Annotated in this window: 47 protein-coding genes and 1 riboswitch (2 of these 48 cut by a window edge); of the genes, 15 read left to right on the top strand and 32 right to left on the bottom strand. The window is 43.2% G+C overall.

What is annotated here, in order from left to right; all coding sequences use genetic code 11:
• On the bottom strand, nucleotides 1–1,061 hold the start of the coding sequence (locus tag NSQ55_RS04035) for an S-layer homology domain-containing protein (RefSeq protein WP_339171421.1). 4,561 nt of this gene lie to the left of the window's left edge; the window shows 1,061 of its 5,622 coding nt (coding positions 1–1,061); the start codon lies at nucleotides 1,059–1,061; its stop codon lies off the left edge, out of view.
• A gap of 162 nt (nucleotides 1,062–1,223) precedes the next feature.
• Nucleotides 1,224–1,424, bottom strand: a riboswitch (cobalamin riboswitch).
• 343 nt (nucleotides 1,425–1,767) lie between these two features.
• Here NSQ55_RS04035 and NSQ55_RS04030 point away from each other — a divergent pair.
• Nucleotides 1,768–3,489: a cellulase family glycosylhydrolase gene (locus tag NSQ55_RS04030; protein ID WP_339171418.1), complete on the top strand. Its 1,722-nt coding sequence runs from the start codon at nucleotides 1,768–1,770 to the stop codon at nucleotides 3,487–3,489.
• Between the two features lie 384 nt (nucleotides 3,490–3,873).
• On the opposite strand, the gene NSQ55_RS04025 is transcribed toward NSQ55_RS04030, so the two are convergent.
• The 7 genes from NSQ55_RS04025 to NSQ55_RS03995 form a co-directional block, all read right to left on the bottom strand.
• Nucleotides 3,874–4,455, bottom strand: coding sequence for a hypothetical protein (locus NSQ55_RS04025; RefSeq protein WP_076305183.1), 582 nt, complete (start codon nucleotides 4,453–4,455; stop codon nucleotides 3,874–3,876).
• A 192-nt stretch (nucleotides 4,456–4,647) separates the two neighbouring features.
• Entirely contained in the window at nucleotides 4,648–5,598 is a 951-nt protein-coding gene (arcC, locus tag NSQ55_RS04020; protein ID WP_076105343.1) for a carbamate kinase, read from the bottom strand.
• Nucleotides 5,599–5,634: 36 nt separating this feature from the next.
• Entirely contained in the window at nucleotides 5,635–6,900 is a 1,266-nt protein-coding gene (locus tag NSQ55_RS04015) for a tetratricopeptide repeat protein (protein ID WP_076279430.1), read from the bottom strand.
• A gap of 34 nt (nucleotides 6,901–6,934) precedes the next feature.
• Nucleotides 6,935–8,476 carry a xanthine permease gene (locus NSQ55_RS04010; RefSeq protein WP_076136801.1) on the bottom strand — a complete coding sequence of 514 codons (1,542 nt, stop codon included), beginning with the start codon at nucleotides 8,474–8,476 and terminating at the stop codon, nucleotides 6,935–6,937.
• Between the two features lie 89 nt (nucleotides 8,477–8,565).
• Nucleotides 8,566–9,996 (bottom strand): DUF1116 domain-containing protein, encoded by a 1,431-nt coding sequence (locus NSQ55_RS04005; RefSeq protein WP_076098692.1) that lies wholly within the window; start codon nucleotides 9,994–9,996, stop codon nucleotides 8,566–8,568.
• Nucleotide 9,997: 1 nt separating this feature from the next.
• Nucleotides 9,998–11,542 carry an acyl-CoA synthetase FdrA gene (gene fdrA / locus NSQ55_RS04000; protein ID WP_339171412.1) on the bottom strand — a complete coding sequence of 515 codons (1,545 nt, stop codon included), beginning with the start codon at nucleotides 11,540–11,542 and terminating at the stop codon, nucleotides 9,998–10,000.
• Between the two features lie 3 nt (nucleotides 11,543–11,545).
• Complete coding sequence (locus NSQ55_RS03995) at nucleotides 11,546–12,256, bottom strand: DUF2877 domain-containing protein (RefSeq protein ID WP_339171410.1); 711 nt, start codon at nucleotides 12,254–12,256, stop codon at nucleotides 11,546–11,548.
• 541 nt (nucleotides 12,257–12,797) lie between these two features.
• On the opposite strand from NSQ55_RS03995, the gene NSQ55_RS03990 reads away from it, so the two are divergent.
• The gene (locus tag NSQ55_RS03990; RefSeq protein ID WP_339171408.1) at nucleotides 12,798–14,495 is read left to right on the top strand and encodes a PucR family transcriptional regulator ligand-binding domain-containing protein; all 1,698 of its coding nucleotides are present in this window, start codon (nucleotides 12,798–12,800) and stop codon (nucleotides 14,493–14,495) included.
• A 58-nt stretch (nucleotides 14,496–14,553) separates the two neighbouring features.
• Here NSQ55_RS03990 and NSQ55_RS03985 read toward each other — a convergent pair whose 3' ends face one another.
• The 7 genes from NSQ55_RS03985 to NSQ55_RS03955 all read right to left on the bottom strand — a co-directional run bounded on the left by NSQ55_RS03985 (nucleotide 14,554) and on the right by NSQ55_RS03955 (nucleotide 23,886).
• A complete protein-coding gene (locus NSQ55_RS03985) occupies nucleotides 14,554–15,210 on the bottom strand; it encodes a SprT family zinc-dependent metalloprotease (RefSeq protein ID WP_038574107.1) in 657 nt (218 codons plus the stop codon).
• Between the two features lie 80 nt (nucleotides 15,211–15,290).
• Nucleotides 15,291–16,664 (bottom strand): hypothetical protein, encoded by a 1,374-nt coding sequence (locus NSQ55_RS03980; protein ID WP_339171404.1) that lies wholly within the window; start codon nucleotides 16,662–16,664, stop codon nucleotides 15,291–15,293.
• A gap of 165 nt (nucleotides 16,665–16,829) precedes the next feature.
• The gene (locus NSQ55_RS03975) at nucleotides 16,830–18,737 is read right to left on the bottom strand and encodes a flagellin (protein WP_339171401.1); all 1,908 of its coding nucleotides are present in this window, start codon (nucleotides 18,735–18,737) and stop codon (nucleotides 16,830–16,832) included.
• Nucleotides 18,738–18,940: 203 nt separating this feature from the next.
• On the bottom strand, nucleotides 18,941–19,594 hold the full coding sequence (gene bshB2 / locus NSQ55_RS03970; protein ID WP_038574105.1) for a bacillithiol biosynthesis deacetylase BshB2: 654 nt from the start codon (nucleotides 19,592–19,594) through the stop codon (nucleotides 18,941–18,943).
• 23 nt (nucleotides 19,595–19,617) lie between these two features.
• Nucleotides 19,618–19,962 carry a YojF family protein gene (locus NSQ55_RS03965; RefSeq protein WP_076128602.1) on the bottom strand — a complete coding sequence of 115 codons (345 nt, stop codon included), beginning with the start codon at nucleotides 19,960–19,962 and terminating at the stop codon, nucleotides 19,618–19,620.
• Between the two features lie 233 nt (nucleotides 19,963–20,195).
• Nucleotides 20,196–22,076 (bottom strand): PAS domain S-box protein, encoded by a 1,881-nt coding sequence (locus NSQ55_RS03960; RefSeq protein WP_339171398.1) that lies wholly within the window; start codon nucleotides 22,074–22,076, stop codon nucleotides 20,196–20,198.
• A gap of 112 nt (nucleotides 22,077–22,188) precedes the next feature.
• The gene (locus tag NSQ55_RS03955; protein ID WP_339171395.1) at nucleotides 22,189–23,886 is read right to left on the bottom strand and encodes a hypothetical protein; all 1,698 of its coding nucleotides are present in this window, start codon (nucleotides 23,884–23,886) and stop codon (nucleotides 22,189–22,191) included.
• Between the two features lie 152 nt (nucleotides 23,887–24,038).
• Between NSQ55_RS03955 and NSQ55_RS03950 the strand changes: the two genes are divergently transcribed.
• Together NSQ55_RS03950 and NSQ55_RS03945 are read left to right on the top strand one after the other, a co-directional pair.
• On the top strand, nucleotides 24,039–24,749 hold the full coding sequence (locus tag NSQ55_RS03950) for a hypothetical protein (RefSeq protein WP_248549440.1): 711 nt from the start codon (nucleotides 24,039–24,041) through the stop codon (nucleotides 24,747–24,749).
• A gap of 95 nt (nucleotides 24,750–24,844) precedes the next feature.
• Nucleotides 24,845–25,450 carry a hypothetical protein gene (locus tag NSQ55_RS03945; RefSeq protein ID WP_139329906.1) on the top strand — a complete coding sequence of 202 codons (606 nt, stop codon included), beginning with the start codon at nucleotides 24,845–24,847 and terminating at the stop codon, nucleotides 25,448–25,450.
• A 114-nt stretch (nucleotides 25,451–25,564) separates the two neighbouring features.
• Here NSQ55_RS03945 and NSQ55_RS03940 read toward each other — a convergent pair whose 3' ends face one another.
• A complete protein-coding gene (locus NSQ55_RS03940) occupies nucleotides 25,565–26,014 on the bottom strand; it encodes a VOC family protein (RefSeq protein ID WP_076128596.1) in 450 nt (149 codons plus the stop codon).
• A 99-nt stretch (nucleotides 26,015–26,113) separates the two neighbouring features.
• Between NSQ55_RS03940 and NSQ55_RS03935 the strand changes: the two genes are divergently transcribed.
• Entirely contained in the window at nucleotides 26,114–27,052 is a 939-nt protein-coding gene (locus NSQ55_RS03935) for a YafY family protein (RefSeq protein WP_339171390.1), read from the top strand.
• Between the two features lie 44 nt (nucleotides 27,053–27,096).
• Here the strand turns inward: NSQ55_RS03935 and NSQ55_RS03930 are convergent, their stop codons facing one another.
• Nucleotides 27,097–27,534 (bottom strand): Lrp/AsnC family transcriptional regulator, encoded by a 438-nt coding sequence (locus NSQ55_RS03930; RefSeq protein WP_076185110.1) that lies wholly within the window; start codon nucleotides 27,532–27,534, stop codon nucleotides 27,097–27,099.
• A 138-nt stretch (nucleotides 27,535–27,672) separates the two neighbouring features.
• Between NSQ55_RS03930 and NSQ55_RS03925 the strand changes: the two genes are divergently transcribed.
• From NSQ55_RS03925 to NSQ55_RS03915, 3 genes are all read left to right on the top strand, one after another.
• The gene (locus NSQ55_RS03925; protein WP_076185111.1) at nucleotides 27,673–28,257 is read left to right on the top strand and encodes a carbonic anhydrase; all 585 of its coding nucleotides are present in this window, start codon (nucleotides 27,673–27,675) and stop codon (nucleotides 28,255–28,257) included.
• A gap of 39 nt (nucleotides 28,258–28,296) precedes the next feature.
• Complete coding sequence (gene cynS / locus NSQ55_RS03920) at nucleotides 28,297–28,740, top strand: cyanase (RefSeq protein ID WP_076302909.1); 444 nt, start codon at nucleotides 28,297–28,299, stop codon at nucleotides 28,738–28,740.
• Nucleotides 28,741–28,840: 100 nt separating this feature from the next.
• On the top strand, nucleotides 28,841–30,154 hold the full coding sequence (locus NSQ55_RS03915) for a purine/pyrimidine permease (RefSeq protein WP_339171386.1): 1,314 nt from the start codon (nucleotides 28,841–28,843) through the stop codon (nucleotides 30,152–30,154).
• Nucleotides 30,155–30,156: 2 nt separating this feature from the next.
• Here NSQ55_RS03915 and NSQ55_RS03910 read toward each other — a convergent pair whose 3' ends face one another.
• Nucleotides 30,157–30,831 (bottom strand): MarR family transcriptional regulator, encoded by a 675-nt coding sequence (locus NSQ55_RS03910; protein ID WP_339171384.1) that lies wholly within the window; start codon nucleotides 30,829–30,831, stop codon nucleotides 30,157–30,159.
• A gap of 168 nt (nucleotides 30,832–30,999) precedes the next feature.
• On the opposite strand from NSQ55_RS03910, the gene NSQ55_RS03905 reads away from it, so the two are divergent.
• Nucleotides 31,000–31,623, top strand: coding sequence for an NAD(P)H-dependent oxidoreductase (locus NSQ55_RS03905; protein ID WP_280753659.1), 624 nt, complete (start codon nucleotides 31,000–31,002; stop codon nucleotides 31,621–31,623).
• Between the two features lie 20 nt (nucleotides 31,624–31,643).
• Here the strand turns inward: NSQ55_RS03905 and NSQ55_RS03900 are convergent, their stop codons facing one another.
• The 3 genes from NSQ55_RS03900 to lpdA are packed head-to-tail and all read right to left on the bottom strand — an operon-like array spanning nucleotide 31,644 to nucleotide 34,799.
• Nucleotides 31,644–32,795, bottom strand: a complete 1,152-nt coding sequence (locus NSQ55_RS03900; RefSeq protein WP_339171381.1) for an ABC transporter permease — start codon at nucleotides 32,793–32,795, stop codon at nucleotides 31,644–31,646.
• Nucleotides 32,779–33,408: an HlyD family efflux transporter periplasmic adaptor subunit gene (locus NSQ55_RS03895; protein ID WP_076128586.1), complete on the bottom strand. Its 630-nt coding sequence runs from the start codon at nucleotides 33,406–33,408 to the stop codon at nucleotides 32,779–32,781. The genes NSQ55_RS03900 and NSQ55_RS03895 overlap by 17 nt, the downstream gene beginning before the upstream one ends.
• Complete coding sequence (lpdA, locus tag NSQ55_RS03890) at nucleotides 33,405–34,799, bottom strand: dihydrolipoyl dehydrogenase (RefSeq protein ID WP_339171378.1); 1,395 nt, start codon at nucleotides 34,797–34,799, stop codon at nucleotides 33,405–33,407. Before lpdA ends, NSQ55_RS03895 begins: the two co-directional genes overlap by 4 nt.
• A 193-nt stretch (nucleotides 34,800–34,992) precedes the next feature.
• Here lpdA and NSQ55_RS03885 point away from each other — a divergent pair, with 193 nt between their 5' ends.
• Nucleotides 34,993–35,559: a TetR/AcrR family transcriptional regulator gene (locus NSQ55_RS03885; protein WP_339171376.1), complete on the top strand. Its 567-nt coding sequence runs from the start codon at nucleotides 34,993–34,995 to the stop codon at nucleotides 35,557–35,559.
• 44 nt (nucleotides 35,560–35,603) lie between these two features.
• Here NSQ55_RS03885 and NSQ55_RS03880 read toward each other — a convergent pair whose 3' ends face one another.
• The gene (locus tag NSQ55_RS03880; RefSeq protein ID WP_339171373.1) at nucleotides 35,604–36,446 is read right to left on the bottom strand and encodes an aldo/keto reductase; all 843 of its coding nucleotides are present in this window, start codon (nucleotides 36,444–36,446) and stop codon (nucleotides 35,604–35,606) included.
• Nucleotides 36,447–36,669: 223 nt separating this feature from the next.
• Here NSQ55_RS03880 and NSQ55_RS03875 point away from each other — a divergent pair, with 223 nt between their 5' ends.
• On the top strand, nucleotides 36,670–37,659 hold the full coding sequence (locus tag NSQ55_RS03875; RefSeq protein ID WP_339171370.1) for a DUF4003 family protein: 990 nt from the start codon (nucleotides 36,670–36,672) through the stop codon (nucleotides 37,657–37,659).
• Nucleotides 37,660–37,680: 21 nt separating this feature from the next.
• Nucleotides 37,681–38,127 carry a GNAT family N-acetyltransferase gene (locus NSQ55_RS03870; protein ID WP_076128576.1) on the top strand — a complete coding sequence of 149 codons (447 nt, stop codon included), beginning with the start codon at nucleotides 37,681–37,683 and terminating at the stop codon, nucleotides 38,125–38,127.
• Here NSQ55_RS03870 and NSQ55_RS03865 read toward each other — a convergent pair.
• From NSQ55_RS03865 to NSQ55_RS03855, 3 genes are all read right to left on the bottom strand, one after another.
• Nucleotides 38,055–38,690 carry a hypothetical protein gene (locus NSQ55_RS03865; protein WP_339171367.1) on the bottom strand — a complete coding sequence of 212 codons (636 nt, stop codon included), beginning with the start codon at nucleotides 38,688–38,690 and terminating at the stop codon, nucleotides 38,055–38,057. The genes NSQ55_RS03870 and NSQ55_RS03865 overlap by 73 nt on opposite strands.
• Before the next feature lie 832 nt (nucleotides 38,691–39,522).
• Nucleotides 39,523–42,168, bottom strand: a complete 2,646-nt coding sequence (locus NSQ55_RS03860; protein WP_339171364.1) for an FtsX-like permease family protein — start codon at nucleotides 42,166–42,168, stop codon at nucleotides 39,523–39,525.
• Between the two features lie 13 nt (nucleotides 42,169–42,181).
• Nucleotides 42,182–42,883 carry an ABC transporter ATP-binding protein gene (locus tag NSQ55_RS03855; protein WP_036684849.1) on the bottom strand — a complete coding sequence of 234 codons (702 nt, stop codon included), beginning with the start codon at nucleotides 42,881–42,883 and terminating at the stop codon, nucleotides 42,182–42,184.
• A 274-nt stretch (nucleotides 42,884–43,157) separates the two neighbouring features.
• Between NSQ55_RS03855 and NSQ55_RS03850 the strand changes: the two genes are divergently transcribed.
• Both NSQ55_RS03850 and NSQ55_RS03845 read left to right on the top strand, forming a co-directional pair.
• Entirely contained in the window at nucleotides 43,158–44,933 is a 1,776-nt protein-coding gene (locus NSQ55_RS03850; protein ID WP_076098706.1) for an ABC transporter ATP-binding protein, read from the top strand.
• On the top strand, nucleotides 44,920–46,695 hold the full coding sequence (locus tag NSQ55_RS03845; RefSeq protein ID WP_036684845.1) for an ABC transporter ATP-binding protein: 1,776 nt from the start codon (nucleotides 44,920–44,922) through the stop codon (nucleotides 46,693–46,695). The genes NSQ55_RS03850 and NSQ55_RS03845 overlap by 14 nt, the downstream gene beginning before the upstream one ends.
• 82 nt (nucleotides 46,696–46,777) lie before the next feature.
• Here the strand turns inward: NSQ55_RS03845 and NSQ55_RS03840 are convergent, their stop codons facing one another.
• The 6 genes from NSQ55_RS03840 to NSQ55_RS03815 all read right to left on the bottom strand — a co-directional run bounded on the left by NSQ55_RS03840 (nucleotide 46,778) and on the right by NSQ55_RS03815 (nucleotide 55,486).
• Entirely contained in the window at nucleotides 46,778–50,143 is a 3,366-nt protein-coding gene (locus tag NSQ55_RS03840) for a HEAT repeat domain-containing protein (protein ID WP_339171360.1), read from the bottom strand.
• 175 nt (nucleotides 50,144–50,318) lie between these two features.
• Nucleotides 50,319–51,071 (bottom strand): peroxide stress protein YaaA, encoded by a 753-nt coding sequence (yaaA, locus tag NSQ55_RS03835; protein ID WP_339171357.1) that lies wholly within the window; start codon nucleotides 51,069–51,071, stop codon nucleotides 50,319–50,321.
• 96 nt (nucleotides 51,072–51,167) lie between these two features.
• Nucleotides 51,168–51,416 carry a hypothetical protein gene (locus NSQ55_RS03830; RefSeq protein WP_339171354.1) on the bottom strand — a complete coding sequence of 83 codons (249 nt, stop codon included), beginning with the start codon at nucleotides 51,414–51,416 and terminating at the stop codon, nucleotides 51,168–51,170.
• A 31-nt stretch (nucleotides 51,417–51,447) separates the two neighbouring features.
• Nucleotides 51,448–53,004 (bottom strand): glycosyltransferase family 39 protein, encoded by a 1,557-nt coding sequence (locus tag NSQ55_RS03825; protein WP_076302900.1) that lies wholly within the window; start codon nucleotides 53,002–53,004, stop codon nucleotides 51,448–51,450.
• Between the two features lie 672 nt (nucleotides 53,005–53,676).
• Nucleotides 53,677–54,546, bottom strand: coding sequence for an aminoglycoside phosphotransferase family protein (locus NSQ55_RS03820; RefSeq protein ID WP_076128561.1), 870 nt, complete (start codon nucleotides 54,544–54,546; stop codon nucleotides 53,677–53,679).
• Between the two features lie 52 nt (nucleotides 54,547–54,598).
• Complete coding sequence (locus NSQ55_RS03815; RefSeq protein WP_248549422.1) at nucleotides 54,599–55,486, bottom strand: hypothetical protein; 888 nt, start codon at nucleotides 55,484–55,486, stop codon at nucleotides 54,599–54,601.
• Between the two features lie 483 nt (nucleotides 55,487–55,969).
• On the opposite strand from NSQ55_RS03815, the gene NSQ55_RS03810 reads away from it, so the two are divergent.
• Nucleotides 55,970–57,493: a flavocytochrome c gene (locus NSQ55_RS03810; protein WP_076190098.1), complete on the top strand. Its 1,524-nt coding sequence runs from the start codon at nucleotides 55,970–55,972 to the stop codon at nucleotides 57,491–57,493.
• A gap of 83 nt (nucleotides 57,494–57,576) precedes the next feature.
• Here the strand turns inward: NSQ55_RS03810 and gnpA are convergent, their stop codons facing one another.
• On the bottom strand, nucleotides 57,577–57,671 hold the end of the coding sequence (gene gnpA / locus NSQ55_RS03805) for a 1,3-beta-galactosyl-N-acetylhexosamine phosphorylase (protein ID WP_248549421.1). 2,068 nt of this gene lie beyond the right edge of the window; the window shows 95 of its 2,163 coding nt (coding positions 2,069–2,163); the start codon falls outside the window, past its right edge — the gene reads right to left on this strand; the stop codon is at nucleotides 57,577–57,579.

Here is a 57,671-nt window from a genome sequence, read left to right as displayed (position 1 = left end):
AAAATATAAGCAAGGTTTTTATCTAACTGTTGTTTGACGGCAACTGTAGTTTCCAGTTTGTAAGTAACCTGATAAGTTACATTTGTTTTGTTTCCAGCTCCGTCAAGAGCCGTTACAGCAATTGCATTAATGCCTGAATTCAGAGTAGCTTTGTACTCCCCATTTGCGGGTGATAAAGTAACTCCATTCAGCTTCACTTCTGGAGTAATGTCACTATATACATTGTCTGTGACAGCTACTTTGAAGCTTATTTCTTTATTGGATACTTCCTGTTTATCTTGTATGCCACTTACTGTAATAACAGGGGGTTCAATGTCTAATGCATTATTAAGACCGACAAGCGCATGATCTACACTTATTTGAGAGCTTGCCATGTTTTCGAGCACGGAATAGGCTTCATAAACTGCCGATTGCACTACTGGTCTGTCCAAAATAGTTTCTTTATTAGGGGCACTGTTAATCTCGGCGATTTCCGCAGTTAAAGCATCCTTATTGGCAAGTTGAACTGGGATTTCCCCCCAGCCGCCAAGATCAGAACCATAGCCATAAGTGGTGAACTGAGTTCGAATGATGTCACCGTCTTGAGGCTTATAATCGGTCATCCCAAACGGAGGAAACACATTATTTACTGCATACATCCAACCCGACATGGAGGTGTAGTCAAACTGACTTAACCACTCGGGGTCTGCTTTAGTGCCGACTGTATTCCCATCGGCTGAAATCATATCTAAAATATATTGTGGAATATTGACTTCGCTTCTGCCACTATCTTTAACTTCTGATAAATAAAAACCACTATCTATATTTCCTAAATATCTATAATTCCCATCACCTAGCGCACGTGTTATTAAAGATGCGCCATTATCGCCTTCATAAATCGGAACTTTAATAGGTTCCTTAATATACCCTTGGCCTAAGGTGAATTTCTCTACGGATACAGATACATACCCTTTAAGGGTAGAGCTTGCTCCATCTGCTTGAGCCGGGATTACACTTGTAGAGAATGTCGTAATAAATACAGCTACAATTAGTAACCACGCTAAAAACTTATTTTTCTTCATTTTTCCATAACCCTTCCCTTCATACCTATGATAAAAAACAGAATAAACTTTCTCATAACCACAAAAAAACCACTCAACATAAACGTCAAGAGGTTAAGATAGTGAACCACAGTAATAGCTGGCAAACACTATTCAAGCACCTCTCTATCGATCGTAGAGTTTGATGGTGTAACAGAAAAAGGCAGATATTCTGGCTCAAGTATCATCACCCTTGCTGCCTTCCCAGTTTCCCAGTGGCATTTTGCAAGGACTCCTCTTTCACAGCGGCGGGACCGCGCGGGATTCACACCCGCTTTCCATTTAACCAATCTATGATTGTACTTCCGCAACTTCATAGTTGGCACCTATTTCTAATTTTAAATTTTCATGCTTCATCATATCTAATATATATGCTTTTGTCATGTTATATTTCTTTTTTGTATAGCGGGCAGCTAGAGATAATCCTATTGAATAACCAATTTCTACGACTAGGGGTTATTTAAATCATTTCTTTATCCAACTGTGGGGAAAATTAATTTAAATCACTAATTCTTATATGAATTTACCACAAATTAGTAAGGTACTCGCTAAGTGTATTCTATGTTAGGGTATATTCAGAAAGCGTTTACAAAAATAACACTGGAGGTGTTTGCGTTCATTTAACCACCAAGTACAGCGTCAAAGCCAGGTCCAAGCATCCTAAATTTATCTCACAAAGGAGAATTCAATGACTACGCGAATCCAGAAATCCTTCTTATCATTGACACTTGTCACCGCTCTTCTGCTCTCTCTGTTCTCATCCATGGCCGCAGCTGCAACTAAGGACGAGCAACAAGCTAAGGCAGCGCCAAAGAGTAAGATCCAATCCTATGTAGACGAAATGCAGCCCGGATGGAACCTCGGCAATACTTTAGATGCTACAGGTGAGGATGAAACCTCCTGGGGCAATCCACGTGTGACCCAAGAACTTATTAAAAAGATCGCCGCTCAAGGCTATAAAAGCATTCGGATTCCTGTGACCTGGGATACTCACATGGGTGCGGCACCAGACTATACCCTAGAAAAGGCCTACCTCGACCGTGTGGAAGAAGTTGTCGGCTGGGCACTGGACGCCAAGCTTTATGTCATGATTAATGTCCATCATGATTCCTGGCTATGGGTAAGCCATATGGAAGAAAAACACGATGAAACGCTGGCGCGTTATAATGCAGCCTGGACTCAAATTGCCGATCGCTTCAAGGACAAATCCGATAAGCTGATGTTCGAGAGCATAAATGAGCCTCGGTTCACCGATGGTGGAAGTACGGACGAAGCAAAAATGGAGCAAATGCTTACTGAACTCAATAACTCCTTCTATCAAATCGTGCGGAAATCCGGTGGGAAAAACGACCTCCGCCCACTTGTATTACCTTCATTAGAGTCTTCACCTACGCAAACAAGAATGGATCATCTCTATAAGACGATTACGGCTCTGAACGATCCAAATATTATTGCGACCGTTCACTTCTATGGCTTCTGGCCGTTTAGTGTGAACATTGCCGGCTACACCACGTTTGAAAAAGATACAAAAAACGATATCACTCAAACTTTTGATAACGTTTACAATACATTTGTAGCTAAAGGCATCCCTGTCATCGTCGGCGAATTTGGTTTATTAGGTTTCGATAAAGACACGGGTGTGATTGAACAGGGCGAGAAGCTTAAATTCTTCGAGTATCTGACTTATTATTTGAAAGAAAAGAAAATGACTTCCATGCTCTGGGATAACGGGCAGCATTTCAACCGTAAAACTTATAAGTGGTCTGATCCTGAACTCCACAATGTATTAATGTCTGGTCTGAAGGAGCGTTCCTCCAGCACCGAAAGCGATTTGGTCTACCTAAAAAAAGGTGCACAAATCAAAGATACCAAGGTTAAGCTGAACCTGAACGGAAATAAGCTAACCACCATTAGTGCCAACGGAAAGTATCTGACCAAAGGTAAAGATTACACCTTAAATGGTGAGGAGCTCATCCTCAAAGCCAGCCAACTCAAAAAGCTCACAGCTTCCCAAAAATACGGTGAAAATGCCGTGCTGACTCTGAAATTCAACAAGGGTGTTGCGTGGAGACTTAAGGTGATTGTGTATGACACAGCTAAATTAAGCGATGCAAAAGGCACGACTGAATCCTTTGCCATTCCGACCACCTTTAATGGTAACCAGCTTGCCACAATGGAAGCTGTATATACCGCTGGTGGCAATGCAGGTCCGCAGGACTGGACTCCATTTAAGGAATTCGGCAATACCTTCTCACCTTCTTATAACATTAAAGAAATCAAGCTGCTTCCCGCGTTCTTTAAAGATGTTAAAGACGGCGAGGTAATCCTGAAGTTCCACTTCTGGAATGGTGATATCATCACCTACAAGATCACGAAGAGCGGAACAAACGTTGTAGGAAAGTCCTCTTAACCCCCCGTCCTGTTAACAACACAAATAGGGGTGTCCTTCGCAGGAACATCCCTATTTGTATTGTACCGATCACATATAAACCTCGTCATACGAAATTATCATCAACCGATAAATTAAATAAACGCCAAGATAGGCTCCGGTAATAAGAAACATTGGATTTAAAAATATCGCATGGATCGAGGTCATAAATACAGCATGATCTCTTAATATTTCGTAAATTGCCAAGGCAGAAATATTTCCAAAGATAATCGTACTTAAGATCGAAACAACATTGAAAACTATACGCCACTTTATGGATTTCCCCTGTAACATCAGCATAACAATGGGAACAAGAATACTACCAAGTACGATTAGAAATTTCATCCAGCTCACCTCGGTAATTTTTTAATCGTCCAGTTCCACACTTTCGATTTGTCCGTCTGCATTTACCGTCCACTCGATTTCAACGCCATTGTTCAATCCGAGCTTGTCTTCATCTTCAATGACTATATGATCAGGAATCGTTAAGGTTTGCTCTTTACCGCCCTCCACTTGAACAGTAACCTGTTTACCCTTAACCGCAGTGATCCTTCCGTCATATTCAATCTGCTGCAAAACAATCTTTTGATTCGGATCTGTGATGGTGACCCGCTTGCCTCCGTCAGTTAGCAGCTCAACCTTTTTATGATAGTTATCTTTTAACGAAACCTCCTTGATAACTCTCTGAATGCTAACCCCCTCTGGAAGTTTCCCAGTATTTGAGCCGGGTGACGCAGATGTTAGAGGTTGTTCTGTTGCGTTATTCGTAGGTACAGGTGTAGTTGCTTCTGCAGAAGGTGCTGCGGTTTCTACTTGAGCTGTTGGAGTAGGCACTTGAGTCTCATCCGCTGCTTTAGTGCAACCACTTAGCAATACCGTACATGCACAAATACAACAAAGAATTGTAGCCCTGGTAAAACGTTGTGTTGTTCCTTTATTCGATATCATCTTTTACCCCCGCATTTTAATGTATTTTTTTCTCTATAGTGGACATAGTTTTACCTCTTATCTTCCTTTTATTCACCAGAATATGGCCATCTGAAAGCAACAGTTAGATAACAATTCATGAATATGTCAAAAAACCGCCCTGATTTAGATCAGTGGCGGTCTCCATGAAATGATGAGATAAATTAGATCCTATTAATTTACAATATGTGTGCCAGCCTGTTGGCTCATCGCAGCTTTCATATTTTCCGGATTGGTAATGATAACTCTGCGTCCCTCTTTTTTCAAAAAGCTAAGACTTGCTTCAATTTTAGGCTGCATACTGCCAGCAGGAAAATGACCCTGCTCCGCATATACCAACATTTCTGCCGCTGTAACTTCTTCAAGAGCCTTCTGCTCAGGCGTACCGAAATTCACACATACCTGAGGAACTCCTGTTGTAATGATAAGAGATTCTGCATCGATCTGTTCGGCCAGCAGACTTGTAGCAAAGTCTTTGTCAATGACTGCATCGATACCTTCGTAGGTATTATTTTCGGTTTTGATCACAGGAATCCCGCCTCCGCCAACAGCGATTACCACATAACCCGTCTCAATAAGTGATTTAATGACGTCTTTTTCAACGATATCAATCGGCTTAGGCGATGGAACAACACGGCGGTAACCTCGTCCTGAATCCTCAATGATGACCCAATCTGGCTTGGCACGCTTCATCTCCTCTGCTTGCTCAAGCGTGAAGAAGGAGCCCACTGGTTTCGAGGGAGACTGAAAATTCGGATCATTTTTGCTAACCTCGACCTGAGTAATGACTGTGGCAACCTTTTTGTCTAATCTGCGATGAATGAATTCATTTGTTAAGGCCTGCTGAATTAAATAGCCTATGCCCCCTTGCGTGCCCGCCACGCAATTGACCAGCGGAGTAACATCCATTCCAGTGACTTCCGAAGCCACCTCGCTTCGTCTCAGCTCGAATCCAACCTGTGGACCGTTGCCGTGAGTAACCACCACATCGTTGCCTGCTTGCACCAGATCAGCGATATTCACAGCAATTTCACGTACTGCCTCAGACTGATCCTCTATAGAATCGCGGCCATTGTCTTTCACCAATGAATTACCGCCAATGGCTACAACTATAAATTTACTCATTCCATTCCTCCTGACGGATCAGTTGATCCTCATTTATTAGCGTTTAAGGGCCAGCTGAAATTGTTCCTTCGCGGAGTGAAAATCCGGATTGGCAGGATTATAGCTGATAGCAATATCTATTTCTTGAATGGCCATTTCATGATCACCAAGTAAACCAAGTGACTGTGCCTTATGATGATGATATAAAGGATTGCTCGGATCGTTAGCAATTGCGTTCTCAATCGCCTCAACTGCCTCTTGATGCCGGCCAAGTGATCTCAAGCTGTTCGCCTTATGAAACGAGAAATCATACCGTTCAGGCTGCTGTTCCAGAAGCTGATCCATAACTTTAACCGCTTCCTCATGCCTGCCCAACTCTCTTAAATAATTGGATTTATGATAGCGGAAGAAGCTTTCGCCAGGATCGCGTTCTATCGCTTTATCATACTCTGCTAACGCTTGCTCGGATCGCTTCATCATTCGGTAGGCATTTGCGGTATAGAAATAGAAATCAAGGTCATCCGGATCGATAGTAAGTGCCTGTTGATAGGCTGCCAAAGCTTCCTCATATCTCCCGAGTTCCCCTAAGAAGTATCCTTTATAGTAATAGAAGTCTGAATTATTACTGTCCTCTTGCATTGCATGTTCCATAACCAAACTTGCTTTCAGGAAATCCTCTGCCCGAGCTAGCTCTTGAGCGCTTTGAATACTTGGATGAATCGTTAGCTTTTCTTTATTGAGAATACGGATGACCCTCTCCTGTCCCAGCTCTTCTGCATGCTGCAACGATGATTTGCCGTCACGATCCGGCAATTGAACATCCGCTCCAGCATCCACCAACAACTGAATAATATCGGAGTATAAACGGCCACCATTCCCGAGAATTACTGCCTCCAACAAGGCAGACCATCCCAGATTGTTCATATGGTTAACTGCAACACCTGCTTCCAGGCATTTCTGAACAGTTCTTAGATACCCCTTCTCGCTGGAAGGAAGCAGTGTAGTTCCCCCAAAACGATTTACACTGGTTGTATCCGCACCTGCGGCAAGAGTTAAAGACAGAATCTCATGAAATCCATTGGCACCGGCACACAGGTAGGGTGATAACATAGTGATATCTCTTGCATTCACGTCACTGCCTGCTTCAATCAGCTTTTGAGCGAGAGGAATATGATTTTTTTGCGTTGCCGCCATCAGCGCAGTACGACCACTGGCATCCTTATGATGAACATCGGCACCACGAGCTAAAAGCTGTTCTACGGCAGCTAAATCCCCGCGATCCGCTGCTTGAATTAAATCTTCTGACAGAGTTTGATTAGTCATGGCTCTAGCTCTCCTATTTCTTTTTATCAATTATTTATTCGGATTGCAGCTTGTTCGCTGGGTCACGAAGGTCTGAAAAATGCTTATAAACAAATAATCCTGCAACCATCAAATAGGCGTATACGAACGGCATAAGTGAAGCTTGAGCAAATCCAACAGTCGGCGCGTGAATGATCCCAAATAAAGATAGGCCAGACGCGATTACAGCAAAGACAGCAGCCCGCAGTGGTTTATTCAGGATAGAGAAAATAGTGATGGAGCCCCAAATCAAGCTACTAAGCGGTGCACCATTTCCTAAATGCATCAGCCCGTTGTAATAAACCCCTTTACTTAATAAGAGATCAATCCCCACCTTAGAAGCCGAAGTTTCAGCCGCAGTAAAAATGTTGTTCGCAAGCGTTAAAGCCCAGTTAGCAATCCATGGGAACAAGGTGATAAAGATAACGGGCACTTCATTTTTAGGTGTCTCTCGAACCACCTGATTCGCCGTAACGACCCCGACATAGACCAGAATCGGAACAATCGCCACAACAGGTATGATAGACAACAGCAGTGCCCCTATGCCAAAGAGACAAATAATTAACATGGAGAAACCAGAAGCTATGGTATAACCAAGTCCAGCCCCAATAGATTTCCAGCCTGCATGACCAATGTACACAGTTACCGGGAACGGATTACCTGTAAAAGCACCAATACTTGAAGCAACCCCGTTCGTTAGCATGACGTTACGAGTGTTATAAGGATCTCCCGCAGCATGTGCGCTCTCAATATTTTCAAGGTCAAAAATATAATTCGCCAGTCCCAATGGAATTGCAGAAGCCAGGTATGGCAAGGCATGCGGAATCCCTTGAATTAAGCTGGTAATATGCACCTCAGGTGGATTAAACCCAAGGGTTGAAAGAGCCGTTGTGATCGCTTCTGGATTTTGCAAGCCGAATATCCAAGCCAGCGCGGTTCCAGCAATCAGCAGCAGGAATCCTGTAGGAATTTTTTTGAATATCGGCGATTTGCCAAACCAATTAATAAAGATGATCACAAGTACAACAAAGGCAACCACTGGTGTTTCGAAGGATTGCAGCATCGGGTTCATGGCCAGCAATAACAATCCAAGTCCAGATAAACAAGATAAAAGCACAGTTCTTGGAATAACCTTACGCAGCACATCTCCCAGAAATGAGCCGACAATAAGGATCAAAGCTTCGAACAGACACCATACGAGACCAATTTGCAGCGCAAATGATGCATCATTGGTTTCTCTAAATACGGGAATTAACACTAGAAAAGTTACCGTAAAAATCGATGGAGCACTAGGTCCTGAAGGTAATGCGGTTATATCCGTTCGGCCTGTTTTTTTGGCTAGCTGATATCCAAACCAGCCATAAGCAATACTTGCGATAAAAATCGCGAGTCCAAACGCAGGAACGACTCTGCCGTAAACCATACCTTCCGGAAATCCTACTACAAAAATTAACAATGAAATCATCGTAAGCAGATTGGTTAAATTGTTAGCAAGCAGCCCGAAAAACGCGGCCCAATCTCCCTTTTTCCAGAACATCTTCATAAATACTTGATCCATAATAAATCTCCCCCTAGATCGTTAGCGCTTACATACCAATGGCTTATGAAGCCCTCAGGCCCTTGAATAGGCCTGAAGGGCGGGTGGTTCTATGAATGCATGCTCTGGCTAAAAGCGAGAATGGCTTGCTCGAAACACTCGATTGGAGGATGAGTGATTCCGGCTCCAATCATTCCGATGCCTGGATCCTTATGGGCAATAGCCGTGTTGATCACTGGCATAATGCTGGTTTGACCCACTTTACGAATATCGATTCCAGTAGGAATTCCGCGGAAGTTCAACAAAGGAATCGTCACATTTGGATTCTCCGTCGTAGTAATTTCCTTCATTTTCACAGAATAGTTCATGGCATCATCTACGGTTCCCCCAACTAATGCTACAATCGCCGGCGCGGTTGCCATGGCGAAGCCACCTATACCATACGTTTCGGTAATCGCACTGTCACCGATATCGAGACCCGAATCTTCCGGCTTATACCCTGCAAACATCGGTCCGACAACCTTTTGCGCAGGGCCGGTAAACCAGGTATTGCCTGGCATTCCACTGACACGAATACCGAATTCCACGCCATTGCGAGCCATCGTTGTTACGATGGTGCTATGCTCGATGCCATGGGCAGCATCAAGCGCACATTTACAAAGAGCCATCCAGGTTGGTCCGGAGAAATAATCACTCATTGCCACAAAATCGAACACTTCGATTTTCTGCTCATTAGTAAAATCCGTTCTCAGGATAAGCGGCGTTAATGCCTGAATCAAAAGAGTCGTTCCAGCGTTGTTGCGGTTATGGCATTCATCTCCCATATGGAGCGCCTGTGATAACATGAGCCGTAGATCAATGCCGTTCTCAGAGAACTTCATCGCCTCACGCAGCATCGGTCCAAGCACATCTCTCATCCAGATCAAACGGGCAACGACCGTTTCATCGTTTGCACCCATCCGCAAGATTTTCGACAGTTGCTCACTAAGGTTCGTATAAGCGATGTTGCCATACGTTTTATTCTCTACAATGTGCATGAACATAGAGGCTGAGGTTACCCCTGCCATGGAACCCACACAATTATGCTCGTGACAAGGGGAGAACGTAATCTCACCTGATGCCGCTAGTTCGGCAGCTTCATCCAGATCCTTCGCCAAGCCCTCAAAGACCAAAGCGCCGGTAACTGCACCTTTCATGGGACCACTCATCTTATCCCAGGTAATCGGAGGCCCTGCATGCAATATCGTAGTCTTAGTCATCCCTGGTACAACGTTGATCGCTTGATCAAAACCAACCAATACCGGTTGTGAATTCACGATTCGCTCTACAGCCAGCTTGTTGGCAGCCTCAATCTTTGCAGCAATCCCCTCTTGCTCTAACGCATCCAGTGCGGCAATTAATTCGGGCTTACCTCCACCAGGTGGCTTCCATTCCAGATGGGTTACGTTGCCTTTTTGCTTCAGGATATCATCCTTGAACATTTCTAGGCCGACATTGATTACGTGAAGTTCACTCTTAAATAACTCATTGATTCTGCTCATGTTATACTCCCTTCTCTACAAAACCTCTGGCAAGAAGTCCTGCATTCGTATTACTGCTTGCATAGGTAACGCCCGCGGATACCAGCTTATCAAGCTGTTCTTGGACGGAAGGTGTATCCAGATCGGTTCCAAGTACATAGCCGACAATCTCCAAATGTCTGCCTTCTTGTTCCGCTGCTTGCTTAGCCTCAATAATTGCAGGCACCATAACACCTACTGGATCCTCATGCGATCCATAGCCTAATACAAAATCCATAATGATCACGCCCACCGCCGGGTCCTTTGCTTCCTGCTTGAATCTGGCAATCCGTGAAGAAGGATCAATCATTGGATGTGGTTTGCCGTTGGTGAACCCATCATCCCCAAAGTCAATAAACGTATGCGCTTGGCTGATATGGATATCAGCCAGCTGATATTCCGGATCTTTTGGAATGTTGCTATAGACATCGTCGTATTTCTCCATCGCTAGATACATTGCTTCATCACATAAAGTACCGCCGCAGAATAACCCACGAATATACTTCTGTTCTGGCTTCAGCTTGACCTTAATCTCCTCAATCAGCGGAAGGTTTAGCGGATGCTTGTCAATTTGACTCTCATCAATGCCGGATAGAATTACCGCCTTTAGCGCGGCCTCTTTGGTTGTTTTGGCAAAATGTCCACCTGCTTCCAGAACAGCTTCCTCCGTTCCTCCGATAAAGCAGACCACGACAGGCTTATGCATATTTTTGATTTCATTCAGCACTTTTTGTTCCACACTTTTGGCGGGTGGCTTGGAAATCAACACAATGACCTTAGTGGCTTCGTCTTCGTTAAGCGCTTTCATCGCATCAAGCATCATTACTCCGCCGACACGTTCACTTAGGTCTCTGCCGCCTGTGCCAATCAACTGTGAGATGCCTCCGCCAAAATCGTGAATCCGCACGCTGATTTCCTGACTTCCTGTGCCGGATGCACCCACGATGCCGATATTGCCTTTACGAACCTTATTGGCAAAACATAAGGCCATATTTCCAATGATCGCGGTTCCGCAATCCGGCCCCATCATCAGCAATCCACGCTCATGTGCTATTTTTTTTAATTCAATTTCGTCTTCTACGCTTACGTTGTCACTGAACATCATGACATGTAGATTATTCTCCAGCGCTTTTCTTGCTTCTCTGGCTGCAAACGCTCCGTTGACTGAAATCACTGCAAGATTAGCTGCTGTCATATTCTTCACTGCCGACTCAATTGTTGGATATTTAAGCTCTGTACCGCCAACTGCACTATCTTTTTTAATAAACAGCTCTTCGATTGCTTCAAAGGCAACTTCAGCCAGCTCAGGGGATGCTGCTTTGATTACGATCATCAGGTCACTATTCTTAGCTTCCTCTAGCTCAGGGGTTATCAGCCCTACATTCGCTAATACCTCTTTATTCATTTGAGTAGCCATTGCGATAAAAGCTTGTTCGACACCCTCTATTTGATTCGCTTTGGTCGACAACGACATGAGCGAGACGGAATCAAAGTATGTGTTTCTTTTAATTACTATTTTAGTCGACATATCTTACCTCCAACGTTGTTCTAGATTAAGATTCAAACCGCTAATGATCCCCAAGGCAATATCTGTTCCGGAAGAAGAACCTATATCCAGCACTGCCGATAAGCCAAGAAGCATATTTTCCTTACTCTCATACATGAGCGAATGCAGCATCTGACCCATTGACTCTCTCACCTGACCCCAAGCCGCTTTTTTCAGAGCCATATAGCTTATTTCATTCGTTAATTCAGCTGCATCGTTCACGACTTCCCTGCACCACGGCTGATATTTACTAATAGGACTCTGAGGCAGATGGATCGCAGCAAACAATCCAACTAAAAAATCATCTCCCGACGGAGTCAGCCCTGAGCCTAACCCCATTAGTCGAATTGCATAATGAGTAGCCTCTTCCATGCTGTCATTCGCCAAGGCATTGAGAAGACCTGAAGATCGCTCTTCCAGCAGCCGCATCGTTTCTCTCTCAAAGCTGCTAGAACCCGCAAACTGCTTCATACCGCCTGCTTTTCCATAGCTATTGATAAAAGCCCTTGCCGCAGCCAAATTATCTCTTAGCGTCTTTACTTCTATTGGAAAAATAGATAAAGAGCTCTGCCAAACTGTCAGTTCCTTGATCGATATTGAAAGCTTAGTGCCAATATATAATTGATCATTCTCCGCAAAAACTTCATCTCCCACAACCAGTCCAAGATCCGAAAAACTACTAACCTCTGTGATCAAAGTATTAGGCGCATTATCTATCCTACTGCTCGCAATGGTATATAATTCATCAGTTGCCTTGCACCTTACATTTATCGTCCGCTCAAATATGCTGTGTACATTTCCGAAAAATCTTGATTCTCGAATCCGATGAAAGAACGCGCTATCACTGGATATCCCAGCTTTTAAATAAGAGGTACACTTGCTCTGAGAATGCTCCGTTTGATCGCCCCCTTGAGAAGGAAGTAGATAATGGTTTGGTCACTTACTGTCAGGTTATCCTATATAGAAAGCGTTCTCATAAAAAAACCTTAACGGTTGATGATGAATGATAGAAGATGTTACACTCAGTTCATAAAATTCCAAGAATGATGAAGATTGAGCTGCTTTCTGTGTGAAAAAGGATATTTTTGTGAAATATATCACAGTTTAACGGATAAACGTTACCTGACACCCTTATTGTAGTCCTCCGCACACTGGGGGTCATCATACAAGAACACTAAAAACAACAAGTAATCACTATGCACATTGCACAATGGGCGAAGATGAGAGGTGTGAATTGATGCTAACGATAAAAGATATCTTACAAATCAAATCCATCGAAGGCATAAAGATCGTTGCGGGGCATTCTGGCCTAAACAATCAAATCTCCGTAGTTAATATCATCGAGAATCCGGACGTATTTGACTGGCTGACCTCGAACGAGCTGCTTTTATCCACCGGATATATCTTCAAAGACAGCACGGAGCTGCAGAACAAATTCATTCATGAGCTGGTGGAGAATAACTGTGCAGGACTCTGCATCAAAATGAAGCGATATTTCGATGCTATCCCGCAGAATATGATCGAGCTTGCTGATAAGCATGGACTCCCGCTACTGGAGCTCCCTTTTGAATACACCTTGTCCAGAGTCATTGCGATCATTAACGAAAAGACCAACGCGGATTACGATGCAGTGAACCGACGTTCGCTCGACCTTCATAATGCGCTGTTCAAAATCGCACTCGAAGGAGGCGGTATTGAGCAAATATCGGCGGAATTGTCCGACACGATCCACAACCCTGTTCTTATATTAGATAGAGACTGGAACCTACTCTGCTATACAGATCATAAGGATAACCCATCTCCACTTCAGGAATTCCTGCCACTGGTGAAGAACAGGCCTGTTTTTCCACCAGAGTTCACGGTAGCTTTCCCAAAGTATATTACTGAAATCAAAAAATCCATCAAACGCACCTACTATTCTCAGGGACAGCCGTACAAGTGCTGCATTATGCCGGTTTCTGTATCCAGTAACGCTTACGCGTATATCGTCGTTCTGCAAACGGTACGCAAGCTGGTTGAATTTGACTACACCGCGTTAGAGCATGTATCCACGATGCTTGCACTGGACCGGATCAAAGCCAAGGAAATCGAAGAGGTAAAGCATAAAATTAGGCAGGACTTCTTCGACGACTTATTAGCTGGCAATATTACTTCAACAGAAACACTGCATTCCCTATCTGCTATGCATGGGCTTAAAGTTAACTATGCGTATTACTGTACAGTTATCCATATTGAAGCTACACAGCTGGAAAACTACACGGACATGGTTTATAGAAAATACGAAATGGAGCATATGGTCAAAAAATGTGTCAATTTGATCTATGGCTTGTCCAGTAATGCAGGTGGAGAGCTAATCTATTACTATCGCAATCAGCAAATCATCATCTTGATCGGAAAAAATGAAAATAAACCGCCAATTTCCGTAAGCGATACGAAAGCCTTTGCTCAAGAGGTGCTGCAGTTGCTGGCTCAGGAAATGACTAAAAATCATTTTCTCATCGGCATTGGCAGTCAGTATAAGACACTTGCTTCGCTCCATCGAAGCTTCTTCGAGGCCCAAGAAGCTATGCGGCTCATGCAGCGGTTTAATAAAGACAGCCGGAGCATTGCTCACTTCGAGGATTATTCTGTCTATCATTTTTTGGATTCCAATATTAAGCCTACGGAAATGGAGACATTCTTTAACAAAGTTCTGGGAGGCATCCATGAACATGACCAGACGATGAATACGAGATTCATGTCTACCTTGGAGTATTATTTTATGTACAATCAGAATGTAACCGAAGCCGCCAAAGCGATGTTTATTCACCGCAACACCTTTATTTACCGGATTGATAAAATCAAAGATTTGCTAAATATAGATCTGAAAAACTCAGATGAGCTATTCGAGATTCAACTGGCACTTAACCTCTATCGATTGCTGCAAAGGGGTTAAAATAACGAAGGGTATTCCCGGCAACCATTACTCTAGTTGCACTGGAATACCCTTTTTTTCATAACGTCATAGCCCGTCCATATCTTGCTAAATATTCTTCCTTCTCCTTATAATCCGGCATTAGGCTTCCAACCCGTCGCCAAAAGGAGCGATCATGGTTCATATGCAGCAAATGACATAACTCATGGATGATCACATAATCGATAACCTCCACGGGAGCCATGGCCAGACGATAGTTAAAGGTTAGTTTTTTATCGGAGCTGCAGCTTCCCCATTTGGTCCTGGACTCTACAATCTCGATACTCTTAGGTTTTACTCTAAGCTGCGTCTGGTACCTAGTGATCCGCTCTCCTATAAGCTTCTTGCAGCTAGAGAAATAGAACTTTTTCAGCTTTAACTGAAGTTGTTCTTCACTTAGCTCCGCTGTCTCTATAAGCTCATGCAGAGAATAATATTTGCCTAGATACAGGAACTTCCCTTCATCTTCGTAGGCTCTGATCATCTTTGGCGTTTCACGAGCCGCTTCGAGACTTTGCAGCTTCTCCACAATCATTTTGCCATTACGCTCAACCACACTTTTAATCGTCTCTTCAGATGTTTTCTTAGGAACCTTGAGTGTTATGCGCCCTGACGAATCTATATGAATGGAGATTTTTTTTCCGTTTCCATATTGAACATTAAACTCGATCACCTGATTGTCGTAATCAATCTTCATACCCACCATCGTTTCTATAAGATTATTCGCAATAAAAAAGAAGAACGCACCTAGGCGTTCTCCTATTTTAACACGATTCCTCAGTACACCGGATATCCCGCTACAAACATTGCCAAGTACAGTATACTACCCACAACAGATATAACAGTGAGTGCAACATCCTTCGGCTTTTCATTAGTGAGCGCAACGGCTGCAAAAGCTAGCGGAAATGCAACAAGCAAATAACGCGGGGCTGACAGCAGCCAGGTAGCTCCCACTACGAAAGCAAAATACACGATAAAATAAGCAGTGTAGGATGGCCGTAGTTTTCTTGCTCCCATAAACATGATAATTAGTGCTGAGAATATAGCGATTAAATTAGGCAGCCACATGCCGAGAAAAGAACGGCTATCTCCACTTTTAAAGGTGCCCACCGCATATTCCATCTGATATCTTACGGTATCGAAAAAGAGATAGAACTTCTGTGACCAATGCTCCCTCTGGTAAATACTGAACTGAAAAGCATTTCCCGTAACATAGTAGTTGATATAAAGATAAGCCAGCAAACCCATCGATATGATAGCAAGACAGCCAATGGCGGTGGTCAGTTTATGTATAAACGCTTTTTTATCTAGTAATTTATAATTCCCGATAAGTTCCCGTGCAAATTCAATCGCAACCGGTACAATCAACAGCACCCCTGGAGAACGCGTATACGCTGCAAGTGCACCGCATAAACATCCGATTAGCCATTCTTTTTTTCTCACAAAATATAAACACAACAGCGATAAGGCCAGAAATAGAGATTCGGTCATAGGAATAAAGAAAAAGAACGCAGCCGGAAATATAAAAATATACTTTACTACTCGCATAGCACTCTTTCGATGCATGTCTAGTGCGGCAAGCTCATAGGCGACCAAGGCAGCAACAAGCGAGCAAATATTAGAAACGATAAATCCAGCGACGAGATAATTCCCTACGAATACCTGAACTACTTTAATTAGATTTGGAAAAAAAGGAAAAAATACAATATGGTATTTCGGATCTCCCTCCGTCACATACCAATTCTCCGCGATGCCCAAATAATGTGAAGCGTCGATTCCTGATATATGCCAGGTCTCAGCTATTTTGTTAAACAAACCACCGGAATAGCCATTCTGTATGATCAAAAATATATAACCGATAATCATAAGCAAGACCCGACTAGCCACTACCCAGCCGATAATATATAGCCAAGCCTGCTTTCTGTCCCGTGTTTTATTTTCCAGAGTTACTTCAGGTGCTGGATTTGTCAGAACAAAATCTGTCAAAACAGGTATAGTGCGGAGTCCCAATAATACAAAAAGTACGAAACAGGCCACGGAAGCAAGGGTACCCATCATAGTCCAACTAGTGGTTGAGTTCACCCAGAAAATAGCCGTCACCATCACAATGAACATGAAGATGAAGGAAATGATTTTGTCGTGCTTTTTCATTTGAACCTCCAAAGATAAATTCTTACAATAATCTAGTTAAAAAAGGAAAATATTACGCATAGAAATATAATAGTCTCTGGAAATTTTTTTGTAAATCATTTCTTAGATCATCATAGATTCTAAAAAAAGCCTATGCACTGAAATGCATAGACTGTATGTATAGCCCTATTTTAACAACTCTAACACACCTTGAGGCTGTTGATTAGCTTGAGCCAACATCGCTTGTGATGCTTGAGATAAGACATTGTATTTGGTAAGCTTCATCATTTCCTTTGCCATATCCGCATCTCTTATTCGTGATTCAGCTGCTGTTAAGTTTACTTCGTAATTGGTTAGGTTATTATGGATATGTTCTAATGCATTTTGATACGCGCCGTACATTGAACGCCTGGATGAAACGGTATTTATAGCTTTGTCTATTTTCGAAATCGCTAATTCGGCACCTTGTCTAGTTGAAAGATCTATATCCGCAATTCCCAGAGCAGTAGTTCTAGCATCTGTTAATTTAACAGCGAAGTTATTCCCAGAGTTTGCTCCCACCTGAAGATTTACTGTTTTGTAATCATATGTGGTACCAGGGTTTGATCCGTAAGATACATTGAAATTGGTTATCCCAGTTGTAGTTGAAAAAGTGTAACTTCCGTCATCATTACTAATAATGTTATTTAGTCTATCCGTAGAGCCCCCACCATTTAGATTAACATTAGCCAATTCATTACCCTGTGGATCAAAGATGGAAAGACGATAATTATTATCTACTATTCCTCCAACGATGTAATTCCCATCTTTCATTTCTGTAATGCTAGTAAGTTGACTGGAGTTGGAAGTTTCATTTGAGATATTCTTCTCCCACAATACGTTTCCACTACTGTCTAGTTTATAGATTAATCCACTAGTTTTAGTAGAGTCGTTATAAGAACCAACAATTATGGCCCCTCCATCACTGGTTGCGATGGCCTGGTAACCTTCATCATCCCCAGCAGCACCGACTCGTGTGTCCCATAACGGATTTAAGTTACTATCATATTTCACAACCCAGCTTGACTTATCGGTATAAGAACCGTTTAGTTTGAGACTTGATGAACCAATAGCCAAATAACCGCCGTCAGCAGTTTCAATAATAGAATTAAATTCTTCGCTTCCATAGCCAACAGGATTGGATTGTGAAGAACCCACTATCGAGGTGGATTGTTGCACACCACTACTATTAAATTTAGCCATAAGGCCATCCCAATTTTGAATACCGGAACCCGTCCCTGCCACAATAAAGGAACCGTCACTAGTCTCAATTACTTCATTCCCCATAATGGAGTAGACACCAGATACCCCTGTACTCCACTGCTCATTCAAATTCGCATCCCATTTAATTATATTTATCCTTTGATCGGAAATTGCCCCTGCTGAGAAATCATTTCCTAATAAAATATAACCACCATCACTAGATTCCTTAATACTATACACATCCATATTAGGAATTGCTTGTGACCAAACCAGATTACCCATACTATCTAATTTGAAGGGATTATTACCGGGAATTCTTATTCCGACGTAACCTCCATCTGAAGTCTTAGATAAATCTCTGGCAGGTATGTTAGCGGTCCAGTTCGTACTTATATTGCCCTGTACTGGGGTAATATTCGTGTTTACTTCGAGGTCATTATTCAATAAATGAATTCCATTAAATTGAGTGTTATTAGCAATATCATTTATCCCAAGCTTTATCTGCTCAACTTCTTTTTGAATCAATGTTCGATCAAAATTTGTTAAGGTATCATTTGAAGCCTGTATTGCAAGCTCCCGTAGTCTTAGCAGATTAGGATCTTGTATAGTTCCAAGTCCACTCTCAGCAGTCTGAATTAGTGAAATACCATCCTGTGTATTCCTTGCTGCCTGAGACAATCCACGAATCTGTGCTCTCATTTTCTCAGAAATTGCTAATCCTGCAGCATCATCTGCCGCTATATTTATCCGAAGTCCAGAAGATAACCTCTCTAGTGAACTTGTAATAGATTTATTATTTTTATTTAATCTGTTCAAACTATTTAAAGACGTGATGTTGTGACCGATTCGCATTTAATCACCTTTCAATTGTTAGTATCTTCTATATCGGATAGTCCTTAGTAATTTTTTAGGTCAAATTACCCGTGTCTTAAGGCCTCGCCTTAAATTCCCACCGTCCCCCGCTGAAAAGTTGAATATTCACATACAAAAACGGCGATCTATCACCGGTTAAGCACCGACAACAGATCACCGCTAAAATTCTGACTAGATCATTATCATTCAAACGGATAAATCCAGAAATGTTCTGTTCCAAAACGAGCTTGGATCTCTTTATCGTTTAAAGGTTTGCTGCCCAACAGCTCAGCAGCTTGGAATTGGGAACGATGCGCCTGAATGGACGCCATCTTGTGCTTGAGGAAATCTCTCACATCATTGATAACCTTTGGCTCCCCAATCTCTACAATATTATTAGCAAAAGCTATACAGTGAACAGGAGGTCTTTCTTCCTTTGGAAGTCTTGCAACGGTTCGGATCACTGCGGCTCCAGTAGCATCGTGATCAGGATGTACGCTGTACCCTGGATAGAAAGTGATGATCAACGAAGGTTTAAGCTCTTTCAAGAGCGCATCAATCTGCCCATCGAGCAAGACTTGATCTTCGAATTCTATCGTCTTGTCGTGAAAACCAAGCATTCTTAAATCCTGTATGCCAATAGCCTCGCAGGATTCCTCCAGCTCCTTCTTACGTATTTCCGGGAGGGTTACCCGATTCGCAAAGGGCGGGATGCCCATATTTCGGCCCATTTCTCCAAGCGTTAGGCATGCGTAGGTAACTTGGGTCCCATTTTGTATATGTTTGGCAAGGGTACCTGATATACCGAAGGCCTCATCATCCGGATGTGGCAAAATAACAAGAATATGTTTTTCCACAGAACTCTTCATCTCCTCTTCCATTAGAACGGCTCTCGGCTTAATTGTAACGATACGATCAGTTTGCCTTGAGCATCATGTCCAGCCATAATCAATCTGCCTGTCTCACTCTCTTCATAGTGAGTTAGCCCTTCCGAGTAAACCCAGCCCTGCGACATTTTTAAGCCGACCCGATAAGGACCGTTGCCGGAAATCGAACCATGGGAATATCGAATAACAGCATTGGTAATAAAAGTAGCGGCTGGATGCTTCGAACTATCTAAATGGGCAGCGTAGGCTCCCGTTGTCATCTCAAGATGGATATATAGATCCTGATCTTTAAGCAGGTCGATCCTATCTTGTACTTCCGATTGATTGATTAGCTGCAATGTTGCGCCTCCGTCTCTGACTGAATATATACATACAAAAAATAAGATCCATACCTTATAGAAGGACGGATCTGTTATATGATAAGCGGGTCCGTATTTCTTTTCAAAGTATAACGTGCAATGCTATGTAATTCAATGGATAGAGCGATCCCCTCCAAGTGTAACAGTAATGGACTGGCTTTTTACTGTTCACCTGAAGGGGATAATATCACTGAGAGGTTATGCTGTTTATATTAGATCACAAACTGATCTAACATCTTTATGATGACTTCACGCTTTACAGGCTTGCTGATATACTCGTCCATTCCGGCAGCTAGACAATTTTCACGGTCACCCTTCAAAGCATTAGCCGTGACCGCGATGATGGGCGGACATTTCTCTTGATGCTCATCTCTTAACATCTTCATAGCCTCTATACCGTTCATAATGGGCATGTGAAGATCCAATAAAATAAGATCAAAGGGTTCTTTCCGTGCTGCTTCAACCGCATCTATGCCGTTTGTGACGGCGATAACACTGTGACCCATTTTTTCGAGTATTTTGGTCAGCACTAGCGCATTGATAGAGTTGTCTTCAGCAAGTAAAATTCTTGCCTCACGTGCGGTATGAAGCTTGTTAATGTTAGCCTTTTGGCTAGGAATTACCACTGATTTCTTGGGCCTGATTGTGAAGGTAACCGACGTACCGCTCTTGCCGTCACTCTCCGCATAGATCTCACCACCCATCATTTCGACAATTCTGCGGCTGATGGCAAGGCCAAGACCCGTGCCTTCATGTCTCCGCATCATAAAGCTATCCACCTGCTCAAACGGTTCAAAAATATCAGTAAGCCGATCAGGATCAATTCCAATGCCAGTATCGGTTACCGTAAAGGCCAGCAGGAAGGGATCATCCTTTACAAGCCTCACTTTTACCGATATGCTGCCCGCGGGTGTGAATTTCACAGCATTCCCTAGCAGGTTCAAGAACACCTGCTTCAAGCGTTCCTCGTCACCGTAAATAAAGTCAGGAACATCATGATTTATGATGCTGGTGAGCTCCAGATGTTTTTGTTCAGCTTTTATTGCAATAACAGAAAAGCTGTCCTTGAGGCAAGTTCGCAGATCGAATGTATCCTCTTGTAGCTCGCTGCGGCCTGCCTCAATTTTTGAAAGATCAAGAATATCATTGATTATATTGAGCAGGATTCCTCCGCTTTTGCGAATGATTTCTACATATTCACGTTGTTCTTCATTAAGCTCTGTTTCAAGCAGAATATCAGTCATGCCGATCACCCCGTTCATGGGAGTGCGAATTTCATGACTCATCATAGCCAGGAACTCACTTTTAGCTCTATTCGTGGACTCTGCGGCTTCCTTAGCTAGCGACAATTGCCTTTGCTCGGAAATGTCCTTGCATATAAGATAAAATCCGATATTATGATTGTTCACATAAATAGGCGCAATACTGGTGAGCACTTCAACGACTTCGCTGTCCTTAGTGACAAGCTTATTGATATACTGCTCAACTGTATTATCGTAAAGGGCTCTTTCCAGAATGCGCTGGACATTCTCTTCTCCAATCAGACTCGCAAGCTTCATCCCGATCAACTCGGACTCGATGGCATAGCCCGTTATCTTTTCCGCCATACTATTGGTGTTAATGATTCGACCGTCAAGGTCAAAAGAAATGACGGCGTCATGGTTATATTTTTTAAGCGACGTATACCGTTCAACAGACTCCTGAAGGCGTTGCTCGGATTCCTTTTGCTTTGTAATGTTAACGATTTGGCAAATGAAATATGCTGGCTGGTTCGACTCGTCGCTGAAAAGGTGGAGCGTGAGCTGTCCCCAAATATAATCTCCATTTTTTGTGATAAACTGCTTTTCCATCTGCACTTCTGTTTCCTCACCCAAAACTGCTTTTAAATCATGAAGGTTGCCGAAATCCTCGGGGTGAGAAAGGTCTTCTAACCGCATACCCTCAAACTCTTCAGTGGAATAACCAAAAGTCTGCTCAAAGGCCGGGTTTACGGTCAGAATCAAACCATTTGGCGATAAAAGGGCGATCCCAAAGGAGGCGTGATTAATCACCTGTTGGTTGAATTGTTCCTGGTTTAGATTTACGCGATGCATAGCGACCTCCATGGATGATGTGATTTTTGCGTGAAAAAATAGACCTTCTATTTAGAAGGTCCTATTTATAGCTTATAGTCTAATTTACCCACTTTGTTATTAATTGAATCCGTTAATTTAACGGGATCGAATAGAACACTCTGGATCCTTTATTGTTCGTATACCAAATGATTTTGTCTCCATTAATAATAGGACTACACTCTGATAAGGCAAAATGCTTGATCGTTTGGATGTCGCTAGTAGCTTTTCCCGCTCCATCTATAAGAACATATTTCAGATCACCCGGATGATTCTCTTTATCAAACTCCTGCCACAGCACCATCATTTTGTCGTCTGTGATTTTTACTAGCTTAGGGATGGACGCGATCAGGTTCGTGCCTACATATTTAGCCAAGGTAATGTGATTCACCGAAGTACTGCTCAGGTTGGACTTGGGCAACACACTAAGCATGACATCCCTTTGGTCCGTTTCTAAACCCACCATCTCAAAAGATGTATACTCTTTGACTAGGGAATGATCTACCGAATTCATAGCGACTATATAGTTCGCCGGGGACATCTCAAATCCGCCTATAGAAACACCCGTCGCGTTCGCTCCGATTTTGCCGGGAATATTAAATAAGTCCACTTCGTTATAACTGGCTCCGTCTCCTTTATTCAGAACAATCGAACGGGGATAAGCGTCGCCATGATCGACTAGAACATGCGCTGCACCATCAAACAATACATATTGGTCAAAAGAGTGACTGACATGATTCTTCTGGAATCTTCCCAGATCATTGGTCACCGTCATGGATTTAGTATTTACGATAATGGTAAGCTGGGATTGATGATTTAATTTATCTTCTGTCGTGTATCTTGTACGTGAGGTGTGAAATACAAGCGTATCCCCAGCCTCAGCCATACTACCGGAGCCTGAATCAAACGGGCTAACGGTATAGCTCTCCCCACCCTTTATGGAGACACTGTCTACTCTATTGAAGCTTTTATCATAACGGACAATACGAATGACTTCCTTGCTATCATTCTCTTCGCGGTTCTCTTGGCCAAAAGCAATATAGTTATACTTCTCCCCACTAAAGAAGCCACCAAACACCGGAAGCTCAAAAGGAATGCTCTTATTGCCTGTTAGTTCGTACTTCTCACTGTACGTTTCAATCGTAAACTCTTTGTTCGCCTCAATGACACTTACAGTCCCATCCTTATTATTCACAAGATAAGAAGAGGCCGTACTTTTCCATCTAGGAAAATAAGAAGATTCCGCATTACTCTCAGCTACAGCCGCCGTCTTTACCCGGTAAGCATGATCTGGGATTGTGGAGAATAACGATATGCGATCAGACTGAACGTCAAATTCAATATCGAACGGAATTTTACCCGCCAAATCTCTCAACTGGAAATAATTGTTATCATCAATATTGTACGCCGTAATAGACTGCAACTGTCCATTGACCAGCACCTTAGAATTTGAAAGCGTAGCTGCATAATTTCTATTGCGGCTATAATAGTTACTTGTTGTTTTCTTTTCGGGCGTATAAGCTTGTCCAGTTATGATCTCAATCGCATTGTTCGCTTTATTCCAAGTGATATCAAACTGGCTGCTCGTTCCCGAGAAATACTCTGCCAAATCGCGTAGTCTGAAATAATTGTTATTCGATATGTTGAACCCATTTAGGTTCCGCTGTTCTCCATCAAAATATGTACTGCTCTCGGTTACCTTAGCCTTCACCGTACTGCTCGCAAAGGTAGTAGTGCCGAGTGCTGGTGTAACCAGTAATACAATTAGCAAAACACTAAAAATCCTCTTCATCCGTCTTTCCTCCATTTAAACATAATTACAATGGCATGCTTTTGGTAATCACAGTATCCATCTATTAATCTTATCGGTAATCGCGTTTAACTTAATTATGAAAACGGGGTATGGTATATAATGGACATAAATTCAAAATACTGGAGGCGTATATGAGTAGAACAAATTATGGTTACTTACTGATCATTCTAGCCTTAATCCTACTGTTGACAGCTTGTGGACCAGGTCCAAAGTCTGGCAATCGATACGAAAAAGATATTCTGAACACACTCTCCCCAAGATACAACCTACAATTCAAAGTAGTAGAACGGACGGGCGTAACCAACAAAGACGGTTATGAGAAACTAATCTTATCTCCCATTAATGATCCGAACATTAAATTTTTTGCCAGTTCCATTTATGCGAAATCATACTATTCAATTTTTCGTTCGGAACAACATCAGGAAAGTTATCTAGACGGTCTTTTCTTTGCTTATGCCCCTTCATTGTACGCCAGACATTTAAATTTCAAGTTCCCTTCTGACTATTTCAGTGAAACGCTGAAGTATGGGGAGATTTACAAATCTACATACGAGAGGGATGGAACCGCACCATATATCATCGATGGAGTTACCGAAAAAGATTTCATTCCGTTATCCAAGGACTTTTATGAGATTATAAAGGGATTCTATCCGCACAGACCACCTTCTCCGAATTTAGTCAATCAGCTCGGTTCCACCATAGAACTTCCATACAGATTTGAAGGCAGTACAAAGCTGCAATTGATCCGCCACAATTTCGCTTCTGCTGAACCATACGACTCTTATGAAATCTATAGGCAATTTGTTAGCAGTTATGAACAGATGAAAGAAGGGAATGAGTGATGAGAGGCTCTTATAAAATCTCCATTCTGATGATCATTTGCTGTATTCTGTTGACAGGGTGCTTCTCGGGGAGTCACAAGTCAGGAGATAAATATGTGAAGAATGCTCTAGCATATATGAAGGCATACTATTTTATTGATTTTGAATATTCAAGAGTCATAGGAAAAAATGACGATGGATCCGACATTTTGGAGCTCTACCCTAAGCTCAATCCAGACATCAAATTTAACTACCAACAGTACATTATCCAGTATCCTCTTCACAAAACTGATAAATATAACGTTTCTAAGAATTACGAGGAAGTCCTCTGGATTAAAAAATATGCAGATGTCTATCAAAGGATTCTGGGTAAACCCGTGAATACCGATGCTATTTGGGAAGCTTATCAGAAAACAGATTTCACCCAAACTAGCTTTCTCGAGTTCCTGAGAACCACCGATTATGTGATTTCAATTCCACCAAATTCAATCCCAGAGTTCTCCCAAAAGATTTATGCAATGTCTCAAGCGATTGCTGAATTCCCAGAGATCAGCCGCGTGGGAGGAAGGCGCATTGATGAACTGCCTTACCAGTTTGAAAATCAAAAGGATCTCTCACGCGCTTACTTTTTATCGAATGATTTCAGTTTTAATGAAGAAACGACCCTTCAGCAGCTCACTCAGCATTATCAATATATGAAGGACACCGGGGAATTGAAATAATTTATATTCCTCAGATAGCACTCTCAAAAAAAGCCGGCCAAACTCAGGACAATACACCTGAAATTAAGTCGGCTGAATATTAAACTAAGTTTGTTTTAGAAGCAGGAAGCTTTTTTAATGTAATCTTTCATCAAACATGAGTTGGATTTGAATACCAAAGGGATCTTCAATGATACCGTAGGCTTTACTAAACACATTGCTAGATAACGGAGCAATAATTTTCACGCGCTCGTCTGTGATTAAGCTTTTATAAAAACCTTCAATCCCCTCTAAGTCAGCACTTTGAATACATAATGAAGTGTTATTGCCCACTGTATATTTCTCATTCGTATTCATTGTATCTTCTGCTATCATTATTTTTGTTTTTCCGATTAACAGGACAGAGTGAGTAATATAATCCTTATTTTCATCCGTAAGCTGTATGGAGCTGTCACGCTCTGCTAGTTGTTGATAGGTGACACGTAGCAATTCCTCTGCGTTAAAATGTTCTTTGTAAAATTCTATAGCTTCCTTAGCTCTTCCATTCATCGATAAAAAAATAGCTACTTCTAGTGTTGTACTCATAGTATAAATCTCTCCTTTTATATATTTGATATCTGGCCTTAAACTTATTATCCTATATAAAGGTATCAAAACATGACACCTTTATAAGGAGTTTTATATATGAAAAAATCAGAACGATTAAATGACATGATGAGGTACTTAAACAGTCGAGAATTCTTTAATTTAAGTGATCTCATGGATAAATACGCTATTTCAAAAAGTACAGCTCTACGCGATATTAGTTCATTAGAACAATTAGGTATGCCTATTTTCGCGGAACATGGAAGACACGGACGTTATGGACTTTTAAAAAACAGATTGTTATCCCCTATTATTTTCACGATAGATGAAGTCTATGCGCTGTATTTTGCCATGCTGACGTTAGAATCTTATCAATCTACACCCTTTCATCTGAGTGTTAACAAGCTAAACGAAAAGTTCGAGCACTGTCTTTCGAGTACACAAATCAACCAAATTCACAAAATGAAAAAGGTCCTGCAATTCGAAATGTATCAGCATAAGCATGTCAGCCGTTTTTTAGATAAAATCCTAGCAAGTATTCTAAATGAGAGTGCCTGTAACATTGCATATACAAAAGAAAACCAAACAAAAAGCTACCCTGTTCAATTCTTTAGGATTTCCGCTAAGTTTGGTCAATGGTATGCCACTGGAATAGAGCTTACGACGAATACATATAGAGTTTTTAGATGTGATCGAATAACCTTCATTGAAGAAGAGGAAAGCAAAGCTCGTTATTCTATAGAAGAACTTCTTAGTCGTTCATTAGAAATCTATCAGTCTGCGAAAAGTATTGACTTTGAAGTTGAGATTGCGGAACAAGCAAAGGATATTTTTTATAAAGAACATTATCCTTCTATGAAAATAGAAGTTGGTCCGAAAACAGTCATTAAGGGATTCTATAATCCAGGTGAAGAGGATTTCTTGGCTAATTATTTTATGCGATATGGTCATGCTGTTACATCCGTGAAACCTGAAGCCTTAAAACAAATGATTCAGAATAGAATAGAGAATCTCTTACATCATTATCAAAAATTATAAATTGGAAAAAAAAGAGGGGTCTACGCCCCTCTTTTTTGTATGGATTAAGATTTTATTTTTCCGATGGATAGACTCACTCGATAATTCCCATGATTCAAAAGTTGAGCCAGAAATGCCTCAAGCTCCTCATTAGAAGCAAAATGTCCGGTTAATACATAACATCCTTCTCCGCTAATTCGATGCACTTCGGTAATAGCATCCTCTGCCATCACGAACTTCTGAAATAAAGGATGATTGGCTGATTCCACAAAAAATGTAATAAAGGCTGTGATAGACAGACCTAGCTTTGCTTTATTAGTAACGATCGTATATTGCTCGATAACCCCCAAATCTTCTAAACGCCTAATGCGATTTCCGACCGCTTGGCCGGTCATATGTATCTTTTGGCCAATGTCCTTCCACTGAATTCTGGAGTTTTCTCTTAGTAATGCTAGTATCGCAAAATCGATATGATCAAAAATAAAAATCAATCCTTTCGTCATGAAAGCAAATGGACATATAGCGTTTCGCCAACTTATTCAGCATTTAAGCATGAATATCTATACTTAGTTATATCCTGATTCACTAGTTAGTAGCCATTGAAACAGTGATAACTAAAACACTTCAAAGGAGGCCCAAGAATGCTATTACAAGAAATTTTGGAGTATAACGATCAGTTCGTAGAAGACAAGGAGTATCTACCTTATGAGGGAACGAAATTCCCTAAAAAACGCATGATTGTCGTAACATGCATGGATGCTCGACTGATTGAGCTGCTGCCTAAAGCCCTAAACATACACAATGGGGATGCCAAAGTCATCAAAACAGCAGGTGGAACGATTACCCATGCATTTGGAAGCATCATGCGCAGTATCGTAACGGCTGTCTACGAACTGAATGCGGAAGAAATTTATATCATCGGTCACCACAATTGTGGCATGAGTCAAAGCAACCCTGAAGGAACACTTCAAAAAATAATGGATCGCGGAGTCGCGACACCAGAAATTCTTTCTTCACTTGAATATGCAGGTATCGATCTTCATAAATGGTTGTTCGGCTTTACGAATGTCGTAGATTCGATTAGAGGAAACATAGATCTGGTGCGTAATCATCCGCTCATTCCGAAAGAGGTAGCTGTTCATGGTCTGGTGATTGCACCAGACACTGGTAAACTCGATCTGATTGTAAATGGATATGAACAAGTAACAGGCCACGACAAGCACTAAGCGATACTCATTATACTAAACTAAAGGGAGCAATGAAATATGAATAGAAAAGAAGCGACACAACAGATATTGGACGCTAAATTTGCAAAAGGATTAACTTGGGGCGAAATCGCAAAGGTAAGCGAGCATTCAGAGAGCTGGGTTGTAACTGCACTGTTGGGTCAAGCAACAATGACACGTAATGAAGCAGATAAAATGGGGGAATTGCTTGAACTCGACGAACAAGTGGTTCAAGCGCTCGCACAAATCCCACACCGTGGTGATGTCATCGATATGCCGCCTACAGATCCAGGATTGTATCGCCTATACGAAATGCTGCTTGTATACGGTCCAACGATTAGAGAACTTGTTTTAGAGAAGCTTGGCGAAGGTATCATGAGCGCAATCGATTTCCAATTCGACGTACAAAAGCAAGAAGATCCGAACGGTGACCGCATCATTCTGACGATGAACGGAAAGTTTTTGCCATATCGCAAATGGTAATAGATTAATAAGCAAGCCACCTTTTAACGATTTCAAATCGAAAGGTGGCTTTCATTTTCCGTATAGATTGTAAAGTTAACAATAGTAAAGGTGAGTTGATATGGAGAATAAACGCGTTACTAATAGTCTCAGTACTGTACAATGGTTTATTTTTTTGCTAGCCAATGCAGTGGCTCTGCCCATTGTCATTGGAGGTATTTTTCAATTGTCGTTTGAACAAATTTCAACCTTAATGCAGCGGACGTTTTTCGTTGTAGGAATCAGTTCGTTTATTCAGGGGTGCTTCGGACATAAATACCCTATTGCAGATGGACCTGCGGGATCATGGGTAAGTATCTTTGTCATATTAGGCAACTTAGCCTTCATTCAAGGGCAAGATCAGATGCATACATTACAAATTCTAGAAGGAGGATTAATCGTAGCCGGTCTTCTTCTCATCGTATTAGGAACTACAGGGCTAGTTTATAGGCTTCAATTTTTATTTACACCCTTAGTTTCAGGTTCATTTTTGTTCATTCTCTCCTTGCAATTAAGCGGTGTATTAGTCAAGGGCATGCTTGGATTACAGGGAACAAGCGCCGAACCAGATGTTATGGCAGCACTCATATCCTTTTTTATTTTTGGACTTGTTATTTTTCTCTCTATTAAAGGAAGAGGATGGATTAGTAGTTACGCCGTACTGATTGGAATCGGGTTGGGTTCGGGACTATTTGCAGCATTGGGGAAAGTGAGGCTAACATTTACAGCTTCAACTCCCGTCTTGAAGTTCCCTCAAATTTTTGCTTGGGGAGTACCTCAATTCGATCTAGGGATCGTGATTACCTCACTGTTGTTTACGTTTTTGTTAGTATCCAATACAATTTCTTCTATTTCCGCTGTAAAACAAGTAGTTCTGGTTGTACCGAAAGATGAAAAAACAGCATTAAGTCGAGGGATTTGGACGGGAGGGATCTCTCATATACTAGCCGCCCTATTCTCAACGATAGGCGTTGTTCCATTGCCAGCCTCGGCGGGCTTTATGAAATTAACGGGGCAAAAGCGAATTCGGCCATTTCTTATGGCCTGTCTGTTACTAACCGTTATCGCGCTTATGCCGTCCGTTGTCAATGTGCTAGCGTTACTTCCAGCGCCAGTAGCCAGTGCAGCACTTCTAGCTACTTTTGTACAAATCGTAGGGATTGCATTCCAATCCTTGTTGCGGGAACAGCTTGATCATCGCCGATTAACGATACTAGGAATAACGTTGTTGGTGAGCATCGGACTTATGTTTTTGCCTCCAGCGGTATTTCAGAGTCTTCCTTCCACACTTCGATATATTTGCAGTAATGGTCTGCTTGTCGGCACTATACTGGCCATGCTTTTAGAGCAATTGTGGAAGGGTGAAAAGAAAATAAGCCATTATCAAAAAATATAAAGCTAATCAAAAGGGGTGAAAAACATAGCTTGGAGAACTGCCTTAGCCTTTTTGAGGTTACGCGTATCCAGTTGGTTAAGCATGTCTACGATTTGACTCATTTCATCGTTTTTCATTGCCTCAAGAGATTCTCCAGTGTTTAATAGTTCTTCTTCAGCAACCGATTCCGAATGAACCCATGATGCTTCTAAAGTATCCCTGAACGCTTGGATCAGAAATAACAATTCATCTGTGTTATATCTCTGTAGAAACCGGTTTATCCCTTTATTCATCTGATGATGTAGAGCTTGGTGCAAAACGAATATTTCTTTACCCAGAGGTGTTGTAAGAAACAGCACTTCTTTTTTATTAACGGGAAGATACTCCGTGCGAATAATTTGCTGCTGCACTAATTTTCTAGTGATTTTGGACACGCTGCCTTTCGGAATTCCGAATTGCTTCGAAATGGTAGTGCCATTCACCGGCTCAAGCTGTCCAATCGCATCTATTACATGCAGCATCATGACTGTGGAGTCTTGGAGGAAATCAATGATAAGGGGGTTACTGCAGTTCTGAATCAACCATTCCTTCTCTTCATCATCCTCCGATTGAAATCGCTTTTGTAGTTGGGGAATCATCTCTATCATTTTTTTTATCAAAATATCCTTATTAGGTAAGTTCTCGAAAGAATGCGTCACTGTTAAGTCTCCTCGTAAATTCATCTTATGCACATTTTAACAAGACACAGATCATAAATAAAGTTTCCTAGAAATAATATTGACAACAAGGAAACTTAAAACGTATTATTGTTTCCATAGTTAATATTTTATTTCTAGGAAACAATAATACGAAAAGAAGGTATTTATATGAATGTCTTAATTATTTTTGATCATCCATACGGAGCAACAGCGTCCGAGAATGTCCCCCATCAGCGAAGCTATTCCGCAGCCTTATTAGCCTCCGTAATGCGAGGTCTCACCACCAAAGGCCATACGATTGATCTTATCGATCTGCATGCCGATGGATTTGATCCAGTCATGTCGCACGAAGAACTCACTGCTTGGCGGCAAAAGAGAACCCCCGACCCGCTAGTCGCCAATTATCAGCAGCGTCTTATAGCAGCGGATCATATTGTCTTCATTTTCCCTATATGGTGGGAAGCCATGCCCGCTCTTACCAAAGGTTTCCTTGATAAGGTATTCGCAAAAGGCATTGTCTACGAAGAAACTAAACCTGGGCGGCCCTTCAAATGCTTACTCCCGAATATTAAAGGAGTGTCCCTGCTGACCGTAATGAACACGCCCGACTTCTTTTATCGTTGGATTTTTGGCAACCCCATCACCAAAATTCTATTCAGAGGCACCTTCCGCAAAATGGGAATACGGAAGAACCTCCGTTGGTATAATTATGCCGGGATGTCAGATCGCAGCTTAGAAGAGCGGGTGAAGCATCTTGATAAAACAGAACAACGGTTTGCACGACTGGACTAAACTAGACTAGATCAAATTACTCAAGCGCTGACTGATTCTGAGAACTGAATCTCTGGTTTCTTCATCTCCCTAAGCACCAGCAATCCAATGAATAAGGATACAACGCCGATAATCATCAGCAGCGCCCCCAGCTCCTGACTGTAGGCTGTTAGCGCCCCATCCCGAAAAGCCATTCCACGTATGAGGCGATTAAGCCAGTTCATAGGTAATACCCATGCGGAAATTTGAAAAAACTCTGGAAAGGCAAGTGGACTCAGCTGGATTCCAGTAGCAAGAAACGACGGATACAACACGAAATTGGTTCGTAAATTAACTTTGGATACATCTTTGGCAGTATAACCAATCAACAGACCCATAAGCGACAAGGCAAAGGCATATACAAACAGTGGAATAATAAACAGGTAAGGCGCTGCTTCAAAGCGCATTCCCCCCACCTGCTTTAATAAGCCATAACATAGGAGCAGCGAAATAGTGGTCAAAACAGCGTAAGGTACACTGCGAACCCAAATCTGCCAAGGAGACTTCCCGTTTGCAAAGAGTTTCCCCTCCTGCCGCAACCGAGGGACAATTGAACCCGCTGCGCTTGTTGTAATCATCAGCACCACAATATTCACAAATCCAATGACCATAAAACCCACATAACTTGTGGTCGGGTTAAACAACATCCGCTGCTGGAGAGATAACGGAGAAGCAAGCCCTTTAGAGGTTTCGGCATCCACCCCCTTTTGGAGGAGCCGGGTCATAGAAAGAGTCACATTTTCCGTCTGGATCACTTCCTGAATCGCAGTCCGGATACTGGTTAACCCTGATGGCATTGTATTATCCATTAAGATGCCAATATTTGTTGATATCCCCTGCTGCTGATGTTGCCCCAACTCTTTGGGAAGCATGATGACCGCTACAGCCTGCTCATTTGCCAGTAACGTCTCTGGGTTCAGGCGGCTGGAGTACACATTTGTTACGTTCATATATGGAGAGGCATTTATCTTTGAGATCAGCTGTCGTGAATACGAACTGTGATCCTCATCAATGACAATAACATGCGATTCGCTGATTTGGTTCTTCGAGAACATTAAGCCAAAAAACAGGGCCGCAATAAGCGGACCTATAAAAATCAGGCGTAAATACTTACTACCCGCCACGTACTTCCATTCGTCAATCAGTGACTTCATCGAGCTTCACCTCCGCTGTCATCCCCGGAAGCAAATCAGCATTCCCATCCATAGTTACACGGACAAGAAACATGCTTAAATCGGCTTGCCCTTTTTCACGTGACATACGTAAGCTCGCAAATTGAGGCGCGGCTGCGATAGATGTAATTACACCTGTCACCTCCGTTGGGTGCTCCAAATATGGAAAATGAACGCCAATACTTTGATTCACCTCTAGCTTTTGGATTTCACTTTCTTGTATGTAGAGATCTGTATAAAAGCTGTTTTTTTGCAAAACCGCCATTGGCATTCCTAGCTGGACTAGATCTCCCGGCTTTACAATAATCTTGTTGACTGATCCGTCCTCCGGCGCAACTACATCCGTTTCTCCTTCAGCAGATTTAACCTTAAACAGCACCTCTCCCTGTTTTATAGAATCACCTGCAGCCACACCGACCTCGACAATTGACCCTGGACTATTCTGATAAAATATTGTCTTCTGCTCCGCATCCAGAATCCCTTGTTTCCTGCTCTCAGCCTGACTGACTGCATCCTTTCCTTTTACAGCAAGAAGCGCCCCTCCAACAATCAGCACAATCGCAATTCCTATATATAGCCCTGCTTTTATCTTCATTTTCCACTCTCTTTCATCACCATTTTTTTAACTGCATTTTCAGCAGCCTCCATAATTACTTCTCCCAATGTGGGATGAGGGTGAATGGTCATCGCCAAGTCCTCCACAGTGGCTCCCATCTCAATAGCAAGAGCAAGCTCCGACACGAGTGTGGATGCCTCTACTCCAACGATTTGTGCACCCACTACGACTCCTGAATTTAGGTCCGCTACAAGCTTGACGAAACCTTCCGTCTCCCTCAAGGCCAAGGCTCTCCCGTTAATCCCAAAGGAGGATTTGCCAATAACCAGCGAAATGCCTTTTGTCTTTGCTTCTGTTTCACTTAAGCCGACACTGGCCAGCTCTGGGTGCGAAAAAACAACGAGCGGGATGGCTCGATAATCAACTTCGGAGGAGAGACCTGCAATGGCCTCTGCCGCAATCTTGGCTTCGTAGGATGCCTTGTGAGCGAGAGTCGGGCCTGCTGTAATATCTCCAATTGCAAAAATATGTGGGATAGCTGTTCTGCACTGTTCGTCCGTCGCAATCAATCCCCTACTCGTCACTGGCAAGCCTATGCGATCTAGTCCTAAATTGCCGTCTGTATTTGGTTTTCTGCCCACAGTAACTAACACATATTCCGCTGTAACATGCTGCTGTTCCTGATTTTTTAAATAATGCAGTGTAATGGTATCTGCACTCTCTACTACGTTCACAGCTGTCGCTCCGGTAATAATCTTCATGCCATCGGCTTTCAGCTGCTTTCCAACAGGGCTCACAAGCTCCGCCTCAAATCCAGGCAGCACTTGTTCTCCCCCTTCCAGAATCGTTACCTTTGTTCCGAATTTGGCATACATCTGCCCCAGCTCGACACCAATATAGCCCCCACCTATAACTACTAGGCTAGTTGGAATCTCAGGGAGCGACAGCGCTTCTGTGGAAGACAAAATACGTCCGCCAACAGGAAAGGCTGGCAGCTCAATCGGACGAGATCCTGTAGCCAGGATAGCGTTTTTAAAGGATAAGGTTTGCTCCTGTCCAGACTGACTGATGATAGCTGTATGTTCATCCACCAAGCTAGCCTCTCCTTCGAAAATGCTCACCCCAGCAGTCTTTAATAAATAACTGACTCCACCTGCCTGCTTATTCACAACTCCTTGTTTAAAATCCTGAGCATTTTTAAAAGATGCTGACGCATCTGCAAAATTGAACGGTCTGAGCAAATTATAGCGATGTGATTCAGCAATTAATGCTTTGGATGGGATACATCCAACATGTGTGCAGACTCCGCCAAGCTGGTTGCGTTCAACAATCGCTGTTTTCAACCCAAGCTGTGCAGATCGCAGCGCCGCCACATAACCTCCCGGACCTGATCCAATGACCAATGTTTCTACGGCTTCAAGCTTACTCATCTCCTGATACCTCCTGTTGAACTTTTTAAAATATGATGATCGTAATATATTATTACCATCATATTTTAAAACAGTCAATAACCTTGCCTCGCCTTTCACAAGCTAACTTTCTCAGAATCGCTAAATTGACAGGCTTTATTATGACGCCTATAATATTTTAAAAGTAGAACTATGAAGCTGTGGAGTGATTACAATGCCGTATCCCAAAGGTCATAAAATAAAAGTGCGAAATAAAATCGTTGAAAGTGCTGCTCAGGCTTTTCGCACCAACGGTATTCACGATGTAAGCGTTCCGTTCATTATGAAGGGGGCCGGATTAACTCATGGGGGGTTTTATTCCCATTTTGACAACAAAGAACAGCTTGTAGCGGAAGCCTGCCGGTATGCCATCAGCGATACCATCGCACTTCTGCAGAGGGTCGCTGACCAGGAAGAGCAGAACCCCAAAATCGATGCTGTCATTGATTATTATTTAAGTCCGTATCACCGCGACAAAATGGAGATGGGCTGCATTATCCCTGCCCTTTCTAGCGAAATATCCCGTTCCTCAGAAGAAGTTCGGCAGGTATTCACGCAGGAACTGGAGCGGATGATTGCTTTTATCTCTGATCTGGCGGGAATTGACGCGTCCAAAGGTAGCGCACTGTTCAGTACTATGGTTGGCTCCCTTGTTCTTGCACGGACGGTTAAAGATCCTGAACTGAGCGACAACCTACTCTCGTCTGGCAAACAGTATGCCAAAGCGCTAGTAAGAGCCTAATATAAAAAAACACGCCAATAAATGGCGTGTTGTAGTTAAATTTATTAAAATTCCTCATACGATGCGGGATCTTGATCAGCTATGCGACCTGTTGGCGAGGTTAATGCGGAAATAACGGTCATCTCCGCTTCCGATAATTCAAAATCAAAAATATTCAGATTATCACGCTGATGCTCTAGAGAAGAAGCCTTTGGAATGGGAATAGCCCCAAGCTGTATATGCCAACGTAAGATAACCTGCGATATCGATTTATTATGAACCTTGCCTATTTCCGCTATTTCCTCATTTTCCAGTACACTGCTAGCCCGTCCCAATGGACTCCACGATTCAATCACTACCCCATGCTCTTTGTTCCATGCACGTTGCTCTTCCTGATTAAAATGAGGATGCAGCTCAATCTGATTCATACTCGGCGCTATACCAGTTTCTTGTATCAAACGTTCAATATGCTCCGGCAAAAAGTTACATACACCGATGGAGCGAATCAAACCTTGCTTACGTGCCTCGATCATCGCCTGCCAGGCCTCAACATATAAATTCACTCTAGGGTTAGGCCAGTGGATGAGATAGAAATCATAGTAATCCAATCCGGCTCTGAATAAAGACTCCTGTATAGTAGACAACGCTTCTTTATAAGAGTGATGGCGTCCTGGCAGTTTGGAAGTAATGAGTAGCTCTTCCCTAGGCACAGAACTTTGCCGAACAGCATGGCCTACAGCACCTTCGTTCTCATAATTAAACGCAGTGTCGATCAGACGATAGCCAACATCAATCGCCTTAGTGATGTTCTGTGCTCCCTCAGTTCCGTTTAACGCGTAGGTACCAAAACCAATCGCAGGCACCTTCACTCCATCGTTCAATACGATTTCAGGTATTCTCTCAGTCATCGTCGCTCTTCTCCTTTGTTGTCATTTAAACCTCTGTCGATCCATCTTATAATTATTATAACATCCTCATAGTAAACTCAATCATGGGGTCACCTGAACAACCTCTAGCCTATTAGTAAGCCGCTTTCGTGGGCATCCGATTTATTTTTTATAGTAAAATGAATCTACAACACAGGATTTTCGTAATGTTATGAATTAAAAGTAGAGATAAGAGGTGTATCCAATGAAGGAGCAATATCCTGCTAGGCTTGAATTGTTCGCAGACAACGCTCAGAGGATCAAAAAAGCTTTTCCATGGCAAAATGCCATGGTTAATCGGTTAGCGGCACTATTGTATGCTGTAGAAGACAAAGTTGCAGATGACGAAGCCATCCGTGCCAGCTATGAGCTAATTAAGGAGAGTACCGGGATTTTCTCTCAATTTAGAGGGACTTCGGTGATCAGTATTGCTGCCCTGCTCTCTCTTTCTGACGAGAAGGAAACTCTGCTTGCAAACACACTTGCCGTGTATGATTTAATGAAGGAAGCCAAATTCAGAGCTTCTGATTATCTCGTCGTTGCTGCCTATCAAATCGCTGCTAATGAAACATCGGATCAATATCAGCGTACGGTAGAACGGGCAAAGCTATTTTACGATAGTATGAAGGCAAAACATCGTTTCCTTACCGGACAGGACGATTATATCTTCTCCGCGATGCTTGGTCTTTCCGATATCGATGTTGAGAGTGGCGTGGACCGCATGGAGCAGCTCTATGTAACGCTTAAGCCCGAGTTTATGTCAGGCAACAGTGTGCAAGCCCTGACCCAGGTATTGGTTCTTGGGGAAGAAGCCCCTCAAGCAGCGGACCGTGTATTGGCATTAAGAGATGCATTTCGTGCAGAGGGTATCCGGCTAGACAAGGAATATACCCTCTCCTCACTGGGCGTGTTATCCCTGCTCCCTTGCAACAAGGAGGACATCGTTACTGATGTCTCGGAGACTTACGAATTTTTGCGTACAAAAAAGGGCTTCGGGAACTGGTCTATTAGTAAGCAGGAATTACTGCTCTTGTCTTCTGCACTGGTAGCCTTCAGATCTGTGGAGGATGTGCAAAACGGCGTATTAACTACGATGCTTTCTACCAACATTACCAATATTGTAATTGCGCAACAGGCTGCTCTTGCCGGGGCAGCGGCTGCATCAGCTGCGGCTGCAGCTTCTTCTTCGAATTAGATTGAATCGTGAGGGAAAGATATGGACTCAATAAAAATCTTCACAACTAGAAATGAAGAATTGTTAAACCGTCTACTGAACATTTGGGAATCATCCGTGCGGCATACTCATCTTTTTCTATCCGAGCAGGATATTGATGCTTTGCGGCCGCTGGTCACGCAGGCGCTTGAGGGCATAAGCGATTTGTTTGCTTTTACAGATGATGAGGAACAGTTGCTTGGCTTCATAGGGGTTCAGAATAATAAGATTGAAATGCTGTTCGTAGAACCTGCTGCAATGGGAAAAGGGGTTGGAAAAGCGCTAGTAGCTTATGTCATGCAGAAACTCGCCGTATACCTCGTGGATGTGAATGAGCAAAATCCCCAAGCTTTAGGTTTCTATGAGCATATGGGATTTCAGGTTTTTGAGCGTTCAGCACTCGACGAACAAGGTAATCCTTTTCCTATCCTGCACATGTCGCTTAAGTAGCTTTTTCCTATGCAGGAGACAGTTCGAAGCATTTTAATATTGTAAAAAGACAACAGAGCAGCGATTCTCTCGTTTGAGAACGCTGCTCTGTTGTCTAGTTGTCTGCAGTTTAGGTTGGCGAAGCAAGAGCGGATAGGAGAAGCTAGGCGTAGATAGGCGAAGCGGCTCCGAGTATTCGGCTCAGCTGTATCTACTTCTGCATCTACATCTACATCTGCATCTACTTCTACTTCTTCATCTACATTTACTTCTACTGCTACAGCTACTTCTACTTCTACTGCTGCTACTGCTACTGCTACTGCTACTGCTACTGCTACTTCTGCTTCTGCTTCTGCTTCTGCTTCTGCTTCTGCTTCTGCTTCTGCTTCTGCTTCTGCTTCTGCTTCTACTTCTACTTCTACTTCTACTTCTACCTTTACATCTACTTCTGCTTCTACCTTTACATCTACTTCTACTTCTACTTCTACTTCTACCTTTACATCTACTTCTGCTTCTACCTTTACATCTACTTCTACTTCTACTTCTGCAACTACTTCTAAATCTACGCATATACCCTCGTGCACATCGCCAAATCAATGCTCTCTGTTGCTTCCGGACTCAGATGACGCTATTTGCTCATTTATCACCTTTGAGGCATAGTTTCGGACTCCAGTGTCGCTATTCTATAGAAAGAGCCTCATTTCTGGCGTTTTTTATGCCAATAGCTGCTATGGAGTCCGATACCATGGCAAATGGCGGATAATCCGGCGTTTAAGGTCATCTGGGTCCGATAGCGTCCGATAGCGTACAATATCGTCAGAAACCGTCGGATGGCATCTGATAGCTTCGGGTCTTAACCATCCCCTGTTGCTTTCGGACTCAGATGACACTATTTGCATATTTATTGCCTTTGAGGCATAGTTTCGGACTCCAGTGTCGCTATTCTATAGAAAAAGCATCATTTCTGGCGTTTTTTATGCCAATAGCTGGTCCGATAGCGTCAGGTCCTAACCATCCCCTGTTGCTTACGGACCCAGAGGACGCTATTTGCTCATTTATCGCCTTTGAGGCATAGTTTCGGACTCCAGTGTCGCTATTCTATAGAAAGAGCCTCATTTCTGGCATTTTTTATGCCAATAGCTGCTGTGGAGTCCGATAACATTCCAAATGGCGGATAATCCGTCGTTTAAGGTCATCTGGGTCCGATAGCGTCGGGCATAGATTCAGATAACAAACAATATCGTCAGAAATCATCGGATGGCATCGATAGCGAACGATAGCGTCGGTTCCTAACCATCTCCAGTTACTTACGGACCCAGGGGGCGCTATTTGCTCATTTATCGCCTTTGAGGCATAGTTTCGGACTCCAGTGAAGCTATTTCATAGAAAGAGCCGCAGCTCTGGCATTTTTAGATGCTATTCCACCGACTTCAAAGCCTCTATCATATGGATTCGTTTGAGCTTAATATGCATGAACGCCATGACTATACCGGAGAACAATAGGGTTAGGAGCGCCGCATAAATATAACTTGGCCACTTGATGATCGGAGCGAACATCGTCGCATCCAGCTCGGCCGTCTTCAGGACGAAGCTATGCAGCACTATGCCGAGACCCGATCCAGCCACAATACCGAGTAGGCTAAGCAGCATATTTTCGCGGTAAATATACATGGTTACTTCCTTGTCGTAGAAGCCCAGTACCTTAATGGTTGACAGCTCCCGGATCCGCTCGGACACATTGATATTGGTCAAATTGTAGAGGACGACAAAAGCCAATGCCGCCGCTGAAACAATGAGCACCAAGGTTACAACGTCCATACTCTTCATAGTCTCATCGAAGGCGGAGCCTACACTGCTGGAAAAGCTGATGGCAGCGACGCCCTCATTAGCCGTCAGCTTCTCACCAAATTTGTCTTCCCATGTTTTATCATGTGCGGTGTAGTTCAGCAGTTCTGTATTGAATAGCGGTTTTTCTCCGAACACAGAAGCATAATACGCCGGTGTCATATAAATATAGTGCATTACATAATTCTCTGTAATCGCCGCGACCTCAATCTCGAACGTCTCATTATCTTTGTCCACCACGGTCAATTTATCACCAGACTCCAGCCCATACAGCTTAGCTAGCTTCTCTGAGATAATAGCCCCATCATCCGTAAGCATCCGCCCTTCTCCACTTTTTCGATCCCGCAACTCCACGAAATCGGATAAAGAGTTAACAGAGGTAGGAACGAACAGATGAACCTCTTGGTCATTTACACCAATAGCATGTGCGGTCATCCGTTCTTGCGCCACACTCAGCGTCCCAGTTACTGCAGATTCACCAGTGATTAGTTGGTCGTAGGCTTTTAGCACATCGGCAGATACATCTTCATGCAGTGCCACAAGTGCATCATATTTCATAATCGTGCCGAATTGTGACCCGGCGATGCTGCCAATTGAATCCTTGAGACCAAATCCCGTCAGGATCAGCGCTGTACAGCCAGCCACGCCGAATACAGTCATGAACATCCGCTGCTTATAGCGGAATAGATTCCGTGCGGTAACCTTTTGGACAAAGCTCAATCGCTTCCATATAAAAGTGATCCGCTCCAGTAAAATACGCTGGCCACTCTTTGGTGCCTTCGGACGCATCAATACGGAAGCATTGCTGCGTAGTTCTACCCGTGAGGCAATCCACGCCGTCAACGTAGTACATATTAACGCTACGATAACGGATATGATCGAATAGGAAAGATAGAAGTTCTTCGTGATATCCGGTAAATTATAGATTGCACTATACGCATCGTAGATAATACCCGGAAACAGGGTAAAACCAACCGCAAGACCCGCAATTGAAGCCGCCAGACTGGCAAGTGTACCATAGACCAGGAATTTCGCCATAATGTCGCGATTGCCATAACCGAGTGCTTTCAGTGTCCCAATCTGCAGGCGATGCTCCTCAACCATCCGTGTCATGGTCGTCAAGCTGACCAGCGCAGCAATCAGGAAAAAGAACACAGGAAACGCACTGGCAATCGCCGACAACCGATCAGCGTTATCTTTATATTCGGCATATCCCGGATTAGCGCTTCGGTCAGTAACGTAGACCTTAAGCTGCTCCAGCTCTGCAAGCTTTTGCTCCCCTGCCGCCAATTCCTCCTTGGCAGAAGCAAGTCCGGCAGCAATTGCCTTCATACTTGCAGCCTGTTCCTGCTGCACTTCCTCCGGCTGGCGCTGCAAATCCGCAAGCTGCTGCTCGGCGGCGGCCACCTTTGCGCGGCCACCAGAAAGCTCTTTCTCGCCTTCCGCCCGCAGCTCAGCAAGCCGTGCTTCCGGCACGCCGGACATCGCCTGCTCTACAGCATGGGTATGCTGTTCGATCAGATCTTCATACTCCGGCGAATAAGCCTTCACCCCGGCTGTATCCTTAAAGGACAGATAGGCTTCCGTATACACCGGAAGCTTGAAATCTGACTCCGGGATCGCGGCGAACGCATCCGCCGTACCTTTGCCGATCCCACTGGTGCCCCGGGTACTTTGCTCAATAAACTGTGGACTTCTAACAAAGCCAACTACGGTATACTCCAGTGTCTCGAAGTTGTTCGACAGCTCCGCATCCGTACCGTTTCCACTGAAAGATACCTTGTCACCCAACGCATATTCTTCCGCTAGCTTATCGTCCAGCACGATTTCACCGGAATGCTCCGGTAGATGGCCTTCAATTATACGGTATTGATTAAGTGGTTTATCCGTGTTGTAAGAATTGACTTTAAGTATTAAGGCATTATCACCTATGAATACATCTGCACTATAGCTCGGCTGAATCTCATCGATCCCCTGTACATTTCTGAGTAACCCGATGTTGTCTTCGGTCAGGCCGTAGTTAGTCTGCACCTTCAGATCCATCAAGCGCTGCTCTTTGTAAAAGGTTCCAGCTGTATTCAGCATATCTGGCCCAGTGGCCTTGATTCCGGCAAAAAAGCTGACGCCTAACATAATAATTGCAAAAATCGAAATAAACCGGGCTTTGGTATGCCCAATTTCACGAAAAATATCCTTCCACAATGCTCGCTTTTTCATAGATGCCTTCTCCTTACCATTCAATATCGTCAACGGATACCGGCGAAGGATTGATCACCATCTTCCGTACCTTAGCGTTGTTAATCTCTATAACCCTGTCAGCCATCGGGGCGATCGCCAGATTATGTGTAATTACGATGACCGTTGTCCCGGTGTTACGACAAGTATCCTGCAGCAGCTTCAGCACCTGCTTGCCGGTGTTATAATCAAGCGCCCCTGTCGGCTCGTCGCAGAGCAGCAGCTTCGGCTGTTTAGCCAACGCTCTGGCGATAGCGACACGTTGTTGCTCACCACCGGACAACTGAGCCGGGAAATTATCTAACCGCGCGCCCAGACCCACATCCTCCAGCACCTTACGTGCATCTAGTGCACGCGGGGAAATCTGCGAAGCAAGCTCAACATTTTCCAGTGTGGTCAGATTAGGTACTAGATTATAGAACTGAAATACAAAACCTACGTCATTTCGGCGGTAGCCTGTCAGCTCCTTGGCACTAAACTTGGCGATATCAATGCCATCCACAATGACCTGACCTTCATCGGCGGAATCCATGCCACCCAGAATATTAAGCACCGTAGATTTACCCGCACCACTTGGGCCGACGATCACGGCAAATTCACCTTTTTTTATCTCAAAATCAATCCCGTCATTCGCGACAATTACATTCTCGCCCATCTTGTAACGCTTGTACTCCCCTTTTACAGCAACAAAACTCATTCCTCTTCCTCCTGTCCCTATCCGAACTAAGTCTAATTACTCTACATTGTCTCAGTTTATCATAATTAGAACGCCCAAGCCCGAATGGCAAACCCTCATTACACAAGGTGAAATTCACATCATTAATAAGTTCATTTTTTTGTAACAATAATGTAACAAGGAAATTTTACCGTAAACGATACTTAGTCATTTGATAATGTTATAATCACTTTGTTTTATTTACTCTTTTCAGGCAAGAGTGAAAGAACAAGAACAATCAGAAACAGGTGATCAGATGTTCGAACTGAAATGGCTATGGCAGAACCTAGAGGGAAACCGGACGCGATATATTCTGGCACTCTGCCTTTCGGTGGTGGGCTCAAGTCTTACAATCGTGAATCCGTACATCAGTCAGCGCATTGTCGATACGTTTATAGCCGGTGACAACGCCCTGCAGAATCTTACACAAGAACGGCAATTATTGATTATGCTCTGTCTGGGCATGATCGGATTTTCTCTACTGCGCACAGGTCTCGCATATTTCACGACCATGCAGTACGAGATATCCTCGCAAAATATGATGTACAATGTCCGCATTTATTTGTACAACAAAATTCAGGGACAGGACAGAAAATACTACGATCATAATCGCACCGGCGATCTCATGACCAAGATGACAGGCGATCTGGACATGGTCCGTCACTCTATGGCCTGGATTTTTAAGACGATCATTGAATCGCTAACGATCTTCCTTGCCGCCGTTATCTATTTTTTCACCATAGATGCGGAACTGACGCTGTGGATGCTTATCCTGTCACCGCCCATTTTTATCGTGGCTTACATATTCGCTAAACGCGTCCGTCCTATGTATATTGACCTGCGTGAACGGCTGTCCCAGCTTAACACGACTACACAGGAGAATATCTCAGGCAACCGTGTGGTCAAGGCTTTTGCCCGTGAGGAATTCGAGGTCGAAAAATTCACAGAGAAGAATGTCAACTATTCTACAGCGAACAAAAAGGCCGCCCTTGTATGGCTTGATTATTTTCCTTATCTGGAATCCTTCGCTCAGGGCTTCAACGTAATCCTTATGTTGGTTGGTGGTTTGTTCCTTATGAACGGCCGGATCACCTTCGGTGAGTTTATGGCCTTCTCTTCGCTTATTTGGGCTATATCCAACCCTATGCGCAACATCGGTATCATTATCAACGACATTCAGCGCTTTTTTGCGAGCTTGTCCAAAATCGTAGATATCTATTATGCCCGGCCAAATATTGTTAATGAGCATACTGTCACTGACAAACGCCGTTATGAAGGCCGTATTGAATTCGATCATGTCCGCTTCAAATATGATAGCGCTATCGTACTGGACGATATTAGCTTTACCGTTGAACCCGGTGAAACTGTAGCAATCATGGGCGCGACAGGATCAGGCAAAACAACAATCATCAACCTCATCCCTCGCTTCTACGATGTAGCTGAAGGGCGCGTACTCGTAGACGGTGTTGATGTTCGGCAGCTGGAGCTTGATGAACTTCGTGGAAATATCGGCATGGCGACCCAAGATGTACTCTTGTTCTCTGATACCATTGATGGAAACATCGCCTATGGCGATCCTGATCTTCCGGAAGAAGATGCAATGGGTTATGCAGAGCTCGCAGCCGCACACGACTTCATTACCAAAATGCCTGAAGGTTATGATACCGTTGTCGGGGAACGCGGAGTCGGACTGTCGGGGGGGCAAAAGCAGCGTATTGCCTTAGCGCGTGCTTTGGCGGTACACCGTCCTATCCTGATTCTCGATGATACGACCTCTGCGGTCGACCTTGAGACGGAGGAGCATATCCAAAAAAGTCTACGTGAACTGGACTATCCTTGTACGAAAATTATTATTGCGCAGCGTGTATCTACTACCTCGCAAGCCGACCGTATTCTCATTCTGGATGGCGGGAAGCTAGTTGAGGAAGGGACACACACTGAACTGCTGGCGAAACGTGGTTACTATTACGAAGTGTTTAAACTGCAGAACGAGGGTATTGGAAGGCAGGTGACCGCAAGTGGCAAGGAATAAATTTGACGTCGATGAAAATCTTGAATCGCCGTTTAATATAAAACACTTCCGGCGTGCGATGGTATATATCAAACGAAAGAAAACCCCAATGATTGTTGCGTTCGTGCTCAGTGCACTTTCAGCAGCCATTTCACTGTCGGCTCCGCTGATCATGCAACATGTCATCGACGTGACCATTCCGGCAAAAGAGAAGCTTGCACTGCTGGGTTGGGCTGCACTGATGCTTGTGACCATCGTGGTCAGCGTTTATCTGGCTACGATACGCTCGCGCATCATGACGAGTGTTGGGCAGGATATTATTTTTGACATCCGAACGGATTTGTTTAAGCATCTGCAAGAATTGCCTTTCAAATATTATGACGACCGCCCACAGGGCAAGATCCTTATCCGGGTCGTAAACTACGTCAACGCCGTTTCAGATGTGTTGTCCAACGGGATTATCAACTTTATTCTAGAAATCGTGAATTTGCTCTTTATCGCAGCCTTCATGTTCGCTGTCGATGTACGACTCTCATTTGTCATCCTTGCCGGACTGCCAGTCTTCCTTGGCATCATGCTGCTGATCAAAACCCGGCAACGCCGGGCATGGCAAGCAGTGTCCAACAAAAGCTCCAACCTGAACGCCTATCTGCAAGAGAGCATTAGCGGTATTGGTGTGACACAAATGTTCTCCCGGGAACAACGTAACGAAGGAATCTTCACACGTCTCGCGGGTAATTTCCGTAAAGAATGGATGAAGGCTCAACGTTACAACTTACTTATTCCGTTCTCTGTAGACAACTTGTCTACGATCGTTACATCATTAATTTTCCTTGTAGGCCTACTAACACTGAGTCCTCAAGACATGACCCTCGGTGTCATTCTGGCGATGAGCAGCTACGCTGCCCGCTTCTGGCAGCCGATTCTGAATCTTTCGAACCTGTACAATAACTTCATCAACGCCGTTGCCTATCTTGAGCGTATCTTCGAAACGCTGGATGAACCGGTTACCGTCAGTGATATCCCGGATGCAAAAACACTGCCATCTGTACAGGGCCATGTCACCTTCGACGATGTAACTTTCGCCTATGACCCGGGGCTTAATATTCTGGAGAATATCTCCTTCAAGGTCAAAGCGGGAGAAAGCATCGCGCTGGTAGGACCCACAGGTGCGGGCAAAACAACCGTCGTCAATCTGATCTCACGCTTTTATAACATTTCCAGTGGTCAGATTCTGATCGACGGCCAGGATATCTCGCAGGTGACGTTAAAATCTCTTCGCAGTCAGATGGGGATTATGTTACAGGATAGCTTCATCTTCTCCGGTACCATTCTGGACAATATTCGGTACGGCCGACTGGATGCGACCGAAGAAGAAGTAATCGCCGCTGCAAAGGCCGTTTGCGCCGACGAATTCATCCGTGAATTCGATCAAGGCTACATGACAGAGGTCAATGAACGTGGCTCCAAGCTGTCTCAAGGACAGCGGCAGCTCATTTCGTTCGCAAGAACACTTTTAGCAGATCCGCGCATTCTCATCTTGGATGAAGCCACTTCTTCCATTGATGCGAAGACTGAGCGCTTATTGCAAAAAGGGCTGAATGAACTGCTTAAGGGACGCACCTCGTTCATTATCGCGCATCGCCTCTCCACCGTAAAAAACTGCGATCGTATTATGTACGTATCTAACAAAGGCATCGCGGAAAGCGGCTCACATGATGAGCTTATCGCACAACGGGGCCTTTATTACCGCCTCTACACAGCACAGAAGATGGAAGCTTAATTGAATAAACACCAAAAGAGCTCAGGCCGATTTGCAGCCTGAGCTTTTTTGATGTTTTATTATTTTCAAAAAATATCAAAAACTAATCTATCGCCGTCCAAATATTTAGCGCAAGTGAGCGAACCGCAAGGTTCGTGTGATCTCTGTACAACCGCAGACGCTCTGCAGGCTCTGGACTCCACAATAGAGCACTTCCGGCAACTTCAAGCAACGAAAGTCCAATATACTGAGATTCGTAACGACTCTCAGACCCTAGAACATCTACAATTTCCAATAAAGTTTCCGGACTCCAGTATCCCGTGCTCTCTTCTAAATTATACGCGACCTGCTTATAAACATCGCTTAATAGCTGGGGTTGATTTGAAATAGTGGTAACCATCCGATTGAGATAATTGGCGGATTCCTTCACATTATTCCAATCTATTGCTGCTATATACAATTTCATCACAGCTTGCTGTAAGGTCTCATCAGATGCCAGACAGTCAATCAGATCCGTATACAAAGGGATAAGGTGCATCCGGGTGATTTTTGGCAAAGCTATCAGCTGGTTGACTAATTTCAGTAGACGTTGCCGATGAGGCAAATCTCTTTTGGCAGTGGCGTTCCATTCATCCCTTATCGCTGCACTAACCAGTCTCTGACATACACCAACTACAACCTCATTGATCTTACCATCGCGACAGGTTTCTACCAGCGTGTTCATAGCAGTTTCCCATCTAGTGCTGTCTTCCAAATCCGTAATAGACTGAGCGGTGGCAGCTGCAACAATCCCTTCATTTCCATTTGTCCACCGCATCATAGAAATGAAAGCATATCTGCCAATATACGCATCTTGGTGCCTTGCGATTTCAAGGATTAATCCTAGATAACGTGGTCTAAAGTCTAGCGGAAGAGCATTAGGCTGTTGAGATAATAAACTTCCTGCAATGTCACTTTCTGATGAAGAAGCCATTGTACTTAACATATCCCAAGCGCGTTCATCATCTAAAAGCTGTTTCGCAGCATGCCCTATGGCTATGATTACATCCTTGTGTGCATTGGGTTTCTGGAACTCGTTCATCAATAGCGGAAGGCTGTCATCGCTTCTATAAGCGCCCAGTAAGCGGATGGCTTCTTTTCTGACAGTGATCTTCAGCTTATCCCGATTCAGAAGCTCTTTCAGCATGGTAACCAGTAACACCGGATTCACCCTGCGGATGCATCTGGGTATCGAGTACATGGCTACACGGGCCCGGTCCCCATCCAGATTCTCCAGCAGAACGGGAAGTGCCTTCTCCGGTTCTTCCATAAGCGAAAAGGCATGAAGTGCAGCTTCTACTACAGTTACTTCCTTATCCTGCATAAGCCCAAGTAACCTATCCGAACCGAGATCAGGCATGCTTGCCATGATCTTAATAACGCTTGCACGCTCCCAAAGATTACGTTTGGCATCGTATGCAATTTTTTCTAATAAGGCACTTAAAGCTTGTTGCTGACGTGGCAGCCATCTGTAGAATCCATCCGCGGCCGGCACAAGATAGATAGTTTTGCCTGATAGGAACTTGCCCTTAATGATAGCTCCTGAAATAAAAGGATCGAGCCATTCCTGACGCTTCAGATGCAGATGCTGGAACACTTCATGGATCGTAATATACGATTTATCTATAGCTAATAATTCCTTAACTCTGGCATCACGCGTTGTACGAGGCGCAAGCCAGTATCTGGCCGCTTGTATGGCTGTAGAATCCGCCTTTGCCCTCGTTGCTTCCTTTAACAGATTCTGAAGTTTTATGATGCCATAACCTCTTTTACCGAATGAGCTAGCTAGGCTTAACACCAGATTGTAATCTTCTCTTTTGTTGGCCTGTACAGCTAATGTATAAATTTCGTCGAAGATAATCTCTTCTACTCCCCGGGGTAAATTCTTCTCCAAGGATGGAAGGGAAAGCTGCCCATTCTGCTTGGCCAATTTCTGAATCGTTTTTAAAGAAAACTTAAACAGCTCACCATGAGGAAGTAATGCGTTATGCCGGAGAATAGCAAACGCCAGTTGTTGAACGGAAAATTTTGTGCCATATGAAGTATCTCTGGCCTCTATAACACTATCAACAAGCAAAGTAAGCTCTTGTACATGGGCATCTGTGAACACAGACGCAGGACTTTCCGATAGCTCTTTAAACACAGCGCCCCGGACAGGATCCTGATCATTTTTAATCCGGCCCAGGTACACCAAAGTTTCATTCATGCCCTGTCTCGACAGTACGGTACTTCTGATCAGCTGCATAAGCGCCGTGGCACGTTCGTCTGCACTGGATACCTGTGTTGCTTGTTCAAGTCCCGCTCTTGAATGAAGAATAGAACGGCAAGCAGTAAATCTGACTGTTCTCTCCCGGTCATCATTGATTTCACGAAGGCCAAGCATCCGGGTGGCTTCCTTGTCACGCAAGACATGTGGTAATACATATAGTAATCTTTCCGGAAAAATGCGTTCATTGCGTTTATCTTCTTCATACACAGCATCGAAAATGACCTTGCGGTTAGAGGGTGCAATATTCTGAAGCAGCTTTGCTATGTGCATAGGGTGATCTGCGAGTAGTTTCGCTATCTCAATCCATTGATCCATGGATAAATATTTTTTCCTTTTAAGAACAGCTTCAGGAACACCATAAGAAATCAGATCGCTCCGCGACTCCGTTCGTGTTAACAGCTGATACACCTTATTAGGATTTTGGCGTATAAGCGTGCCAAGCTGTTCTTTTAACGCAGGATGTATGATGCCCATGGGTCCATGATTCAGTGCACACTCCAGCACCAAATCTGCCTTCAGATTGCATAGGATCTCCAGAGCTGATGAGAATCTCCACCAGACATAGCCTTTTTCCCTGAGTGGTGTGCTTTCCAGTGTTGTTGCAAAGTATTCTGCTACTACGTTAAGATGCCGGCTGGATAATTTCTTCCAGTCTTTTATGGCATACCCGATATCAGCAAGCCATTTACTTACCGTAGCCGAATAACAGGCCGGCAATATAATCGCGGCTTCCTCCGCTCCCCATCGGGCATACACTACAGGCAATAAGCGTTCCGCTAATTCCTGACGGTTAATCTGTGAAATACTGTGCAGCAGCTTGCGGCGGCAATCATGGGATAAATGGGGGAGCTCACGTTCAATATCAGCATCCGAAGCCACCTTTGCCAAAAGACCCGCAGCCGTATTTCTGATACTTGCCTTGGGATGCCGCAGTGCTGATAGAATAATAGCATCATCTTGTGTTGCAATGGCGCCGATTAAGGCAAGTCGTGCTTCATAAACACCATCCTCCAGCAAAGAGGCTAGTAATTGGGAGTACTGGACAGATCCGAGATGATCACGGCCTAGGATTGCTACTTTCTTGATTCTGTCGGAATAACCTAGCGAATCCAATTCTTTAAGTAAGCTCTGTTTATCCAATGGATCTCTTTTGAAAATCATAAGTCCTCCTCGTTAACCTGTTCTTATTCCACCCGAACTTTATTCTCTATACCCTAATCTATCCCCTTTAAAAAAACTAGAATTCAGCATCTGGTTTCGTTGATCAAAAAATAAAGGTAACCCTGAAGCTGGTTATTCAACCCCCTTCAGAATTACCCATCATGTACTGCTTGCTCTAGTCATTCTTTTTCTGAATAAACACATACGTACTCTCATCCGACAGCTCATCAGCGAAGCTGAAATCAAATCCGTCGAAGCCTTTGATATCCTCCACACAGCTGATTTGCCGCTCAGCCATGAAGCGTACCATTTCACCTCTGGCCATCTTGACCAGGGTCGCTCTCTCTACTACCTTACCGCCGATCTCCTGCCCGAATACACAACTAACCATTCGAACATTCCCGCCAATGTAAGGGGAGATGCACTTGCTGTATTCCTTAGAGGCCAGATTCAGAATGATGTCAGTCTCCGAAAACAGCTGATCTGCCAGCTTCCTGTTCCAGAACTCGTAGATAGACTTGAAACCAGGTCCGCTAAGCTTTGCCTGCATCTCCAGCCTGTACGGAACAACGCCGTCAAATGGCCGGACGATTCCATAGAACCCTGATAATATCCGTAAATGCTGCTGAAGATATTCCAGCTCCTCCATTTGAAGTACCCCTGGTGCCATGTACTGGTACTGGATACCCTCATAAGAAAAGATAGCCGGTGTAAGATCCCGTGTTACATCCATATCCCGAATCCGTTCCACATTCAGCGTGGCGATGGCATCATTGCATTTCCATAACGATTTGGCTTCTTCATAATTCAACTTTTGTAATAAGGCCAGAAGAGTCTGCGACTCGTTTATGAATTGCGGCATCTGGCGGCAATCCAAGAAATCCGTATCCATCTTCATCTTCTTGGCAGGCGATATAATGATTCTCATGTTGCTCCCTTTTCTTCCCCCCGCGGGGAATTTAAATGTAACCTTATCCTATCACACTTAATCTTCGTAGGCTTGGGGCAAGTTCATGAAATTTGTTCACTGCCGTCCACCTTGTGCGCCACCGCTATCTGTACCTGGGTTGCCGTTTCTCCTTGTCCCACCATTCATGCCGGGAGATCCGCCCCCATCTTTACCCCGCCCGCCAGTGAAGCCCTGTCCCCCGTTCGCTCTTGACCCGGAGTCAGTACTCGTTATCTTCTGTGCGGTAATAACATCGCAGGAGACGAGCACCATGGAACAACTTAGCACTGCTATGAGCAAAGCGAAATATCGCTTGATCCGCATCTTTGAATCCCCTCTTTCCGAGCGAACATAGTTAACGTGGAAAATATCTTTTTAACATATAATCGTATACGTCCTTAAAACCCATATAGGATAATACGATCAGCAGCGGATACACCGGGTAAATATACCGGGACTTGATCTCCCATAAAAGATAGAATCCGATAAAGCCCAGCACTACAAGAATCAAAGAGGTCTCTTCAAATCTTTTGGCTCTTATTCCACCCATTAAGCGAACGAGTATAAATACATACATCAGAAAATTCAGAACATACAGCAGCCACAACATTCCACTTCTATAATTGGAGTCTGCCTTAAACAAATCCGTAGCAGCATTAGTGTAGCTATAACGGTCCATGACAAAGCCCATTCTTCCCCCGTTACTGGATGATCCGTCATTTCCGAGCCCATATCGTTCCATCTGGTAGGTTCCTTCCGTCCATGTCCAAACGATTTTTTTATAATACATCTTCACTAAGTCACTTAGGCCCGCCTCGGAGAGTTTATTACTGATTTCTTCTTTAAATAACTCCGTACTTTCTGCCTTATTATAATTTGCATCCTGCTGATAGATAGCGTAGCTCTCCCGGTTGTCCCAGAACCCAAACGTCTCCAGATTGATCCCCATATTCAGCCACATGTAGACAGGTGCGGAATTTTCGTTCATCGGTTCATCTGCAACATTCGTCGCCTGCAGCACAGCATTTTGCGTCCAGCCGGGAACATTAAACAATATGGCCGTGATAAACAAAGCGCTAAAAACCTTTTTCACCCCGATAGAACGTATGTTAAATAAAAGACCCGCCACCACGGTAATCAGAAAAATAACACCGATACTGCGGAAATAGTTGCCTATTGCCAGTAAGAGAGCTGCGAAGAGAATATCCTTAATGGACCTTCTTTTGATAAATCTTATGGCAAAATATAAAGCACTTGTCAGAAAGGCGGTAGCGATCACATCGTTATAGATAAAATTACTCATAAACAATGAAGGGATATAGGTTGCAGCAAACACGAGGACGCCATAATCCTTATCCTTGGACTTATAATTGAGCTCTTTATACAGCATGTAAATCATTAATGAGGTTAAGAGTGTAAACAGAATATTAAATATTTTGATTACCAGATAATTATCCGGAAAGATCAACAACAACGTCTTTAAATATAAAACGATCGAAAAATTAAACGGAAACATATGCAGATAGCCGTTCGTGTCAAACGACGAATAATCATTCCTGTACAGCATGTCGAGTGCCAATGAAAGGACTGTCTGCGAATCATCCGTCGGCAAGCGTGGAAACAGAAAGATAATCACCATCTGGATTGCAAAAGAAAACAGCAGTGTGGCTGGAATGACTATTTTCCAACTGTACTTATTAAGCTTCAGGCACATTTTATACAAAATAACGCTTAATGCCAGCACCACTGCGATCACTAGAATAAAAAGACCCAGCTGTTGTCTCTCCAAAATTGGCGTGTCCCCATATACGAAATAATTATATTTCGCCCTAATAAAAAAGGAGGATGCGATAAAAAGACCGATAAAGAATGCAAGTATGAGATACAATGTTTTTTGAATTCCTCTTATCATGGAAAACCTCCTTTGCGCAATCGAAAGCCCTTTACAATCCGCTGCCCCGATTCATAAAAAGCATTATAAACACCCAAACTGAAAATCCAATGAAAATCGGATGTTTGGGAATTCGCAAAGAAGAGATTTAGAAAGAGAGGTACGTCCTACAATTGGGAATCAAAAAATCGCAAATGTGATACGGAAGTTTCAAAATGGAGAGAGTTGCGGAGACAAAGAGAGGAAATGGAAAACTACTCCAATCCTAGGGAGTATTATGACAAGAGTCTTAATTCTCTTTCAAACGATTATGCTATACTGGTGGAGCAAATAGAATAGGCTTAAAGGGTCGGTCGGCTACCTCTCACCGAAGGGAGGGATGCCTTGTGACAGTGTTTGAAGCAATGATGCTTATGCTAACCTTTGGTTCGCTTATCGTAGCGCTGCTGTCCAATAAACGCAAATAGACCGCCCACTCACAAAGGCATGCGGTCTATCTGTCGTGTCCTATTTGCTGAAGCCTACCGCCCTTAAAAGCGGCTATTGCCTTGGGAGTCGTGTTACAGCACGGCTCTCTTTGCATTTTACGTCTTTTCTACCTTTAATATACCACAAATAATTTAATAACGTAATAATGTACGGTGTTACACTACATTTCCAATCTCCCAGAAAATCCATCCATCCTTGCGTACATCAGAACAATTTACTATCCATCTTTTTTAAAAACCGATTATTAGCGATTAAGCCTTTCACTCTCTTCGTTGTATTAGGCCCTTTCGGTGTGCTACCTCTTCTATTCAGCAAAATCCACCGTAGACATGCCCAAGCTTCAAAGATCTCAAGTTCTTCCTGATCCATATCATTTTCCAATAGATAAGCAGTTCTGAACACATCAGCATAACGCTCAGAGATATATATTTTCAGCAGAATAAGTGACCAGGCAAAATCATATCTAGAGTCTCCCAACTGGCCGTTCGTCCAATCGATTATGGTATATCGCTCTTTATCCTCCACTATATTTCCGATATGAAAATCCCCATGAATGATACAGTCTTGCTTCATTGGAGTTTGCTCAACCAGAGAAGTCAATACATTATAAATATCAGATTGTTCTTTAGCTTCAGGGAAAAAGTAGCCGATGAAATCGTATTTTGGCAGTTGTATATTTCCAATCTCTTCAACGCGAATTTTATGTATTTTTGCTAATAGGCTTGCGAGTTCCTTCATTTTCCTGGTATTCATTTTATGAATAGGGGTTCCGTCAAAACTTGTTAACAACACCTTATGTCCCTCCGGATTGATTCCCCAGCCCACTGGTTTAGAGACGGCTACTCCTCGTTCGGATAGAACATCCAATAAACGATATTGAAACTGGACATCCGGTCTGGATTCCTTATTCCATGTTTTCAGTACATAGCTCTCTTGATCAGAATTAATCCTCATGACCTCAGCTTCAAATCCTTGATCCATTGTATGCGCAGTTAAGCTGTCTTCCTGATTTAATAAGTCGTTTATGATTTCGTTGTGCTCTAGCCAATTTATGATAGATATAGGAGTTTTCAAAAATGGGTTCTTCCTTTCGGAGTCAGCTACAACAGATTAACGCAACTCAAAATTACAAATAACATAAAATAGATTGTTCTATCCAGTACATAAATACAGTATCCGGGCTTTCCTTTTCAAACTTTTTCATTTTTAAATACATATCCATTCCATCAGAAACATCATGCCATAAATCCGTAAATACAAAATCATATTTTTCCTTAGACATATGTTGTTCTGCATATTCGAAAGCATCTGCTTGGATAAGCCTGATCTTGTGAGCATTACTGAATTGTGGCAGTACATATTTATTAAATAAATCAATGACATCTTGATTTTTTTCAACAACCGTTATGCTTTCAACATTAACTTTTTCAGAAACCATATAAGCATAATAGCCAAGTCCAAGCCCAAATGTAAGAACATTCCCAAACGCTTTATGAACAGCTTCTTTCATTGTTTCTATTTCATTTGGTGTGATCGTCATCCAGATTCTTTCATTCTCCAAGACAGCCGGGAACATGAATTCAGTTTGAAAAAAACCAACCTGAGGAATTTGTCTTCCCTCTTCTGTCCGGATGATATCATTGCAAACAAAACCTTCAAAAGGTTTATATTTTTCATATTTTAATTCACTATTATTAATCTTTATAGTTGGTATCTTGATATTTTTATAATATGGATTGTCATAATATTCATTTGCATCAAGCTTATGAAGCATATTGCTAAAATATTGGTTGAACAATTCCTTATCATCAACATTATCAACCGTATCCATCCCAAAAGCAGCAGCCAGCATTAAACCAAAAGCGTATTCATAAGATACACCACAGTTTACGATTTCTTCAATTTCTTCTTTGTTAATAAAGTCGGGGGTATTATTCAAATAGCGGCTTAGTAAAGCAAACACTTTATAGTTATCTTCTTTTACTTTTTCTTTTATTACGTTATTAAATTCCATATTCTCACCTATTAATTAGAATTTGTTCCTATGTCTCATGTTAGTCTTTCCGGATTGACTAGTAGGCAATACTCTCATTTTACCATTTAAAAATCCAGAAGAACAAAAACCGCTTTACTAATCCGTGACAGTTACCACTTCTACAGTGAGAAAATCTCACGCCAAATCTTCTAGTTATATGGTTTATGGTCCATTTTCCGCCTAATCCGCTCAATATTTCGTTACCCTATGTTAGAATAGACGACTTGTATAATTTGTGAAAACTTTCACTAATAATCATGATTGATGGTATACTTAATAAGAAGATGAACTAAAGAGAATAACGATGGAAACTGTGGACGTAACCGTAGAAGATTTGAAGTTTGGAGAACAACAGCGACGCGCGCGCTTCTCCACTTCCAACTCCCTCTGATACTTCCTTTCTTTTTTGTCGGGTTCTTTTGGTACATCTTAATAGAGAAATATAAAAGTGGAGGGTTAACAATGAAAAAGAAAGCAGCTGGTGCTCTGAGTCTCGTCCTCTCTGTCATGCTCGTTACCGCAGGTTGCGGTAATGGAAACGACAAGGTGAACGAGAGCAAGAGTAATAACAACGAGAAAAAAGAAGTTGAAGCCGTCTCCGGGGCATCTGAAGCAAGCTACACACCATTCGATCAATTAAAAGATAAATATGATATCATCATTGTCGGTGCGGGTGGTGCGGGAATGTCCGCGGCGCTTGAGGCCAAAGAGAAAGGCATGAACCCTGTTATTTTGGAAAAAATGCCGGTTGCCGGCGGGAACACAACCAAATCCTCTTCGGGGATGAACGCTTCTGAAACGAAATTCCAAAAAGAACAAAACATTGAAGACAGCAATGATTTATTTTATGAAGAGTCATTAAAAGGTGGCCATGACACTAACGACAAAGAAATGCTTCGTTTCTTCGTTGATAATTCCGCGAGTGCGATCGATTGGCTGGATTCCATCGGAATCCGCTTGAACAATATCACCATTACAGGCGGCATGAACGAAAAACGTACACACCGTCCTGAAGATGGCTCTGCTGTGGGTCAATACCTTGTCAAAGGTTTAGTAAAAAACGTACAAGAGAAAGAAATCCCACTTTTCGTGAATGCTGATGTCAAAGAAATCACTGAAAAAGATGGCAAAGTAAATGGCGTCAAGGTCCTCTTTAACCAAACAGAGGAAAAAACAATTACGGCAGATGCTGTCGTTGTAACCACTGGCGGATTCGGTGCCAATATGGATTTGATCTCCGAAGTAAGACCTGACTTGGAAGGCTACGTTACTACTAACCAAATCGGCAGTACCGGGGACGGCATCAAGATGATTGAGAAACTCGGCGGCACAACCGTCGATATGGATCAAATCCAAGTTCACCCGACTGTGCAGCAAGAAAAATCCTACCTCATCGGCGAAGCTGTTCGTGGGGAAGGCGCTATCCTTGTTTCCAGTGAAGGTACACGGTTCACCAATGAATTGGATACCCGTGATAAAGTAACAGCTTCCATCAATACACTACCTGAAAAAGCAGCTACGCTGGTCTTTGATTCCGGTGTTAAATCCCGTGTGAAGGCTGTTGAACAATATGACAAAATGGGCTTCGTGATTCAGGCGGATTCCATCGAAGCTTTGGCCAAAGAAATCGGTGTTCCAGAGGATAAGCTGGCAACAACGCTTGATACTTGGAACAGCGCCGTTAAGAATAAAAAGGATGCCGAATTTGGCAGAACTACAGGAATGGACAATGACCTGTCCACTGGTCCTTTCTACGCTATTAAAATTGCTCCTGGGATTCACTACACCATGGGTGGCGTGAAGATCAATACGAACACAGAGGTTCTAAATAAAGATGGTGAAGCTATCCCTGGTCTGTTTGCGGCAGGCGAAGTTACAGGCGGCTTACACGGACAAAACCGGATTGGCGGCAACTCTGTTGCAGAAATCATTATTTTTGGTCGTCAAGCTGGGATCAAATCTGCTGAATTCATAAAAGCAAAATAAGTAGATAACAGATACTATAGGCCTCACAGCAAAAAGCTCAAGCATCGGCAAGTTAGCCGCTGGCTTGAGCTTTTTTAATGGGATTAATCGCCAATAGTTCGGATAATAGTATCAAACGGATCTAATTCCAGGGTTTGTTGTCCATATTCCGTATCGATCGTAGTTTTTTGAAGCTGGT

The organism is Paenibacillus sp. FSL H7-0943 (assembly GCF_037963265.1).
GTDB classification, from domain to species: Bacteria; Bacillota; Bacilli; order Paenibacillales; family Paenibacillaceae; genus Paenibacillus_AQ; species Paenibacillus_AQ odorifer.
The sequence above is the reverse complement of the archived record's forward strand: the minus strand, read 5'-3'. Positions and strand labels throughout refer to the sequence as shown.

What these genes read in the sequence shown, in the direction of transcription:
- NSQ55_RS04030 (WP_339171418.1), top strand. Translation starts at nt 1,768, where the DNA reads ATGACTACGCGAATCCAGAAATCCTTCTTATCATTGACACTTGTCACC.
- NSQ55_RS04025 (WP_076305183.1), bottom strand. Translation starts at nt 4,455, where the DNA reads ATGATATCGAATAAAGGAACAACACAACGTTTTACCAGGGCTACAATT.
- arcC (WP_076105343.1), bottom strand. Translation starts at nt 5,598, where the DNA reads ATGAGTAAATTTATAGTTGTAGCCATTGGCGGTAATTCATTGGTGAAA.
- NSQ55_RS04015 (WP_076279430.1), bottom strand. Translation starts at nt 6,900, where the DNA reads ATGACTAATCAAACTCTGTCAGAAGATTTAATTCAAGCAGCGGATCGC.
- NSQ55_RS04010 (WP_076136801.1), bottom strand. Translation starts at nt 8,476, where the DNA reads ATGGATCAAGTATTTATGAAGATGTTCTGGAAAAAGGGAGATTGGGCC.
- NSQ55_RS04005 (WP_076098692.1), bottom strand. Translation starts at nt 9,996, where the DNA reads ATGAGCAGAATCAATGAGTTATTTAAGAGTGAACTTCACGTAATCAAT.
- fdrA (WP_339171412.1), bottom strand. Translation starts at nt 11,542, where the DNA reads ATGTCGACTAAAATAGTAATTAAAAGAAACACATACTTTGATTCCGTC.
- NSQ55_RS03990 (WP_339171408.1), top strand. Translation starts at nt 12,798, where the DNA reads ATGCTAACGATAAAAGATATCTTACAAATCAAATCCATCGAAGGCATA.
- NSQ55_RS03985 (WP_038574107.1), bottom strand. Translation starts at nt 15,210, where the DNA reads ATGAAGATTGATTACGACAATCAGGTGATCGAGTTTAATGTTCAATAT.
- NSQ55_RS03980 (WP_339171404.1), bottom strand. Translation starts at nt 16,664, where the DNA reads ATGAAAAAGCACGACAAAATCATTTCCTTCATCTTCATGTTCATTGTG.
- NSQ55_RS03975 (WP_339171401.1), bottom strand. Translation starts at nt 18,737, where the DNA reads ATGCGAATCGGTCACAACATCACGTCTTTAAATAGTTTGAACAGATTA.
- NSQ55_RS03960 (WP_339171398.1), bottom strand. Translation starts at nt 22,076, where the DNA reads ATGCATCGCGTAAATCTAAACCAGGAACAATTCAACCAACAGGTGATT.
- NSQ55_RS03955 (WP_339171395.1), bottom strand. Translation starts at nt 23,886, where the DNA reads ATGAAGAGGATTTTTAGTGTTTTGCTAATTGTATTACTGGTTACACCA.
- NSQ55_RS03950 (WP_248549440.1), top strand. Translation starts at nt 24,039, where the DNA reads ATGAGTAGAACAAATTATGGTTACTTACTGATCATTCTAGCCTTAATC.
- NSQ55_RS03940 (WP_076128596.1), bottom strand. Translation starts at nt 26,014, where the DNA reads ATGAGTACAACACTAGAAGTAGCTATTTTTTTATCGATGAATGGAAGA.
- NSQ55_RS03935 (WP_339171390.1), top strand. Translation starts at nt 26,114, where the DNA reads ATGAAAAAATCAGAACGATTAAATGACATGATGAGGTACTTAAACAGT.
- NSQ55_RS03930 (WP_076185110.1), bottom strand. Translation starts at nt 27,534, where the DNA reads ATGACGAAAGGATTGATTTTTATTTTTGATCATATCGATTTTGCGATA.
- NSQ55_RS03925 (WP_076185111.1), top strand. Translation starts at nt 27,673, where the DNA reads ATGCTATTACAAGAAATTTTGGAGTATAACGATCAGTTCGTAGAAGAC.
- cynS (WP_076302909.1), top strand. Translation starts at nt 28,297, where the DNA reads ATGAATAGAAAAGAAGCGACACAACAGATATTGGACGCTAAATTTGCA.
- NSQ55_RS03915 (WP_339171386.1), top strand. Translation starts at nt 28,841, where the DNA reads ATGGAGAATAAACGCGTTACTAATAGTCTCAGTACTGTACAATGGTTT.
- NSQ55_RS03905 (WP_280753659.1), top strand. Translation starts at nt 31,000, where the DNA reads ATGAATGTCTTAATTATTTTTGATCATCCATACGGAGCAACAGCGTCC.
- NSQ55_RS03900 (WP_339171381.1), bottom strand. Translation starts at nt 32,795, where the DNA reads ATGAAGTCACTGATTGACGAATGGAAGTACGTGGCGGGTAGTAAGTAT.
- NSQ55_RS03895 (WP_076128586.1), bottom strand. Translation starts at nt 33,408, where the DNA reads ATGAAGATAAAAGCAGGGCTATATATAGGAATTGCGATTGTGCTGATT.
- lpdA (WP_339171378.1), bottom strand. Translation starts at nt 34,799, where the DNA reads ATGAGTAAGCTTGAAGCCGTAGAAACATTGGTCATTGGATCAGGTCCG.
- NSQ55_RS03885 (WP_339171376.1), top strand. Translation starts at nt 34,993, where the DNA reads ATGCCGTATCCCAAAGGTCATAAAATAAAAGTGCGAAATAAAATCGTT.
- NSQ55_RS03880 (WP_339171373.1), bottom strand. Translation starts at nt 36,446, where the DNA reads ATGACTGAGAGAATACCTGAAATCGTATTGAACGATGGAGTGAAGGTG.
- NSQ55_RS03875 (WP_339171370.1), top strand. Translation starts at nt 36,670, where the DNA reads ATGAAGGAGCAATATCCTGCTAGGCTTGAATTGTTCGCAGACAACGCT.
- NSQ55_RS03870 (WP_076128576.1), top strand. Translation starts at nt 37,681, where the DNA reads ATGGACTCAATAAAAATCTTCACAACTAGAAATGAAGAATTGTTAAAC.
- NSQ55_RS03860 (WP_339171364.1), bottom strand. Translation starts at nt 42,168, where the DNA reads ATGAAAAAGCGAGCATTGTGGAAGGATATTTTTCGTGAAATTGGGCAT.
- NSQ55_RS03855 (WP_036684849.1), bottom strand. Translation starts at nt 42,883, where the DNA reads ATGAGTTTTGTTGCTGTAAAAGGGGAGTACAAGCGTTACAAGATGGGC.
- NSQ55_RS03850 (WP_076098706.1), top strand. Translation starts at nt 43,158, where the DNA reads ATGTTCGAACTGAAATGGCTATGGCAGAACCTAGAGGGAAACCGGACG.
- NSQ55_RS03840 (WP_339171360.1), bottom strand. Translation starts at nt 50,143, where the DNA reads ATGATTTTCAAAAGAGATCCATTGGATAAACAGAGCTTACTTAAAGAA.
- yaaA (WP_339171357.1), bottom strand. Translation starts at nt 51,071, where the DNA reads ATGAGAATCATTATATCGCCTGCCAAGAAGATGAAGATGGATACGGAT.
- NSQ55_RS03830 (WP_339171354.1), bottom strand. Translation starts at nt 51,416, where the DNA reads ATGCGGATCAAGCGATATTTCGCTTTGCTCATAGCAGTGCTAAGTTGT.
- NSQ55_RS03825 (WP_076302900.1), bottom strand. Translation starts at nt 53,004, where the DNA reads ATGATAAGAGGAATTCAAAAAACATTGTATCTCATACTTGCATTCTTT.
- NSQ55_RS03815 (WP_248549422.1), bottom strand. Translation starts at nt 55,486, where the DNA reads ATGGAATTTAATAACGTAATAAAAGAAAAAGTAAAAGAAGATAACTAT.
- NSQ55_RS03810 (WP_076190098.1), top strand. Translation starts at nt 55,970, where the DNA reads ATGAAAAAGAAAGCAGCTGGTGCTCTGAGTCTCGTCCTCTCTGTCATG.